59 protein-coding genes and 1 pseudogene (2 of these 60 cut by a window edge) are annotated in these 56221 nt (G+C 63.6%); 42 read left to right on the forward strand and 18 right to left on the reverse strand.

Features of this window, described 5'->3' with window-relative positions; genetic code table 11:
• A protein-coding gene (locus C1H69_RS15730) for a dinitrogenase iron-molybdenum cofactor biosynthesis protein (protein ID WP_102654474.1) crosses the window boundary here: on the forward strand, positions 1–143 show its 3' portion. The gene continues 571 nt to the left of window position 1, outside the view; only the last 143 of its 714 coding nucleotides appear in the window; its start codon lies off the left edge, out of view; its stop codon occupies positions 141–143.
• 87 nt (positions 144–230) lie between these two features.
• Here C1H69_RS15730 and C1H69_RS15735 read toward each other — a convergent pair whose 3' ends face one another.
• Both C1H69_RS15735 and C1H69_RS15740 read right to left on the reverse strand, forming a co-directional pair.
• Positions 231–797, reverse strand: a complete 567-nt coding sequence (locus tag C1H69_RS15735; RefSeq protein WP_102654330.1) for a hypothetical protein — start codon at positions 795–797, stop codon at positions 231–233.
• A gap of 32 nt (positions 798–829) precedes the next feature.
• A complete protein-coding gene (locus C1H69_RS15740) occupies positions 830–1687 on the reverse strand; it encodes an SIR2 family protein (RefSeq protein WP_102654331.1) in 858 nt (285 codons plus the stop codon).
• Between the two features lie 430 nt (positions 1688–2117).
• Between C1H69_RS15740 and nifH the strand changes: the two genes are divergently transcribed.
• From nifH to C1H69_RS15830, 18 genes are all read left to right on the forward strand, one after another.
• Positions 2118–2999 carry a nitrogenase iron protein gene (gene nifH / locus C1H69_RS15745; protein WP_102654332.1) on the forward strand — a complete coding sequence of 294 codons (882 nt, stop codon included), beginning with the start codon at positions 2118–2120 and terminating at the stop codon, positions 2997–2999.
• Positions 3000–3117: 118 nt separating this feature from the next.
• On the forward strand, positions 3118–4599 hold the full coding sequence (gene nifD, locus C1H69_RS15750; protein ID WP_102654333.1) for a nitrogenase molybdenum-iron protein alpha chain: 1482 nt from the start codon (positions 3118–3120) through the stop codon (positions 4597–4599).
• A 105-nt stretch (positions 4600–4704) separates the two neighbouring features.
• Positions 4705–6276, forward strand: coding sequence for a nitrogenase molybdenum-iron protein subunit beta (gene nifK, locus C1H69_RS15755; protein WP_102654334.1), 1572 nt, complete (start codon positions 4705–4707; stop codon positions 6274–6276).
• Positions 6277–6364: 88 nt separating this feature from the next.
• Positions 6365–6583 carry a putative nitrogen fixation protein NifT gene (nifT, locus tag C1H69_RS15760; RefSeq protein ID WP_102654335.1) on the forward strand — a complete coding sequence of 73 codons (219 nt, stop codon included), beginning with the start codon at positions 6365–6367 and terminating at the stop codon, positions 6581–6583.
• A 16-nt stretch (positions 6584–6599) separates the two neighbouring features.
• Positions 6600–7325, forward strand: a complete 726-nt coding sequence (locus tag C1H69_RS15765) for a dinitrogenase iron-molybdenum cofactor N-terminal domain-containing protein (protein WP_102654336.1) — start codon at positions 6600–6602, stop codon at positions 7323–7325.
• A gap of 9 nt (positions 7326–7334) precedes the next feature.
• Complete coding sequence (locus C1H69_RS15770; RefSeq protein ID WP_102654337.1) at positions 7335–7604, forward strand: DUF6129 family protein; 270 nt, start codon at positions 7335–7337, stop codon at positions 7602–7604.
• An 8-nt stretch (positions 7605–7612) separates the two neighbouring features.
• The gene (locus C1H69_RS15775) at positions 7613–8350 is read left to right on the forward strand and encodes a 4Fe4S-binding leucine-rich repeat protein (protein WP_102654338.1); all 738 of its coding nucleotides are present in this window, start codon (positions 7613–7615) and stop codon (positions 8348–8350) included.
• Between the two features lie 168 nt (positions 8351–8518).
• Positions 8519–9943, forward strand: coding sequence for a nitrogenase iron-molybdenum cofactor biosynthesis protein NifE (gene nifE, locus C1H69_RS15780; protein ID WP_102654339.1), 1425 nt, complete (start codon positions 8519–8521; stop codon positions 9941–9943).
• Positions 9944–9953: 10 nt separating this feature from the next.
• On the forward strand, positions 9954–11336 hold the full coding sequence (gene nifN / locus C1H69_RS15785) for a nitrogenase iron-molybdenum cofactor biosynthesis protein NifN (RefSeq protein WP_102654340.1): 1383 nt from the start codon (positions 9954–9956) through the stop codon (positions 11334–11336).
• On the forward strand, positions 11333–11809 hold the full coding sequence (locus C1H69_RS15790) for a NifB/NifX family molybdenum-iron cluster-binding protein (protein ID WP_102654341.1): 477 nt from the start codon (positions 11333–11335) through the stop codon (positions 11807–11809). Before nifN ends, C1H69_RS15790 begins: the two co-directional genes overlap by 4 nt.
• Before the next feature lie 29 nt (positions 11810–11838).
• Positions 11839–12321, forward strand: a complete 483-nt coding sequence (locus C1H69_RS15795) for a NifX-associated nitrogen fixation protein (protein ID WP_102654342.1) — start codon at positions 11839–11841, stop codon at positions 12319–12321.
• Between the two features lie 15 nt (positions 12322–12336).
• Positions 12337–12546 (forward strand): CCE_0567 family metalloprotein, encoded by a 210-nt coding sequence (locus tag C1H69_RS15800; protein WP_102654343.1) that lies wholly within the window; start codon positions 12337–12339, stop codon positions 12544–12546.
• A gap of 119 nt (positions 12547–12665) precedes the next feature.
• On the forward strand, positions 12666–12962 hold the full coding sequence (gene fdxB / locus C1H69_RS15805) for a ferredoxin III, nif-specific (RefSeq protein ID WP_102654475.1): 297 nt from the start codon (positions 12666–12668) through the stop codon (positions 12960–12962).
• A gap of 10 nt (positions 12963–12972) precedes the next feature.
• Positions 12973–13296 carry a 2Fe-2S ferredoxin gene (locus tag C1H69_RS15810; protein ID WP_102654344.1) on the forward strand — a complete coding sequence of 108 codons (324 nt, stop codon included), beginning with the start codon at positions 12973–12975 and terminating at the stop codon, positions 13294–13296.
• A gap of 4 nt (positions 13297–13300) precedes the next feature.
• A complete protein-coding gene (locus C1H69_RS15815; protein WP_102654345.1) occupies positions 13301–13804 on the forward strand; it encodes a tetratricopeptide repeat protein in 504 nt (167 codons plus the stop codon).
• A complete protein-coding gene (locus C1H69_RS15820; RefSeq protein WP_205738510.1) occupies positions 13801–14190 on the forward strand; it encodes a hypothetical protein in 390 nt (129 codons plus the stop codon). The genes C1H69_RS15815 and C1H69_RS15820 overlap by 4 nt, the downstream gene beginning before the upstream one ends.
• Positions 14187–14939: a DUF364 domain-containing protein gene (locus tag C1H69_RS15825; protein WP_102654346.1), complete on the forward strand. Its 753-nt coding sequence runs from the start codon at positions 14187–14189 to the stop codon at positions 14937–14939. Before C1H69_RS15820 ends, C1H69_RS15825 begins: the two co-directional genes overlap by 4 nt.
• Complete coding sequence (locus C1H69_RS15830) at positions 14936–15364, forward strand: hypothetical protein (RefSeq protein ID WP_205738511.1); 429 nt, start codon at positions 14936–14938, stop codon at positions 15362–15364. The genes C1H69_RS15825 and C1H69_RS15830 overlap by 4 nt, the downstream gene beginning before the upstream one ends.
• Positions 15365–15418: 54 nt before the next feature.
• Here the strand turns inward: C1H69_RS15830 and C1H69_RS15835 are convergent, their stop codons facing one another.
• Together C1H69_RS15835 and C1H69_RS15840 are read right to left on the reverse strand one after the other, a co-directional pair.
• Entirely contained in the window at positions 15419–15637 is a 219-nt protein-coding gene (locus C1H69_RS15835) for a Nif11-like leader peptide family natural product precursor (RefSeq protein WP_102654347.1), read from the reverse strand.
• Between the two features lie 242 nt (positions 15638–15879).
• A complete protein-coding gene (locus tag C1H69_RS15840) occupies positions 15880–16302 on the reverse strand; it encodes a TOBE domain-containing protein (RefSeq protein WP_102654348.1) in 423 nt (140 codons plus the stop codon).
• Between the two features lie 409 nt (positions 16303–16711).
• Here C1H69_RS15840 and C1H69_RS15845 point away from each other — a divergent pair, with 409 nt between their 5' ends.
• From C1H69_RS15845 to C1H69_RS15905, 13 genes are all read left to right on the forward strand, one after another.
• The gene (locus C1H69_RS15845) at positions 16712–17491 is read left to right on the forward strand and encodes a hypothetical protein (RefSeq protein ID WP_102654349.1); all 780 of its coding nucleotides are present in this window, start codon (positions 16712–16714) and stop codon (positions 17489–17491) included.
• Positions 17492–17737: 246 nt separating this feature from the next.
• Complete coding sequence (locus C1H69_RS15850; RefSeq protein WP_102654350.1) at positions 17738–18061, forward strand: HesB/IscA family protein; 324 nt, start codon at positions 17738–17740, stop codon at positions 18059–18061.
• Positions 18062–18132: 71 nt separating this feature from the next.
• Positions 18133–19098 (forward strand): Fe-S cluster assembly protein NifU, encoded by a 966-nt coding sequence (gene nifU, locus C1H69_RS15855; RefSeq protein WP_102654351.1) that lies wholly within the window; start codon positions 18133–18135, stop codon positions 19096–19098.
• Between the two features lies 1 nt (position 19099).
• Positions 19100–20308, forward strand: a complete 1209-nt coding sequence (gene nifS / locus C1H69_RS15860; RefSeq protein ID WP_102654352.1) for a cysteine desulfurase NifS — start codon at positions 19100–19102, stop codon at positions 20306–20308.
• 38 nt (positions 20309–20346) lie between these two features.
• Positions 20347–21498 (forward strand): homocitrate synthase, encoded by a 1152-nt coding sequence (nifV, locus tag C1H69_RS15865; RefSeq protein ID WP_102654353.1) that lies wholly within the window; start codon positions 20347–20349, stop codon positions 21496–21498.
• On the forward strand, positions 21495–22292 hold the full coding sequence (gene cysE, locus C1H69_RS15870; protein WP_102654354.1) for a serine O-acetyltransferase: 798 nt from the start codon (positions 21495–21497) through the stop codon (positions 22290–22292). Before nifV ends, cysE begins: the two co-directional genes overlap by 4 nt.
• A gap of 23 nt (positions 22293–22315) precedes the next feature.
• Entirely contained in the window at positions 22316–22855 is a 540-nt protein-coding gene (locus C1H69_RS15875) for a hypothetical protein (RefSeq protein WP_102654355.1), read from the forward strand.
• Positions 22852–23199, forward strand: coding sequence for a nitrogenase-stabilizing/protective protein NifW (nifW, locus tag C1H69_RS15880; protein ID WP_102654356.1), 348 nt, complete (start codon positions 22852–22854; stop codon positions 23197–23199). The genes C1H69_RS15875 and nifW overlap by 4 nt, the downstream gene beginning before the upstream one ends.
• Before the next feature lie 16 nt (positions 23200–23215).
• Entirely contained in the window at positions 23216–23686 is a 471-nt protein-coding gene (locus C1H69_RS15885) for a nitrogen fixation protein NifZ (protein WP_102654357.1), read from the forward strand.
• Positions 23676–24563, forward strand: coding sequence for a nitrogen fixation protein NifM (gene nifM, locus C1H69_RS15890; protein ID WP_102654358.1), 888 nt, complete (start codon positions 23676–23678; stop codon positions 24561–24563). Before C1H69_RS15885 ends, nifM begins: the two co-directional genes overlap by 11 nt.
• Positions 24556–25893, forward strand: coding sequence for an ATP-dependent Clp protease ATP-binding subunit ClpX (clpX, locus tag C1H69_RS15895; protein ID WP_102654359.1), 1338 nt, complete (start codon positions 24556–24558; stop codon positions 25891–25893). Before nifM ends, clpX begins: the two co-directional genes overlap by 8 nt.
• A gap of 138 nt (positions 25894–26031) precedes the next feature.
• On the forward strand, positions 26032–26571 hold the full coding sequence (locus C1H69_RS15900; protein WP_102654360.1) for a flavodoxin: 540 nt from the start codon (positions 26032–26034) through the stop codon (positions 26569–26571).
• Positions 26572–26772: 201 nt separating this feature from the next.
• Complete coding sequence (locus C1H69_RS15905; RefSeq protein WP_102654478.1) at positions 26773–27447, forward strand: zinc metallopeptidase; 675 nt, start codon at positions 26773–26775, stop codon at positions 27445–27447.
• 136 nt (positions 27448–27583) lie between these two features.
• On the opposite strand, the gene cmoB is transcribed toward C1H69_RS15905, so the two are convergent.
• From cmoB to cmoA, 3 genes are read right to left on the reverse strand one after another with little or no spacing between them, the layout of a single operon-like run.
• A complete protein-coding gene (gene cmoB, locus C1H69_RS15910) occupies positions 27584–28570 on the reverse strand; it encodes a tRNA 5-methoxyuridine(34)/uridine 5-oxyacetic acid(34) synthase CmoB (RefSeq protein WP_102654361.1) in 987 nt (328 codons plus the stop codon).
• Between the two features lie 13 nt (positions 28571–28583).
• Positions 28584–30017 carry a phospholipase D-like domain-containing protein gene (locus C1H69_RS15915; protein WP_102654362.1) on the reverse strand — a complete coding sequence of 478 codons (1434 nt, stop codon included), beginning with the start codon at positions 30015–30017 and terminating at the stop codon, positions 28584–28586.
• Positions 30014–30766 carry a carboxy-S-adenosyl-L-methionine synthase CmoA gene (gene cmoA, locus C1H69_RS15920; RefSeq protein ID WP_102654479.1) on the reverse strand — a complete coding sequence of 251 codons (753 nt, stop codon included), beginning with the start codon at positions 30764–30766 and terminating at the stop codon, positions 30014–30016. Before cmoA ends, C1H69_RS15915 begins: the two co-directional genes overlap by 4 nt.
• A 91-nt stretch (positions 30767–30857) precedes the next feature.
• Here cmoA and pgi point away from each other — a divergent pair, with 91 nt between their 5' ends.
• The 6 genes from pgi to C1H69_RS15950 all read left to right on the forward strand — a co-directional run bounded on the left by pgi (position 30858) and on the right by C1H69_RS15950 (position 39324).
• Positions 30858–32537 carry a glucose-6-phosphate isomerase gene (gene pgi, locus C1H69_RS15925; protein WP_102654363.1) on the forward strand — a complete coding sequence of 560 codons (1680 nt, stop codon included), beginning with the start codon at positions 30858–30860 and terminating at the stop codon, positions 32535–32537.
• A gap of 39 nt (positions 32538–32576) precedes the next feature.
• Positions 32577–33221, forward strand: a complete 645-nt coding sequence (locus C1H69_RS15930) for a YqiA/YcfP family alpha/beta fold hydrolase (protein ID WP_102654364.1) — start codon at positions 32577–32579, stop codon at positions 33219–33221.
• Positions 33218–35098, forward strand: coding sequence for a DNA topoisomerase IV subunit B (parE, locus tag C1H69_RS15935; protein ID WP_102654365.1), 1881 nt, complete (start codon positions 33218–33220; stop codon positions 35096–35098). The genes C1H69_RS15930 and parE overlap by 4 nt, the downstream gene beginning before the upstream one ends.
• A 250-nt stretch (positions 35099–35348) precedes the next feature.
• On the forward strand, positions 35349–37610 hold the full coding sequence (parC, locus tag C1H69_RS15940; RefSeq protein WP_102654366.1) for a DNA topoisomerase IV subunit A: 2262 nt from the start codon (positions 35349–35351) through the stop codon (positions 37608–37610).
• Positions 37611–37788: 178 nt separating this feature from the next.
• Positions 37789–39003: a phosphoserine phosphatase SerB gene (serB, locus tag C1H69_RS15945; protein WP_102654367.1), complete on the forward strand. Its 1215-nt coding sequence runs from the start codon at positions 37789–37791 to the stop codon at positions 39001–39003.
• A gap of 63 nt (positions 39004–39066) precedes the next feature.
• Positions 39067–39324 carry a TIGR02647 family protein gene (locus tag C1H69_RS15950; RefSeq protein WP_102654368.1) on the forward strand — a complete coding sequence of 86 codons (258 nt, stop codon included), beginning with the start codon at positions 39067–39069 and terminating at the stop codon, positions 39322–39324.
• 28 nt (positions 39325–39352) lie between these two features.
• Here the strand turns inward: C1H69_RS15950 and C1H69_RS15955 are convergent, their stop codons facing one another.
• A complete protein-coding gene (locus C1H69_RS15955) occupies positions 39353–40207 on the reverse strand; it encodes an SDR family oxidoreductase (protein WP_102654369.1) in 855 nt (284 codons plus the stop codon).
• Positions 40208–40550: 343 nt separating this feature from the next.
• Here C1H69_RS15955 and C1H69_RS15960 point away from each other — a divergent pair, with 343 nt between their 5' ends.
• The 4 genes from C1H69_RS15960 (at position 40551) to leuA (ending at position 44973) form a co-directional block, all read left to right on the forward strand.
• A complete protein-coding gene (locus tag C1H69_RS15960; protein WP_102654370.1) occupies positions 40551–41381 on the forward strand; it encodes an ion transporter in 831 nt (276 codons plus the stop codon).
• A gap of 89 nt (positions 41382–41470) precedes the next feature.
• Complete coding sequence (locus C1H69_RS15965) at positions 41471–42514, forward strand: M4 family metallopeptidase (protein ID WP_205738512.1); 1044 nt, start codon at positions 41471–41473, stop codon at positions 42512–42514.
• A complete protein-coding gene (locus C1H69_RS23310) occupies positions 42511–42852 on the forward strand; it encodes a protealysin inhibitor emfourin (protein ID WP_133154991.1) in 342 nt (113 codons plus the stop codon). The genes C1H69_RS15965 and C1H69_RS23310 overlap by 4 nt, the downstream gene beginning before the upstream one ends.
• Positions 42853–43257: 405 nt before the next feature.
• A complete protein-coding gene (leuA, locus tag C1H69_RS15970) occupies positions 43258–44973 on the forward strand; it encodes a 2-isopropylmalate synthase (RefSeq protein WP_102654371.1) in 1716 nt (571 codons plus the stop codon).
• A 138-nt stretch (positions 44974–45111) separates the two neighbouring features.
• On the opposite strand, the pseudogene C1H69_RS24195 reads toward leuA, so the two are convergent.
• The 10 genes and pseudogenes from C1H69_RS24195 to C1H69_RS16020 all read right to left on the reverse strand — a co-directional run.
• A pseudogene (locus tag C1H69_RS24195) lies at positions 45112–45358 on the reverse strand (EF-P beta-lysylation protein EpmB); the annotation flags it as partial.
• 41 nt (positions 45359–45399) lie between these two features.
• A complete protein-coding gene (atzF, locus tag C1H69_RS15980; RefSeq protein WP_102654372.1) occupies positions 45400–47214 on the reverse strand; it encodes an allophanate hydrolase in 1815 nt (604 codons plus the stop codon).
• Between the two features lie 36 nt (positions 47215–47250).
• Positions 47251–47961 (reverse strand): hypothetical protein, encoded by a 711-nt coding sequence (locus tag C1H69_RS15985; RefSeq protein ID WP_102654373.1) that lies wholly within the window; start codon positions 47959–47961, stop codon positions 47251–47253.
• Positions 47958–49025, reverse strand: coding sequence for an isopenicillin N synthase family dioxygenase (locus C1H69_RS15990; protein WP_102654374.1), 1068 nt, complete (start codon positions 49023–49025; stop codon positions 47958–47960). Before C1H69_RS15990 ends, C1H69_RS15985 begins: the two co-directional genes overlap by 4 nt.
• Positions 49022–52636 (reverse strand): urea carboxylase, encoded by a 3615-nt coding sequence (gene uca, locus C1H69_RS15995; RefSeq protein ID WP_102654375.1) that lies wholly within the window; start codon positions 52634–52636, stop codon positions 49022–49024. Before uca ends, C1H69_RS15990 begins: the two co-directional genes overlap by 4 nt.
• Positions 52637–52791: 155 nt before the next feature.
• Positions 52792–53430, reverse strand: coding sequence for an urea amidolyase associated protein UAAP2 (locus C1H69_RS16000; RefSeq protein ID WP_102654376.1), 639 nt, complete (start codon positions 53428–53430; stop codon positions 52792–52794).
• A 15-nt stretch (positions 53431–53445) separates the two neighbouring features.
• Positions 53446–54192 (reverse strand): urea amidolyase associated protein UAAP1, encoded by a 747-nt coding sequence (locus C1H69_RS16005; protein ID WP_102654377.1) that lies wholly within the window; start codon positions 54190–54192, stop codon positions 53446–53448.
• Positions 54189–54983 (reverse strand): ABC transporter ATP-binding protein, encoded by a 795-nt coding sequence (locus C1H69_RS16010; protein WP_102654378.1) that lies wholly within the window; start codon positions 54981–54983, stop codon positions 54189–54191. Before C1H69_RS16010 ends, C1H69_RS16005 begins: the two co-directional genes overlap by 4 nt.
• On the reverse strand, positions 54980–55807 hold the full coding sequence (locus C1H69_RS16015; RefSeq protein WP_102654379.1) for an ABC transporter permease: 828 nt from the start codon (positions 55805–55807) through the stop codon (positions 54980–54982). The genes C1H69_RS16010 and C1H69_RS16015 overlap by 4 nt, the downstream gene beginning before the upstream one ends.
• A gap of 73 nt (positions 55808–55880) precedes the next feature.
• Positions 55881–56221 carry the 3' portion of a putative urea ABC transporter substrate-binding protein gene (locus tag C1H69_RS16020; RefSeq protein ID WP_102654380.1) on the reverse strand. It continues 775 nt past the right edge of the window, so the window shows 341 of its 1116 coding nt (coding positions 776–1116); its start codon lies beyond the right edge, outside the window; its stop codon occupies positions 55881–55883.

A 56221-nucleotide genomic window follows, 5' to 3' on the forward strand; every position in this document is an offset into this window, starting at 1 on the left:
GAGGTCAGGCCGAGGCTATCATCACCGAGCTGCAAGGCGTGATGTCCCGCACTCCACCGCCCTGGCTGGCCAAGTTGCTGGGAGTTGCCGCCGAGGAGCGGGTGCGTTTTTCCCTATCGGATGAGGACGCGGCGCGTGGGTAACGCGCCGTCGGCGCCCTTATCGTACCCGTGAAGCCGACTCCCCCGGCACGGGGGAGTCGTTCATGAGTTCCTGAGAGGCGGTCGCGATCAGACCGGACCGCGAGCCTCGCGACGCAGCACGACGGTGAAGCCCAGGGCCTCCTCGTAGCTGTGGCTATCCAGTTTGGGCCGGTAATCGAGCAGAGCCTGCTGGATGGTGATCACCTTGTCTTCGGCGCTTTGTCCCTTGAAGTCCTCCTTGTCCAGCCTGAGGTCGTCCATCAGGGTGTTCCATACCGCGCCACCATCCTGGTGGGGTAGAAGGGTGGCGCTCACCCCATCGAGGTCGACCTTCAGGGCCTTGTCCAGGTTTTCCACGTAGAACAGCACGCTCACCTCGTCCGCCAGGTCGCCACGATAGCGTTCGATGAACAGGGGCAGCAGGGCCAGGTCGGTCAGGGCACCGGCGGCCGTCGTCAGTTTGCCGTCCTTGACCAGCAGGATGGCCTGCTTGACCACGGCCTTTGGTGGATGGCGGCGGCCGGACGAGTCGGCGATATCGCCTTCCTTCAGCACCAGATCGCCTCGAAACGCGTAGGTGTCGGCTTGAGTGGTGGCGCCATTGACGCTGACGTTACACAGCAGTTCTTGCTCTTGGTAGGTTTTCAGCAGCATGGGTGTGGGTCTCACGGTTGAGGATTCAACGTTCACGCCGTTTGGGCGGCGTTGGGTGTGGCAAGAGCGATCAATCGTTCCCAGTCGCCCTCGATCAATTGCAGGTGCTTGCGTTCGCAGACCTTGCGTTCCTTCTCACTCGGTGCCTCGATCAGCGCCCAGCCGGCATCGTCGGCGGCGTCGTAGATCAGGTCGCTCATCACCATGCGCTCGGTGTCGCGATTGAAATGCATGCCGAGGAACAGGTAGCGCTTGCCGCGACGTTGCAGCTTGATCCAGGCCGGCACGGCGAAGCCGCCCATCAGTTCGGTGATGTAGTCGACGAAGTCGGCATCGCTGGCGACGAAACCGGGTTTTGGCAGTGGCGTGCCAAGGGGTTTGAACAGCACCGGCAGGCTGTCGTCGACCTGCTCCAGGGTAATGCTGCGATACTCACCGCCGTCGAACTGGTAAAGCTCGAAACGGTAGTGATTGCCGGCGATACGCGCGGCGCCGACGATCAGCGTATGGGCGCGGTCGGCATAGCAGCGTTGCAACTGGGTGTCGCGGTTGCAGTCGATCACGTAGGGCAGCCGCAGGCTGGCCAGCCACTGGTGGAAGGGGGAGGGCGTCCAGTTGTCGCCGCCGTAGGTCTGGGTGAGAAAGCGCTCGATGAAGCTGCGGCCCTTCTTGTTCTCCAGATGCATGGCGGCGCGAGGAAATTCGTACATCAGCCGTGGTGACATTGGCTGACCGCCGGTCATGGCGAGAATCAGGCTCTCGCTGTCGGCGGGTATCGGCTGGCCGGAGTCGCGGTCGACCACGCCGCGTAGAACGCCGGGACCCAGATAGGGAACGGCGGTGCCGGCTTTGAGACTGGCAAGTATCTCTTTCATCGAGCTGTTGTCCACGGGACTCTCCTGCTTGCCTGCTGGTGGGTATGCGCGAGTTGACACAAGCTCATCGCAATATGTGCGCCATATCTGGGATAGGAGCGGTAATTCCTTGATAAGCCGGGTGTTAAAAGAAAGTTGCGGAGAGGCGGTAGCGGTATGAATACGACAAATTGTCGTATTCATCACAAGCCCAATGTGAGGGAAAAACGGATCGAAAAGTCTGCCGAGTGTTTGTTGGGTTGTCGCCATTACCACCGACATGGACAACCGTTTGTTATATATCCCACTCCCTGGTCATCTTCTCTGATCATGGTTAAGTTGTTGAAAATAAAATAATTATTTTCTGTTTCGTAAGCTGGCACAAAGACTGCATCCACTCGTTGCACAGGCCTGTTCGTGCCTACGGCCCACTTTTCATGTGGAAACGAAACCTGAGGACTCAATTATGGCAATGCGTCAATGCGCTATCTATGGCAAGGGTGGTATCGGTAAATCCACCACTACCCAGAATCTCGTCGCGGCCCTGGCCGAAAGCGGCAAGAAGGTGATGATCGTCGGTTGCGACCCGAAGGCCGACTCCACCCGCCTGATTCTGCACTCCAAGGCCCAGAACACCATCATGGAAATGGCGGCCGAGGCCGGTACCGTGGAAGACCTGGAGCTGGAAGACGTGCTCAAGACCGGCTACGGCGACATCAAGTGCGTCGAGTCCGGCGGTCCCGAGCCGGGCGTCGGCTGTGCCGGCCGCGGGGTCATCACGGCGATCAACTTCCTCGAAGAGGAAGGCGCCTACGATGACGACCTGGATTTCGTCTTCTACGACGTGCTCGGCGACGTGGTGTGTGGCGGCTTCGCCATGCCCATCCGCGAGAACAAGGCCCAGGAGATCTACATCGTCTGCTCCGGTGAAATGATGGCCATGTACGCGGCCAACAACATTTCCAAGGGCATCGTGAAATACGCCAACTCCGGCAGCGTGCGCCTGGCCGGACTGATCTGCAACAGCCGCAACACCGACCGCGAAGACGAACTGATCATGGCCCTGGCCGACAAGCTGGGCACCCAGATGATCCATTTCATCCCGCGTGACAATGTCGTGCAGCGCGCCGAGATCCGCCGCATGACCGTCATCGAATACGACCCGCAAGCCGGCCAGGCCGACGAATACCGCGCGCTGGCCAGCAAGATCGTCGACAACAAGAAGTTTGTCATACCCGAGCCGATCTCCATGGACGAACTCGAAGAGTTGCTGATGGAGTTCGGCATCCTGGATGAAGAGGATACCAGCATCGTTGGCAAGACCGCGGCCGAAGAAGGCGTCGCCTGATAGCGCCGTTTCAGAAGGACGGGGCAGGGCAGATGGGCCCTGCCGGAGTGTCGCGCGCACTGAGAGGCGCGCCACTCCGTTACCCGCACATGAACGCAAGGCTAGAGGAGGTCATCCCATGACCGATATGTCACGCGAAGAGGTGGAATCCCTCATCCAGGAAGTCCTGGAAGTCTATCCGGAAAAGGCGCGCAAGGATCGGGCCAAACACCTTAGCGCGAATGATCCGGAACTGGAGCAATCGAAGAAGTGCATCACCTCCAACAAGAAGTCCCAGCCGGGGCTGATGACCATTCGAGGCTGTGCCTATGCCGGCTCCAAGGGGGTGGTCTGGGGGCCGATCAAGGACATGATTCACATCTCCCACGGCCCGGTGGGATGCGGCCAGTATTCGCGTGCCGGCCGACGCAACTACTACATTGGCACGACCGGTGTGAATGCCTTCGTCACCATGAACTTCACCTCGGACTTCCAGGAGAAGGACATCGTGTTCGGCGGTGACAAGAAGCTGGCCAAGCTGATCGACGAAGTCGAGACGCTGTTTCCACTCAACAAGGGCGTTTCGATCCAGTCGGAGTGCCCGATTGGCCTGATCGGTGACGATATCGAAGCCGTCGCCAAGAAGAAGACCGCCGAACACGGCAAGACCGTGGTACCGGTACGCTGCGAGGGCTTCCGCGGGGTTTCCCAGTCCCTCGGTCACCACATCGCCAACGATGCGATCCGCGACTGGGTGCTGGACAAGCGTGACGATGACGACAGTTTCCAGACCACGCCCTATGACGTCGCCGTCATCGGTGACTACAACATCGGCGGCGACGCCTGGTCCTCGCGCATCCTGCTCGAAGAGATGGGCTTGCGCGTGGTCGCCCAGTGGTCCGGCGACGGCACCATCGCCGAAATGGAACTGACCCCCAAGGTCAAGCTGAACCTGGTCCACTGCTACCGCTCGATGAACTACATCTCGCGGCACATGGAAGAGAAGTACGGCATCCCGTGGATGGAGTACAACTTCTTCGGCCCGACCAAGACCGCGGAGTCCCTGCGTGCCATCGCCAAGCACTTCGATGAGAGCATCCAGCAGAAATGCGAGGAAGTGATCAGCAAGTACCAGCCGGAGTGGGAAGCGGTGATCGCCAAGTTCCGCCCGCGTCTGGAAGGCAAGCGCGTGATGCTCTACGTCGGCGGCCTGCGTCCACGCCATGTGATCGGCGCCTACGAGGACCTGGGCATGGAAGTGGTCGGCACCGGCTACGAATTCGGCCACAACGACGACTACGACCGTACCCTGAAGGAAATGGGCAATGCCACCCTGCTGTACGACGATGTCACCGGCTACGAGTTCGAGGAGTTCGTGAAGAAGGTCAAGCCCGACCTGATCGGCTCGGGCATCAAGGAGAAGTACATCTTCCAGAAGATGGGCGTGCCGTTCCGTCAGATGCACTCCTGGGACTACTCCGGCCCGTACCACGGCTTCGATGGCTTCGCCATCTTCGCCCGTGACATGGACATGACCCTGAACAACCCGTGCTGGAAGAAACTCCAGGCTCCCTGGAAACAGCAGAGCGCCGAAAGCGAGAAGGTCGCTGCCAGCGCCTGATACCCGGCATTCGAATGTAACGTCCCGCTGCGGTCGGCCCGACTACCGTCCGCAGCCGGCATCCAAGATCGCCGTTCACGGATTAGTGAGGCGAAGGAGAGAGTCATGAGCCAAAATGTCGACAACATCAAACCGAGTTACCCGCTGTTCCGCGATCAGGAATACAAGGACTCGCTCGCTCTGAAGCGCGATGGTTTCGAAGAGAAGCATCCGCAGGAGACGATCGACGAAACCTTCCTGTGGACCACCACCGAGGAATACCAGGAACTGAACTTCCAGCGCGAGGCGCTGACCATCAACCCGGCCAAGGCCTGCCAGCCGCTGGGGGCGGTACTGTGCGCGCTGGGCTTCGAGAAGACCATGCCCTACGTGCATGGCTCGCAGGGCTGCGTGGCCTACTTCCGCACCTACTTCAACCGCCACTTCAAGGAGCCGATCGCCTGCGTATCCGACTCCATGACCGAGGACGCGGCGGTGTTCGGCGGCCAGCAGAACATGAAGGACGGACTGCAGAACTGTCGGGAAACCTACAAGCCCGAGATGATCGCGGTATCCACCACCTGCATGGCCGAGGTCATCGGCGACGACCTCAACGCCTTCATCAACAACACCAAGAAGGACGGTTTCGTCCCGGAAGAGTTTCCGACGCCATTCGCTCACACGCCGAGCTTCGTCGGCAGCCACGTCACCGGCTGGGACAACATGTTCGAAGGCATCGCCCGCTACTTCACCTTGAACCACATGGAAGACAAGGTGGTGGGCAGCAACCACAAGATCAACATCGTGCCGGGTTTCGAGACCTACCTGGGCAACTTCCGTGTGATCAAGCGCATGCTTGACGAGATGGAGGTCGGCTACACGCTTCTCTCCGACCCGGAAGAGGTGCTGGATACACCGGCCGATGGGCAGTTCCGCATGTATTCCGGCGGTACCACCCAGGAGGAGATCAAGGATGCCCCGAACGCCTGCGATACCCTGCTGCTGCAGCCGTGGCAGTTGACCAAGACCGAGAAGCTGGTCAAGAACACCTGGAAACACGAGGCACCCAAGATAAGCATTCCCATGGGACTGGACGGGACCGACGAATTCCTGATGAAAGTCAGCGAAATCACCGGTCATGAAATCCCGGAAAGCCTGACCAGGGAGCGGGGTCGCCTGGTCGACATGATGACCGACTCGCATGCCTGGCTGCATGGCCAGCGCTTCGCGCTGTGGGGCGATCCGGACTTCGTGCTGGGCATGGTCCGCTTCCTGCTGGAACTGGGTGCCGAGCCGACGCACATTCTCGCCAACAACGGTAACAAGCGCTGGAAGAAGGCCATGGAGGCGCTGCTGGGAACCTCGCCCTACGGCGCGAACAGTACCGTTCATGTCGGCAAGGACCTGTGGCACATGCGTTCGCTGGTATTCACCGACAAGCCCGACTTCATGATCGGTAACAGCTACGGCAAGTTCATCCAGCGTGACACGCTGCACAAGGGCAAGGAGTTCGAGGTACCGCTGATCCGTCTCGGTTTCCCGATCTTCGACCGTCATCACCTGCATCGCCAGACAACCCTGGGTTACGAAGGCGCCATGCAGATCCTGACCACCCTGGTCAATGCCGTGCTCGAGCGCCTGGACGAAGAGACCCGTGGCATGCAGACCACCGACTACAACTACGACCTGGTTCGCTGAGGTTGTGCCTGTGCCGGGGTGGCTCGCGCCGCCCCGGCATGTCCTTTGGCGAGTGTTTTCGCCGATTCCTCTGTCATGGAGTCACCTCATGCCCAATGTCATGATCCGCCGCAACCCGCAAGGTCAACTGACGTTCTACATCGCCAAGAAAGACCAGGAAGAGATCGTGCTCGCCCTCGAACATGACGGCCCCGAGCGTTGGGGAGGAGAAGTCTCCCTGGCCGATGGCTCCAGCTATTATCTCGAGCCGTTGCCGGCACCGCCCAAGCTGCCGATCACGTTGCGTGCCAAGCGAGGCGGCGGCTGAAGAATTAGGGAGGCGAATGGTGGAGCGGTCGCGATTACCGGCTCATCTGGCGCTGCGCATCGCCCTGGCGGCACGTGAACTGAGCGGAGTGGAAACCGCTCGGCTACTGGATGCCCTGCTGGCGGCGACCGGTGGGCGTATCACCGAGGCACGCCTGGGCAAGCTGCGCCTGGCCCGCTTGCGTGCCTGCCTGCGGGTATCGATCGGCGTCGCCGCGTCGGTCCCCAGCGAGCGTCAATTGCAGCGTGCCGTCGGTCTGCTCAAGGGGCGCGGCGTCAGCATGCCAGAGGAGCCGTTGCCGATTCCCCTGCCGTATTGCGAGGGTGAGGACCTGTGCGGCTCGGTGCGCATCGCCTGCGCATCCAACGAGGGCGAGCGACTGGATGGCCGCTTCAGCAATTGCGCGCGTTTTCTCATCTATCAGATATCGCCTTGTGCCAACCGCCTGATCGCACTGCGCCAACCCGCGCCGCCGGGCGAGGATGAAGACCGCCATACCGCGCGCGCGGAGCTGCTGCGAGACTGCCAGTTGCTCTACACCCTGAGCATCGGGGCTCCGGCGGCGGCCAAGGTGGTTCGCGCCGGCGTGCATCCGGTGAAGGTGGGCGACCCCGTGCCGGCACGGGAGATCGTCGAAGAGCTGCAGCGGGTGCTGGCCGCCGCGCCGCCGCCCTGGTTGGCCAAGGCCATGGGCGTGGAGCCAGACCAACGACTCCGCTTCATCTGCAATCGCCAGGAGTGAGGACTCACCATGATCGACCAGACACTGCTTTCCAGCGTGATTCAACGGGCCGAGAAGGACACGCTCGATGAGACGTTGATCGCCAGCCTGCGCAGCGCTTATCCCGGGGTGCACTTCACCTTGTGCATGGACGACGACATTGCGGTCAACGCCAAGCCCGTCGCCGAGCGGTTGGGCTTCAATGTCTATCTCGTCAATTCCAGCGATCACTGCTCGGTGCTGACCAACGATCCCGATGCCGCCTCCGGATTCGTGCTGGCGGAAGTCATTGCAGATTAAGGCGCCCCATGCCGGACGATACAGATCAGGACATCACCCCCATCGGCGATTGCCGCGCCTGCTCCTTCCGCCGCAGCCTGCTGTTGGCCGGCCGCTGTACGCCAGGCAACACCTGTGTGGCGGTGCACAGCGGACGGCAGATCGATCGTTTCTTCCGCCACAACCCGCAGATGGCGACGCAGTACCTGGGTGACCCATTCTGGGAACGCCGTGCCATCGCCGTGCGCTATGCGCCGGTCGAGACTCTCGTCCCGCTGATGCGCGACAGAGACGAAGCGGTACGCCGGGCCGTGGCCTATCGCTTGCCTCGCGAGCAGCTCTACGAACTCATGCATGACGAGGATCGCGAGGTACGCATCACCGTTGCCGATCGTCTGCCGCTCGAACAACTGGAGCGGATGGCCGACGATCGCGACTATCTGGTCCGCGCCTATGTGGTCCAGCGAATCGCGCCGGGGCGCCTGTTCCGTTTCATGCGCGACGACGACCGTCAGGTACGCAAGCTGGTCGCCATGCGCCTTCCGCAGGAGAGCCTGGGGCTGATGGCCATGGATCCGGAACCGGAAGTCCGTCGCATCGTCGCCTCGCGTCTCTTCGGGGACGACCTGCTCGACCTGCTTCACGACGATGACTGGACGGTGCGCCTGGCCGCGGTGGAAAACGCGCCGCTGGAGGCCCTGCGCCAGCTCGATGATCAGGACCCGGAGGTGCGACGCGCCATTGCCGAGCGTCTGGCCGACATTTGAGACTCGCGGCATCGTGGTCATGCCACATTCCTTGTCGCAAAGCCGACAGCAAGGCACTTTTCCGACAACCACGAAATTGATGAATTTGCTTTAAATCAATGGGATAGATTCTGGTATGGGCATTGCAAGGCGTGTGTATGCCGCAACGACGAATCAGAGGGGGATGTGATGAAAGCCAAGGACATTGCCGAGCTGCTCAATGAACCCGCTTGCACCCACAACAAGAAGGAGAAGTCCGGCTGTGCCAAGCCCAAGCCGGGAGCCACCGACGGCGGTTGCGCCTTCGATGGCGCGCAGATCGCCCTGCTGCCCATCGCCGACGTGGCACACATCGTCCATGGTCCCATCGCCTGCGCCGGCAGTTCCTGGGACAACCGCGGCACCCGTTCCAGCGGTCCCGAACTGTACCGCATCGGCATGACCACCGATCTCACCGAGCAGGACGTGATCATGGGGCGTGCCGAGAAGCGCCTGTTTCACGCCATTCGCCAGGCGGTGGAGAGCTACGCACCGCCGGCGGTGTTCGTCTACAACACCTGTGTGCCGGCACTGATCGGCGACGACGTCGATGCCATCTGCAAGGCCGCCGGCGAGCGCTTCGGCACCCCGGTGGTGCCGGTGGACGCCGCCGGTTTCTACGGTACCAAGAACCTCGGCAACCGCATTGCCGGCGAGGCCATGGTCAAGTACGTGATCGGCACCCGCGAACCCGATCCACTGCCGGCGGAGGCCCGGCGCGAGGGTATCCACGTGCATGACGTCAATCTGATCGGTGAATACAACATCGCCGGTGAGTTCTGGCATGTACTGCCGCTGCTCGACGAGCTGGGTCTGCGGGTGCTGTGCACGTTGTCCGGCGATGCGCGTTTTCGCGAGGTGCAGAGCATGCATCGCGCCGAGGTCAACATGATGGTCTGCTCAAAGGCCATGATCAACATCGCCCGCAAGTTGCAGGAACGCTACGGTACGCCCTGGTTCGAGGGCAGCTTCTACGGCATCACCGATACCTCCCAGGCGTTGCGCGATTTCGCCCGGCTGATCGGCGACGACGACCTCGATGCGCGCACCGAGGCCCTGATCGAACGCGAGGAGGCGCGTATTCGCACGGCTCTAGAGCCTTGGCGCGAGCGGCTGTCCGGCAAGCGCGTGCTGCTCTATACCGGAGGGGTGAAGTCCTGGTCGGTGATCTCGGCGTTGCAGGACCTCGGCATGAAGGTTGTCGCCACCGGCACCAAGAAGTCCACCGAGGAGGACAAGGCGCGTATACGCGAATTGATGGGCGACGACGTGAAGATGCTCGACGAGGGCAACCCCCGCGCACTGCTCAAGACCGTGGACGACTACCAGGCCGATATCCTGATCGCCGGCGGACGCAACATGTACACCGCGCTCAAGGCGCGCATTCCGTTTCTCGACATCAACCAGGAGCGCGAATTCGGCTACGCCGGCTATGACGGCATGCTGGAACTGGTGCGTCAGCTGTGCCTGACCCTGGAAAGCCCGGTGTGGGAGGCGGTGCGCCGCCCGGCACCCTGGGCGCGGCTCGGTACCGTGCCGCCGACCGTCCAGCCACAACACGTCGTGAACGGCTGAGGAGGGCGACATGGCCGAGATTCTCAAACGCAAGAAAGCCCTGGCCGTCAGCCCGTTGAAGGCCAGCCAGACCATGGGCGGGGCTCTGGCCTTCCTCGGTTTCGCCCGCAGCATGCCGCTGATGCATGGCTCCCAGGGCTGTACCGCCTTCGCCAAGGTGTTTTTCGTGCGTCATTTCCGCGAGCCGGTGCCGCTGCAGACCACGGCGATGGACCAGGTCAGTTCGGTGATGGGTGCCGACGACAATATCGTCGAGGCGCTCAAGGTGATCTGCGAAAAACAGCACCCGGCGATCATCGGTCTGGTCAGCACCGGCCTGGCGGAAACCCAGGGTTGCGACATGGCCCGGGCACTGCACGAGTTCCGCCGCGAGTATGACGAGTTCGCCAATGTGGCCATCGTGCCGGTCAGCACGCCGGATTTCTCCGGTTGCTTCGAGAGCGGCTTCGCCACGGCGGTCAAGGCGATCATCGAAACCCTGGTGCCGGAGGAGCGGGGGCGGGCCGGTCAGCGACCGCGTCAGGTCAATGTCCTGTGTTCGGCCAACCTGACCCCCAGCGATCTGGAATTCATCTGCGACAGCATCGAGAGCTTCGGCCTGCGCCCTTTGTTGATTCCCGACCTGTCCGGCTCCCTCGACGGTCACCTGGACGATGCCTCGTTCAACCCGTTGACCACCGGCGGGCTGTCCCTGGACGAACTGGCCACGGCGGGGCAGAGCGCCGCCACCCTGGTGGTCGGGCAGAGCCTCCATGCCGCCGCCGATATCCTGGCCGAACGGACCGGTGTGCCGGAGCAGCGTTTCGGCCTGCTGATGGGGCTGGACGCGTTGGACCAGTGGTTGATGGCCCTGGCCAGGATCAGCGGCAAGCCGGTACCGGAGCGCTGGCAGCGGCAGCGCCGTCAGTTGCAGGACACCATGCTCGACACCCACTTCATGCTCGGCGATAGCCGTGTCGCCATCGCCGCCGACCCCGATCTGCTGCTCGCTTTCGATGCGTTGTTGCGTGGCATGGGGTCGCGCACGGTCAGTGCGGTGGTGCCGGCTCAGGCCCGGTCATTGGTCGACTCGCCGTTGGCCTGCATACGGATCGGGGATCTTGAGGATTTGGAGCACGATGCCCGCGAGCGGCAGGCGCAACTGGTCCTCGGCAATAGCCATGCCCTGGCCAGCGCCGAACGTCTCGGCGTGCCGATGTTGCGTGTGGGTTTTCCTCAGTATGACTTGCTTGGCGGTTTCCAGCGTTGCTGGATCGGCTACCGAGGCACCAGCCAGGCGTTGTTCGACATCGCCAACCTGCTGGTCGAGCACCACCACGGCATTGCCCCGTATCGTTCGGTCTATGCGCAGAAACCCGCTGGCGAGGCGATCCATGGGAGGCATGAATCATGACCACCATGACCCGACGACTGCAAGTCCTGGACGATCAGAATGACGGCACCCTGCTCAAGGTGGCGTTCGCCTCCGCCGACCGGGCAAGGGTCGACCAGCACTTCGGCTCGTCCAAGGCATTCGTCATCTACGGCGTTACGCCGGACCATGCCCAGTTGCTGTCGGTGGCCGAGTTCGACGATCACGAACAGGACGGCAACGAGGACAAGCTGATCGGCAAGCTATCCCTGCTCGACGGCTGCATCGCCGTGTATTGCCGCGCCTGTGGCGCCTCGGCGGTGCGCCAGTTGCTGGCGATCGGCGTACAGCCCGTCAGGGTGACCGAATCGGCGCTCATCGCCGAACTGATCGAAACCCTCCAGGCCGAGCTGCGCGAGGGGCCATCGGCGTGGTTGGCCAAGGCCGTCCAGCGCGCCAAGGGGGGAGACAGCCGACGTTTCGATGCCATGGCCAGTGAAGGCTGGGACGAGTAGGGAATACCATTTTTTACGAGGAAGCCAGCATGTACGACGAATTGGAAGGCAAGCAGGTGGTGCAGGAGGACGATGCGGCGATACAGCAGCCGATCATCCGCCAGATGGTAGTGCAGTTGCGTGCGATGGACAGCTACGGCACCTATGACACCTGGAGCGACGCCCGCGTGCTCGATCCCCTGGTGTTGACCAAGGAGCGCCGCCGGGCCATTCCGGTGGTGGGCGACCCGGATGAGACCACGCTATCGAGGGTCCGTGCCTACTACAACGCCATCGCCCAGATGCTCGAACGGGAAACCGGGTTGCTTGCCGTGCCGGTGATCAACATCAGCCACGAGGGCTTCGGTCGCGCACTGATCCTGGTCGGCAAGCTGGTCGCGCTGGACAAGACGCTGCGCGACGTCCATCGCTTTGGTTTCGCCTCGCTCGATGCGTTGATTGCCGAGGCGGAGAAGTCGCTGGTCCAGGCCGCGGGCATGGTCAGCGAGCACCGCGCCGTCGCCGAACTATGACCGCAGGAGGTGGACATGAGCGATGAAGAGTTCAAGGCCCTGAAGAAAGAAGTCAGCCAGAAAAAGCGTATCGCGACCGAATGGGCTTCGCAGATCCACGACCTGGTCGAGGACCGCCTGTTGAGCGGTTACGACGAACTGCCGGAGCTTGCCCAGCGTACTCATCAGGCTTGCCTGGACTGGGCCGAGGCCAAGGCACGGCTGGATCGCGTCGATGTATCCTGATCGCGCGGCGCGGCATGGGCAGATGGAAAAAGCGATAGAAACAGGGACATACCCGCCGAAGGAACGGCCAGACAGATAACCGTTGACTGCCATCATTCGTGATGGACGAGAGAGAAACCATGGCAGAGACAGTGATCACCGGGCGTACCCGGGGCGGAGCCGAATGGGTGCCGCAATTCGTCACCGCACTGAATGCGCAGACATGCATCGGTTGCGGCCGTTGCTACAAGGTCTGTCCGCGTGACGTGTTCACGCTGGTCGAACGTGGCGAGATGGTCGATGACGACGACGATTTCGATGACGATGACGAAATGTCGGTCATGTCCATCAAGGATGAACTCGACTGCATCGGCTGCATGTCCTGCGCCAGGGTCTGCCCCAAGAAGTGTCATAGCCACGCAGCCCTGGCGGGGTGAGGAAACGCTCATGGCCAAGCCCGATTACCACATCTTCGTCTGTGTCCAGAGTCGCCCGGAAGGGCACCCGCGCGGCAGTTGCGGCGCCAAGAGCACGGGAGCATTGTTCGACGCCTTCTCCCAGGCGTTGATCCAGCGCAATCTGCTGGGTCGCGTGGCGTTGACAGGTACCGCTTGCCTCGGACCGTGCCAGGCCGGAGCCAACGTACTGATCTATCCCGGTGCGGTCATGTACAGTTGGGTCGAGCCACAGGAGGCCGCCGAGATCATCGAGCAGCATATCCTCAGTGGTGAGCTCATTACCGACAGGCTCACGCCGGCCGAGCTCTGGTAGCGACATGTCCAACGTCACGCTGCTGCGTTCCAAGCGCGCCTTCTTTTCCGATACGGTGCCGCAAGCGTTGCGCTACCTGCTCGACCACGCGCTGTGCGCCGATGCACCGGAAACCGTGGAAGCCCTGTTGCTGGAAGCGCGACGCCGTTGGCCACAGGAGCCTGATGCGCATATCGGCCTCTACAAGTTCTACTTCGTCAATGGCCGCTATCGCGAAGCCGAGGCCGCCGTCTGGGCGGCCTTGCGTGCGGCTGCCGCTGGTGCTGGCTTCGATCGCAACTACCGGCGGCTACACGCCCATAGCGCCGACTGGAGCCGGCGACGCGGGCTCGAACGTCTGTATCTGTTCAGTCTCAAGGCGCTGGGGGTGATCCGCTTGCGCCGAGGCAAGGTGGACGCGGCGCGACGGGCGCTGGAAAAGCTGCTGGAACTGGATCCGGTCGATGAAATCGGCGGCGATGCCTTCCTGCAGATCGCCTTATCATTCAGCGAGGAGTCCGTCCGATGATGATGTCCCTGGATGAACGCTCCTTGGACGAGCGTCTGCAAGAGGTCCAGCCACTGTTCGATGAAATCTGGACAGCGCTGGCCGCCAGCCTGCGCCAAGCCGGCATCGAGCGGGATATCTCGGTAGCCGGCACGCCGAGCAGTCATGCCAAGCTACGAGAAGACCCCTACGATCACAGCCTGGCGCTGTATTGCGAATGGCATGATTCCGCGGGGAAATGTCTGGGCAGCGCCCTGGTCTATGCCGATGGCCTGGTATTCGTCGAGTTCGATGTGCTATTGCCACATCCGCGCGATCCACGCTGGTTCATCGAGGCGGCGACGGCCTGGGGTTACGCCGGAGCGTTGAAAAGCGAACTGCGACTGTTGCGAGCCCTCGAAGAATGAACGGATTGTATGACTGGCTGCTCGACAGTGGTACCGACAGCGCGGTGCTGCAACGTCTATGCCTGGGATTGAGCTGGACCCTGGCCGAGGTGGGCGACAACCAGGGCTTCGCCTTCAGCCCCCGGCGGGTGCCGCGCACCCTGAGTTGGGCGGGCACCCTCGGCGGGCAACCGAGCGACACGCTGCGCCCCTGGCTGCTGTCGTGGGACGCCGCCGAAGCGGCCGTCGGCCTTGCGGTGCTCAATGCCTGCGTCAATCGACCGAATGGATGCGTGGCACGGGCCAAGCCGCTATCCGATGCCGCCGTGCCTGGTCATCTGCGTGTCTTCGCCCATTTTCGCCCCCGGCTGGAGGGGCGACGGGTGGTGGTGATTGGCCACTACCCCGGCCTCGACCGGCTCTGGCAGGGCTTCGCCCATCACTGTCTGGAGCGTCAGCCCCAGGCCGGCGACCTTCCCGACAGCGCCGCCGAATACCTGTTGCCCGAGGCCGACTGGGTGTTCGTCACCGCCAGCAGCATCGCCAACAAGACCCTGCCACGCTTGCTGGAACTATCCCGTCAGGCTCGGGTGGTATTGATGGGGCCGAGCCTGCCCTGGCTATCCGGCTGGCGCCAGTTCGGTGTCGACTACCTGGCCGGCGTGCGTGTGCTGGATGCCGATGCCGCCCACCGCACCGTCGCCGAGGGTGGCGGCACACGGCTGTTCGCCGGGCCGGTGGAGTACGCATTATTGGAGTTGCAACCATGATCGGACAGAATGCCGCCGAGGCACTGTCTTGGCGGATATTGCTATGCCACAAGCATCCAGTGAGTGCACGCCTGCATTTTCTCGTCCCGCTGCGTGCAGGCGTGGTGTTGCCGCAACCCTTGCCGGAATTGTCCGTGTTCGCCGAGGCACGATCCAGCGACCTGGTACAGGCGCATCCCGCCAGCGCCTTGCGTCATCTGCAGGAGTGTCTCGGCATCGGCCACACGCTCGAGCTGGTCAGCGAGTTCCAGGTCGGCATGGAGGTGCCGGGCATGACCCTGCCGGTCTATCTCGCCGCATTGCCGGGTCACGACCTGTGTCCGGCCCCCACCGACACTCGCTGGATCGAACTGTCGAAGAGCATCGGCATGCCGTGGCTCGATCGTGAATTGCTTCGGCGTGCCTATGAGGTGCTGATCGGGTAGGCCAACGAGCGGCGAACGGGGATGGAGACCATCCCCGTGTGTCCGACAATGCAATCAGACGCGCAACAACGCCTTGGCCAGCTTTTCCGAGAACTGTTCTTCGGTGAACTGCGGCTCGTTCGGTGGGTAGAGTTCGACTTCATCGATGGTGAAGCCATACTCCTTACCCAGCGCGATCAACTCGCGGACCTTCTCGCAGGCTTTCAATTTCTCGGCCAGGAGCCGATCGGTCTTGGCTTGATCCGAGAAAGATTTGATTTCTTTGATGGACATGCTGTTCTCTCTGTTGCGATTCAGTGGAAAGCAAGGCTGAGCAACGCCTTGCGCAAACCCTAATGCAACATTGATGCCTTGATTTCATCATTATGAAATCAATTGATTATGTCCATTCCTCTGTCGTATTACCGACAATCGCGACACACGGCGCGGTAAACCTCACCACCGCGTCCGACCGAGCGTGACGGGGTTGCCACGGCTGGCCAGCGACGCGGTGATGGTTACCCATGTCGGTTCGTTCAGTCGACGGCGATGATGATATGGGAAGCCTTGATCAGGGCGGTGCAGGGTTGTCCCACGGCCAAGGCCAGTTCCGACACACTTTCGTTGGTGACTATCGCGGTGATCCCCTGACCGGTGGGCAACTGCAAGATCACCTCGCTATTCACGGCGCCAGGAATGATTCCGCTCACGGTGCCTTGCAGCCGGTTGCGGGCACTGATCTTCACTTCGGGGTCGGGGGACAGCAGGATGAAGCTGGCCTTGATCAAGGCCAGGGCGGGCTTGCCCGGCGCGAGTTGTAGCCTCTCGATGCTGTCGTTGGTGATGTTGGCAACGACGACCAGCTCGTTTCCCAGGTCGAGCACCACGTTGCCGTTGACGGCTCCCTTCTTGATTTCCTTTATCGATCCAGACAGTTGATTGCGTGCACTGGTTTTCATGATAGCGATGCCCCTTGCTTTGATCGTTGGAAATATTTCACAACATGTTGCGCAAGAAAAGTTCCACGACTCCATTTATAGTAGAATAATGCTTATAAAACAATAAATTGCTGCCCATGGGGCACATTGCGTCTACGCAGGTCGTGTCGTATAGACTACATTGTCATGTCTCGCTATGTTGTTTTGTATATAACTTGACAGGGAAATTCACTGTTCTCATCCCCCGCGCTACGTACAAAATAGCCAATAATGAAGGATGGTCCACGTTTGGAACGAGATTTGCCTGTGCTATTTTCGTTGTATTGAGTTATTCATATCGGTGTTTGGGTGCATGTGAAGGAAACGCTTGCAATTCAGTAATTGATAACTATTATCATTTGAGTTGGCGCACCTAACTGGAGCATCCGTTATGCTTGATCCCATTCGTTCTACCTCGCCCATGATCGATAGCTTCGCTTTCGACTATGACGGCTTCACTGTGCTGCGTGGTTGCCTTCCGAAGTCGGTGATCGATCATTATGCCGCCGCCGTGGCCGCCTACCTGCTGCGTTGCGAGCCTCCCAAGATGGGCGTGCGACAGGTGCATCCGGAGGTCCTGCGCCGTCGTCAGGCGGTGTATGGCCGGACGACCGGTATATCGGGACTGGTGTTGCACGAGCGAGTGCTGAAGCCGCTGAACATGCTGGCGGGGGAGAGTAGCTACCTCCTGGGTGTCGGCAGCCTGGAGAGCGAGCAGGTGCTGTCGGCTTGCAATGCATGTGCCGGCGCGCCGGCACATCTGAGCGTATGGATCGCGTTGCGTTCCATCCCCCTGGAAGCCGGCCTCAAGGTCAGTCCCGGTAGCCATGCTCACAGCCGCCGCAGTTTGCAGCGCCTGCTGGCGGCGGAGCCGGCGCTGGCCGGCAGGCTGCAGCGGATGCGCGAGGAGGGTGCCAGCCTGGAGCAGTGGCGCGAGCTTGAAACGCATCTGCTATGGGCCTTGCGCGCGCAGGAAGAGCAGCAGGCGGAGCAGAACATGCGCCTGCTGGCGCTGCACAAGGGCGATGTGCTGATTCAACAGCAGGGCCTGATCAGTTCGGCGGCAAGAGTCGAGGGCCGCAGTTGCCTGGTCGCACGCTATGGCGCGGAGCAACTACACCGCAACCACTATTTCAGTGATCTTGGCACGCTCCCCAGCGCTCCGGTTTGATGCGCCTTTCGTCCATACCCCGATCCTCGGGCTGGGATGCCTCGCAAATGGACGAGTGCATGTCGTAAACCTGACAACCTCTCCTCGCAGGTCTTGTTCGCGACAGGTTTTCACTCCCCGGGTTTTTCTTTAACGTACTAATAAAACTATATATTTTTATTGAAATATCCAGTATGGCCCCCCCCTTGCTCTGATCTCTTCGTCAGGTTGCCGCGAGCAGCCAGCTACAGCCGAGGAGATATTTCAATGATAACCATGACCGACAGCGCCGCAGCCGCCGTCAATCGCTTCATGGCCAACGCCGATAAGCCGGTCGTTGCTCTGCGCATCCGCGTCGAGGACGGTGGCTGCTCGGGCCTGAAATACAGTCTGAAGCTGGAAGAGAGTGGCTCCGGAAACGACCAGACAGTCGATTGCGGTGGAATCACCCTGCTGATCGACGACACCAGCGCCCCCTTGCTCAGTGGCGTGACCATGGACTTCGTGGAAAGCATGGAGGGGAGCGGCTTCACCTTCGTCAACCCGAACGCCAGCAGTAGCTGTGGATGCGGAAAATCCTTCGCCTGCTAGGCAACCCCTGCTAGGCAACATGAGGTCGCCGGTAGCGCCGGGGCCCAACAGACATCGGGAGATCAGCCGTCATGTGGGACTACTCGGAAAAGGTCAAGGAACACTTCTACAACCCGAAGAATGCCGGTGCGGTGTTGGATGCCAATGCCGTCGGTGATGTCGGCTCACTGAGCTGTGGCGATGCCCTGCGTCTGTCGCTGCGTGTGGACCCGGATACGAATATCATCGAAGACGCGGGGTTCCAGACCTTCGGCTGTGGTTCGGCCATCGCCTCGTCATCCGCGCTGACCGAGATGGTCAAGGGCTTGACGGTCGACGATGCGCTGAAGATCAGCAACCAGGATATCGCCGATTACCTCGATGGCCTGCCACCGGAAAAGATGCACTGTTCGGTGATGGGCCGCGAAGCCCTGCAGGCCGCCGTCGCCAATTACCGTGGCGAGGAGTTGGAGGACGACCACGAAGAGGGTGCCCTGGTCTGCAAGTGCTTCGCCGTGGACGAGGTCATGGTACGCGACACCATCCGTGCCAATCACTTGTCCAGCGTCGAGGACGTGAGCAACTACACCAAGGCCGGCGGTGGTTGCTCGGCCTGCCATGAAGCCATCGAGAATATTCTTGGAGAAGAGCTGGCCGCTCGTGGCGAGACCTTCACTCCGGCGCCTATCAAGGCCCGGTCGCCCAGGAAATCGGCCAGGCAGCCACTGGTGGCGCTCGACGTGGCCGAGCCCGAACCCGAGCCGACTCCGTCCGCCGCTCCCGCTGGCAAGCTGACCAACGTGCAGCGCATCCGGCGTATCGAAGCGGTCTTGGAGTCGATCCGTCCGACCTTGCAGCGCGACCATGGTGACGTGGAACTGATCGATGTCGATGGCAAGAACGTCTACGTCAAGCTGACCGGCGCCTGTATCGGTTGCCAGATGGCCAGCATGACCCTGGGCGGTATCCAGCAGCGACTGATGGAGGATCTGGGCGAGTTCGTCAAGGTGATTCCGGACAACAGCGCGCCAGCCAAAACTCAGATCGCGGGGGTGTGAGATGAACGACGTCTATCTCGACAACAATGCTACCACTCGGGTGGATGACGAAGTGGTCCAGGCCATGCTGCCGTTCTTCACCGAGCAGTTCGGCAACCCGTCATCGTTGCACAGCTTCGGCAACCAGGTCGGCCATAGCCTGAAACGCGCCCGGCAGAGCCTGCAGACGTTGCTCGGTGCCGAGCACGACTCGGAGATCATCTTCACCTCCTGTGGTACCGAGTCCGACTCCACCGCCATTCTTTCGGCGCTCAAGGCGCAGCCGGAGCGCAAGACCATCATCACTACCGTGGTCGAACACCCGGCGATACTGACCCTATGCGACTACCTGTCCAGCGAGGGTTACACCGTGCACAAACTGGCGGTGGACAATCGCGGTCGTCTCGACCTCGAGGAGTACGCTGCTCTGCTGAGCGACGATGTGGCGGTGGTTTCGGTGATGTGGGCCAACAACGAAACCGGCAACCTGTTTCCCGTCGAGGAGATGGCGTGCCTGGCCGATGAGGCCGGCATCATGTTCCATACCGATGCCGTGCAGGCGGTGGGCAAGGTGCCGCTGGACCTGAAGAACTCATCGATTCACATGCTTTCGCTCTCCGGGCACAAATTGCACGCACCCAAGGGTGTCGGCGTACTCTACTTGCGTCGCGGTACGCGCTTTCGCCCGCTGCTGCGCGGTGGCCACCAGGAGCGTGGGCGCCGGGCCGGGACCGAGAACGTCGCCTCGATCATCGGCCTGGGCGTGGCCGCCGAGCGTGCCCTGCAGTTCATGGAGCACGAGAACAGCGAAGTCAGGCGCCTGCGCGACAAGCTCGAAGCCGGCATTCTCGCCGAGGTGCCCTACGCCTTCGTCACTGGCGACCCGGACAACCGGCTGCCCAACACCGCCAATATCGCCTTCGAGTACATCGAGGGAGAGGCCATCCTGTTGCTGCTCAACAAGGTCGGTATCGCCGCATCCAGCGGTTCGGCCTGCACCTCCGGTTCGCTGGAGCCGTCGCACGTGATGCGTGCCATGGACATTCCCTACACCGCAGCCCATGGCACCGTGCGGTTCTCCCTGTCGCGCTATACCACCGACGCCGAGATCGAACACGTGATTCGTGAAGTGCCGCCGATCGTGGCCCAGTTGCGCAAACTGTCGCCGTACTGGAGTGGCAACGGCCCATTGCAGGAAAGCGGCAAGGATTTTGCCCCTGTCTACGGCTGAACGCGGCGCAGCGCCTCTTCAACGCACGGGAGATAGCTATGAGCACAGTGGTCATCGATGACACCACCCTGCGTGACGGTGAACAGGGTGCCGGCGTGGCCTTCAATGCCGAGGAGAAGATCGCCATCGCTCGTGGCTTGGCCGACATCGGAGTGCCGGAGTTGGAGATCGGCATTCCCAGCATGGGCGAGGAGGAGCGCGAGGTGATGCGTGCCATCGCCGCCCTCGGCTTGCCTGTCCGGCTGCTGGCGTGGTGCCGGCTGTGCGATTTCGACCTGCGGGCGGCGTTGGACAGTGGCGTGGGCATGGTCGACCTGTCGCTGCCGGTGTCCGACCTGATGTTGCGCCACAAGCTCGATCGCGATCGCGACTGGGCGTTGAGGGAGGTCTCCCGGCTGGTCCGCGAGGCACGCATGGCGGGGCTGGAGGTGTGCCTGGGCTGTGAAGACGCCTCGCGGGCCGATATGGAGTTCATCGTGCGTGTGGCGGAGGTCGCCCAGGCCGCCGGCGCCCGGCGTCTGCGCTTCGCCGATACGGTGGGGGTGATGGAGCCGTTCGGCATGTACGAGCGTTTCCTTTTCCTGCGCCAGCGCCTGGACATCGAGCTCGAGGTGCACGCGCACGACGACTTCGGTCTGGCCACCGCCAATACCCTGGCCGCGGTGAAAGGCGGTGCCAGCCATATCAACACCACGGTCAACGGCTTGGGCGAGCGTGCCGGCAACGCGGCGCTGGAAGAGTGCGCGCTGGCCCTGACGCATCTCCACGGCATCGACAGCGGTATCGACACGCGCGGCATCCCGGCCATCTCGGCGTTGGTCGAGCAGGCATCGGGGCGTCAGGTGGCATGGCAGAAGAGCGTGGTCGGTGCCGGGGTATTCACCCATGAGGCGGGCATTCACGTCGATGGTCTGCTCAAGTATCGGCGCAACTACGAAGGGCTCGATCCCGACGAACTCGGTCGCAGCCATAGCCTGGTGTTGGGCAAGCACTCCGGCTCGCACATGGTTCAGACCAGCTATCAGGCCCTGGGCATCGAGCTGCAAGACGGCCAGAGCCAGGTTCTGCTCAACCGTATTCGTGCCTTTTCCACCCGCACCAAGCGTAGCCCCGAGGCCGACGAGTTGGAGGCCTTCTATCGGCAATTGTACGAGGAACCGGCCGTACCGCTGGTTGGAGGGGCGACATGAGCCTGTTTGGAGAGTGGCGCGAGGATATCCGCTGCGTGTTCCAGCGCGATCCCGCCGCGCGTACCCCCTTCGAGGTGCTGACCACCTATCCGGGGGTCCACGCGGTCATGGCCCACCGCCTGGCCCACCGCCTGTGGCGGGCCGAATGGCGCTATCCGGCACGCCTGCTGTCGTTCCTCGCACGGCTGGTGAGCAATGTCGATATCCACCCTGGCGCACGCATCGGCGCGCGCCTGTTCATCGATCACGGCGCTGGCGTGGTGATCGGGGAGACCGCCGAGATCGGCGAGGACGTAACCCTCTATCACGGCGTCACGCTGGGTGGCACCAGTTGGCACAAGGGCAAGCGCCACCCGACCCTGGGCGATGGCGTGCTGGTCGGTGCCGGAGCCAAGATCCTCGGGCCGATCACCATCGGCGCCCAGGCTCGGGTCGGCGCCAATTCGGTGGTGGTGTGTGAGGTGCCACCCGCCTGCACCGTGGTCGGCATTCCCGGCAAGGTGGTCAAGGTGCGCGAGGCCGGTCGTCTCAATCCCTATGGGGTCGACCTCGACCATCACCTGATTCCCGACCCGGTCGGCAAGGCCATCGCCTGCCTGCTGGAGCGACTCGATAGCCTCGAGAAACGGGTCGAGGCGGGTGATCCGATCGTCTCCGGTAGCCAGCAGCAGCTTTACCAGAGTTGCGATCCGGACAATGACATCTGCGAAAACGACTGTGCCGGCGGTGGCATCGCCCTGGGCCAGGTGCCTGGGCACAGACGCACCACCACGCTCGGCACGACGGCCGATTGAGCGCCCAAGCGCAAGGAGCACCCATGGATCTGCAGGACTTCAATGGCGATGGCCTCTACTTCGACGAGCCGCTGCCGGCGGACATCGAAGCCCGCCTGGCCGCTGCCGCCCGACAGTACAGCCAGGGCACGGCTGAACGCCCGCTGCTCGAGGCATGGGCGCTGGCTCCGGACAACCTCTGTGTACTGGTCGGATTGTACCGCTTCTATTACTACCAGCATCGCTATATGGATGCCCTCGACATCGCCACTCGGGTCATGACGATCGTCGCGCCGCGTCTGGCATTGCCATCGGCGTGGAACGAAATCGACGACCGCCATCTGATGTCGGCGAAGGAGCATGGCGTCGGACTGCTGCGCTTCTATTTGCTGGCGCTCAAGGGGGCCGGCTATCTATGCCTGCGCCTCGGCCATTTCGAAAAGGGCAAGGCCATGCTCGCCAAGGTCGTGGAGCTTGACATCGACGACCGACTGGGCGCCCGACTGCTGCTCGATGTCGTGACGGCCAATACCGGCCAAATCCTGCCCTTTCCCACTGCGGCCACCGCGGAGATACGACCATGACCACGCAAGGCTTTTCCCCGGATTCCGACCTGACGCTGGACGAGGCCATGGAGGATCTGGTCTCCGCCGAGGACTTCCTCGACTTCTTCGGCGTGAGCTATGCCCAGGAGATCGTCCACGTCAACCGCCTGCATATCATGCAACGCTACCATGACTACCTGAGCAAGGCCGGCGACCTCGACGAACATGGCGATTGTGCGCGTCACGACATCTATCGTCAGTTGCTGACGTGCGCCTATCAGGACTTCGTCGAGTCCGATGCCCAGACCGAAAAGGTATTCAAGGTCTTCCACATGCATGAACCGCAGAAGACCTTCGTCTCCATCGACCAACTGTTGGGCTGAGCCAAGGGAGGATGCCATGACCCTGCCGCGCTTCGACTATGGCGAGGAGGTACGCCTGATCCGTAATGTGCGTAACGATGGCACCTATCCGGGATTGGAAACCGGCGTGCAGCTTGTACGCCGCGGTGAAGTGGGATGTGTCTATGATGTCGGTACCTACCTGCAGGACCAGATCATCTATCGTGTGCATTTCCTTGGAGTGGGGCGCACCGTCGGCTGTCGTGAAGAGGAACTGATTCCCGCCTCGTCGCCCTGGATTCCCAACCGTTTCGAGTTTCGCGATGACGTGGTGACCGCCTGCGACTTGGCCATTCGTGGCGAGGTGGTGATCGTCAAGGGTCAGGCGGGCAGTATCGAGAAGGTGTTGCGCGATCAGCCGCAGGGCATTCAGTACCACGTGCATTTCGGCAATGGCCGGGTATTGCAGGTGCCCGAGCATAGCCTGATTCCGGCCGGGGAAGGGGAGGCAACCAGCGATGGGCAATGAACGACGACAAGCGGGGCCGGGCGGCAGCCCCTACCATCTCCTGAAAGTCGCCCATGAGCGGTTCGAGCGGGCGCCGGGCGATCTCGACGAACAGCAGTTGCGCCAGGCCCAGCGCATCGCCGCCCGACAGCTGCAGATCGAAGAGGCGGTGTTGCATAGCCCGGAAGCGTTGGGTGTGGTGATCCCATCCTCGCAGGTGGACGATGCCTGGACACGTCTCGGCAACCGCTACCAGGATGCCAACGTCTTGCGACAAGCCCTCGCGGCCTGTGGCCTGGACCAGGCCCGGATGAAAGAGGCGCTGGCCCGCGAACTGAAGGTCGAGGCGGTGCTCGCTCGTGTCTGCGCCGGCCTGCCGGAGGTCGACGACGCCGAGGCCGGACGCTACTACCACGACCATCCGGAGCAGTTCACACGCCCGGCCTCGCGTCAGGCGCGACATATCCTCGTCACCATCAACGCCAGCTATCCGGAAAACACTCGCGAGGTGGCGCTGGCCCGCATCGAGGCCATCGCCAATGATCTGTACCGCGAGCCGAAGCGCTTTGCCGACCAGGCGCTGAGGCATTCGGAATGCCCGACCTCATTGCAGGGGGGGCAGCTTGGCAACGTCAAGCCGGGCACGCTGTATCCCGAGCTCGAGGCCTGTCTGTTCGAGATGGCGCAGGGGCAGATCAGCCCGGTCATCGAATCGCCCCTGGGGTTCCACCTGTTGTACTGCGAAGCCGCCTTGCCGGCCATGTTGTTGCCCCTCGACAAGGTTCTGACGCCCCTGCGCGAAAAACTCCAGGCGCATCGGCGCAAGGTCCACCAGCGCCAGTGGCTGGAAAGCCTGCTGCAACGTACCCCTCGGAAGGAGAACCAGGCCCATGGCTGATACCGAAACCCCCTGCTGCTCTTTCTGCGGGGCGGAGAAGAGCCCCGACATACCCTTGATCGCCGGTAACGAAGGGCGTATCTGCGAAGCCTGCGTCAAGCTCGCCCACCAGGTCGTGAGCAGTTGGGGGCAACGGCGCAAGAGCGAGCAACTGGCGCCGCAATTACGAACGCCCTCTGCCTATCGACGGCACCTGGACGAGTCGGTGATCGGCCAGGAAGCGGCCAAGGATACCCTGGCGGTGGCGGTCTACAATCATTATCTGCGCCTGCTCAACTGTGAACGTGGCCCCGCCTGCCAACTCGGCGAGCAGATAGAGCTGGAGAAGTCCAATATCCTCATGGCCGGGCCTTCCGGCACCGGCAAGACGCTGCTGGTGCGCACCCTGGCGCGTATTCTCGGCGTACCCTTCGCATCGGCCGATGCCACCACGCTGACCCAGGCCGGCTATGTCGGTGACGACGTCGACAGCATCATCTCGCGTTTGCTGGAGGCGGCCGGTGGCGATGTGCAGCAGGCCCAATGGGGCATCGTGTACATCGACGAGGTCGACAAGCTGGCCAAGCGCAGCGGGGGAGGCTCGGCGGTACGCGATATCTCCGGGGAGGGGGTGCAGCAGGCTCTGTTGAAGATGGTCGAAGGTACCGAGGTGCGCATTTCCAAATCGACCCGGCGCAACGAACAGGGCGAGGAACAGGTGGTCGACACCCGCAACATCCTGTTCATTGCCGGTGGCGCCTTCCCAGGCCTCGACACCATGGTCTTCAGCCGGGTCCAGCCGAAGGACACGGGTATCGGCTTTCACTCCCAGCCGGCTCAGGAGAAGCCCAGCACCAACGAACTGCTGGTTTCCCTGATGCCGGACGATCTGCACGAGTTCGGGCTTATTCCCGAGTTCATCGGGCGTTTTCCGATCATCACCTTCCTGCAGGAGCTGGACCACGAGATCTTGCTGCGGATTCTCACCGAACCGCGCAATGCCTTGGTGAAACAGTACCAACAGCTTTTCCTCTATCAGAACGTGGCCCTGGAGATCACCCCTGCGGCCCTGAGCCATATCGCCGACCAGGCCCTGCAACGCAAGACCGGTGCCCGTGGCCTGCGTGCGGTACTGGAAGCCGCCTTGCAGCCGGTCATGTTCGACATGCCGTCACAGCCCCTGCTGCGACGCTGTACCCTGGACCTGGTGGCAGAGGGAGGGCATGCAAGGCTGCACGTATCGCAAATACTGGCCGAAGAGGGAAAAGAGGACGATACGGCATCGACGGAGTCGTCATTTGCCACGTCGGAAAACGCCGCGCAAACGCCGCGCATGAGCCTTGATGTGTAACCCCATTGATGAATCGATTGACTTCATACGTCGGACCCATGCCGTGGTCCGTTTCTCCACTGATGACAGCGGGTCGGGACGCCCGAGTGGGCTGACGACCTGAAAGAGCTTTCACATTTGCAACCAGAGGTGAGTGATATGGCCAGGATCGGACTCTTTTTCGGCACCAGTACGGGGAAAACCCGCAAGGTTGCCAAAATGATCAGGAAGCAACTCGGTGAAGATACCGCTGAGGCCCCTCTCAACGTCAATCGCACCACACCGGAGGACTTCGCCCAATACGAATTCCTGATTCTGGGTACGCCGACGCTGGGTGACGGACTACTGCCCGGGCTTTCGGCCGACTGCGAGGATGAAAGCTGGGAGGAGTTCCTGCCCAAGCTGGAGGATACCGACTTCAGTGGCAAGACGATCGCGCTGTTCGGGCTGGGCGACCAGATAGGGTATGCCGACGAGTTCCTCGACGGGATGATCGCGCTCTATGACTTCTTCAGCGAGCGTGGCGCCAGGATCGTCGGTGCCTGGCCGACCGAAGGTTACGAGTTCGAACACTCCGAGGCCGTGGTCGACGACAAGTTCGTCGGCCTGGCGTTGGACCTGGACAACCAGAGTGGCTTGACGGAGGAGCGGGTCAAGACATGGTTGGCGCAGATCGCACCGGATTTCGATCTAGTGTAGTGAATCAGACGTCGGCTGCTTAGACTAATCTTGGCGGCACCCGTTGCCGCCATGCACCAGGGGCTCGAAAATCGGAGAGCAGGCTGAGAATAGTCATGTTTCTGTTGTTGTGCCTCATCAAGCCGGTACCGATGGGATAGCCGCATGCCAAATCCGGTAAGCTGGAACGCCTGAGGGTGGGAAAGCGACGAGGTGATGGATATGGCGGTACTGCTGATCGGTGTGTTGCTGCTGATCTTTATTCTGCCCAACTACTGGACCAAGTGGGTATTGTCACGTCATGCCCGGCCGCGTGACGACTATCCAGGTACCGGGGGAGAACTGGCCAGGCATCTGCTCGAACGCCTCGGCATCGAGGGAGTGGAGGTGGAAGTCTCCGAACATGGCGACCACTACGACCCGACGGCGCGGCGGGTGCGGTTGTCGCCGGAGCACTATGAGGGCCGCTCGCTGACCGCGGTGACGGTAGCCGCCCACGAGGTTGGCCACGCCATTCAACATGCGCGGGGTTATGCGCCTCTGCTGGCGCGCACCCGGCTGGTCGGGATGGCGCAGCAGGCCGAGAAGATCGGCGCTCTGCTGATGATGGCTGCCCCCTTCCTGTTCATACTGACGCGACTGCCCGGCGGCATGCTGATCGTTGTGTTGGCAGCGCTGATCAGCTTCGGTACTGCAGCGATGGTACACCTGGTGACCCTGCCGGTGGAGTTCGACGCCAGCTTCCAGCGGGCCCTGCCGCTGCTCAAGGACTATGTGCCACCCTACGACATGCCGGGGGCCCGGCATGTGCTCACCGCCTGTGCCTTCACCTACGTGGCGGCATCGCTGGCCAGTATTCTGAACCTGGGGCGATGGCTGGTGATTCTGCGGCGTTAGGGAAACAAATGCCTGCGCGAGCGAATCGCTTTGTTACTGCGGTGCTCAGACCAGTCACATATACCCCATATGCTCCTGGTCTTGCGCTCCTCGCGCCTTGCGCTTCATCTCGCTCGGCGATTTGTTCAGCGTTTCCCTATTTGGGCTTGTTGGCGAGAATTACGGCACGACGCGGAGCAGGGTAGCCCTCGCGGGTCTTGCTCGGGTTGTGCGGGTCGAGAAAATCAGCCAGGGACTGGAAGGTCATCCAGTCTGTCGAACGCTGCTCGTCGAGGCTGGTGACGGCTTCATCGACGACACGCACGTTATCGAACCCGCAGCGTTCGATCCACTGGCAAAGCGCCGCGGAGGAGGGCAGGAAGTAGACGTTGGGCATGGCGGCATAGCGCTCGCCGGGTAGCAGCACCGTCGTTTCGTCGCCTTCCACCACCAGGGTCTCCAGCACCAGTTCGCCGCCCGGCCGCAGGGCATCCTTCAGCTGCAGCAGGTGCTCCAGTGGTGAAGGCCGGTGGTACAGCACGCCCATGGAAAAGACCGTGTCGAAGAAGGCGAGCCGGCTCGGGACATCCTCGATGCCGACCGGCAGGAAGTGGGTGCGTCCGCCATCCGTGCCGCCGACGAAGTGCCGCACCGCCTGGAACTGATAGTAGAAGCGCGGCGAGGGATCGATCACCAGCACGAAGTCGGCGCCGGCGCCGCTCATGCGCCAGGCGTGGTAGCCGCTGCCGCCCCCTACGTCCAGGACTCGTCGGCCGCGCAGGTCGGCCAGGTGCGGAGCCACCCGCTGCCATTTCCAGTCGGAGCGCCATTCGGTATCGATGGAGATTCCCCCCAGGCGATAGGGACCCTTGCGCCAGGGAATGAGTTGTCGCAGCAGGTTCTCGCACTGGCGTCGCTGCGAATCGGTGAGGTCGCAGTCGACCGTAACCGTATCGGCATCCAGCCGCACCTGCCGTTCGACGGGCAGGGCCGGTAGCCTGGAGACCGCCTTCTCCCAGGCGGGCAGGTCACCGTAGCGCTGACGGTCCAGGCCCGCGGCCAGCTGTTCGGGCAGCCGCGCGAGCCAACGGTCCAGCCCCTGGTCGATGAAGGCGCGATAGAGTTCACGATGAGGGTGGGACATACCGGTTCCTGTCTTAAAAAACGCACCAGCCACTGGCTTCCATGGCACGGTAGCGCCAGTAGCGCAGCCGCGAAGGGTCGGCATGGGCGGCATAGGTCGTGCTGTAATGTTCGTGGGACGTATTGTGCCAGTGCCGCTCGAAGGCGTCTCGCGCACGGTCGATGGCCGGGTGCGCAAGGGTGGCTTCGAGCTGGACATTGAGCTCGAGGTTGAGGTCGTCGAGGCTCCGACGCGTCAGATTGGCGGACCCGGCCAGCAGCGTGGCGGGGCGGTTGCCACCGCTACGCAGCAGCAGCTTGCCGTGGGCCTGTTCGCCCCGGGTATCGCTCCAGCGAACGGCAATGCCCGCTTCATGCAGGTCCCGAGACGCCTGGCGATTGGGGATGCCGGGGCTGGGGCGTCCGAAATGCGCCTTGTTGGGATCGAGCAGCACCCGGATCGCCACCCCCCGCCGATGGGCGCCGAGCAGAGCCTTGATCATGCCGCGATGCGACAGGTAGAGCGTCTCGATATCGAGCTGCTCGCCGGGCTGTGCGGTCTCGACGGTGTGGAGAAGAGCGTCGCGGATGGCTCCTTCGCTGAGGATTCGCAGCCGTGGGGTGGCGGTCGACAGTTGAGCCGCGGGGGGCGGGGTTGGTACTGTCAGCCCGGAGGCGCCCGAGAAGCCGGCGATCCCGGCCTCCGACGCCATCAGGTCCAGGGCGGCGGAACCCGACAGGGTAAGGGCAAGGTCGCGGTAGTCGCTGCTGCCGTCGTCGAGATTGGCGGAGCTGACTATCGCCCGCCAGCCATCGCCATCATCGACCACCAGGGTCTTGCGGTGATTGGCGTTCAGGTTGAGAGCCGCGAGATAGCTGCGCAGGGTGGCGCGTCCAGGACCCACCGGGTTGGGCAACCAGCCGTTTCGGGTGGTATTTCCCCATTGCCGGATGGCCAGCCGCCACAGGGCATTCCAGGTGGGATTGGGGTCGCGACTGGCGGAGAGGCGGGTGATGATCACCTGCGCCCCCGCGGCACGAAGTTCCGTGAGGTGGGTGGCCTGGTGGCCACCATACGCGGTATTGATGGGGTCGGTGATCAGCACGATCTCGAGTTCCGGCATCTCCCGCTTGCGTGCCAGCAGGGCATCGACCAGTTCGAAGGAAACCCGGCGATGGCAATCCGGTGGTGAATCGGCCGGGTCGTTGAACTGAAAGATATCGATCATCACCAGTCGCCGCGCCTGGCCAATCAGGCGTAGCCACTCGTCGACGATCTGCTGGCGGCAGTGGCGCTGCCCGTCGGCATCGAGAAATGTCTCGTCGAGCAGCAGCCGGGAGTCGCCGGCGTCGCGCCATGGGCCGGTGACCTTCAGTCCGGACGGAAGCGGTTTCCGGGAGTGCCACCAGGCCGTGGCGACATAGAGACCCAGCCCCGCGCCCAGCAGCACGATCCATAACCCGCTCATGGCGACTCATAGGTCTTGAAGGCGATCAGCGAGGCAAAGTTGAGGTACTGGAACCAGGTCAGCGAACGGGGGAAGCCGGCCTTGCCGAGGCGGTCATGGTGGGCCTCGAGGGTATCCGGGATCAGCACGTTCTCGAGCGCGGTCCGCTTCTGGCTGATTTCCAGATCGCTGTAACCGTTGGCGCGCTTGAAGTCGTGGTAGCGTTCCACGCGCCAGGCATTGTCCTGCTCGTCGGGGTCGATGACCTTTTCGGAGAGGACCAGTACCCCGCCCGGTTCCAGGGCGTCGTATAGCCTGGCAATCACCGCGTCCCGGTCTTCGGGAGACAGGAACTGCAAGGTGAAATTGAGCACGATCATGCCCGTGGCCTGATAGTCGAGTGTACGAATATCGCCTTCGATCACCTGAATGTCATGGTCGGGGCATTCGGCCGCCAGGGTTTCCCGCGCCCGCGCCACCATGGCCGGCGAGAGGTCCACCCCGGTCAGCCGGAAGGCATCGGGGGGCAGCTGGCTGGCCAGCGCCAGGCCCACCGCACCCAGCGAGCAGCCCAGGTCATAGACGTGGGCGCCATGGCGCAGGTGACGCTGGGCGATGAGGCCCAGCATGCCCAGGATCTGACCGTAGCCCGGCACCGAGCGGCGGATCATGTCCGGGAAGCAGGCGACCACCCGCTCATCGAAGGAGAATTGCGCAACCCGGTCCAGGGGTGTGGAAAAGATCGCGTCACGGTAAGATACATGACTCATGGGGCGTGCCGGAAAGTGCGAGTTGGCCACCATGTTACGCGTGTCACAGGCTGGCTGCACCAATGGACGATAACGAGCAAGGAGGATTCGCATGAGCCATCCCCCCATCGATCAGGCGCCCGCCTGGCAGGCCCTGGCGGGTCATGCCGAGACGGTGCGTGGTCGGCACCTGCGCGAACTGTTCGCCGATCAGCGGCGTGGCCTGGATTTTTCGCGGCGGGCGGCTGGCCTGACCCTGGACCTTTCCAAGCAGCGCTGGTGCCACGAGACCTTGGGGCTGCTGCTCGACCTTGCCCGTGAGGCACGCATGCCCGAGGCGATCGAGGCCTTGCTGTCCGGGCAGCACGTCAATATCAGCGAGGATCGTCCCGCGCTGCATACCGCCTTGCGCCTCCCGGAGGAGGCATCACTGGTGGTGGATGGCAACGATGTCGTGCCGGGCGTTCATGAGTCCCTGGCCAAGATGGGAACCATGGTCGAGCGCCTCCATGCCAGCCAGTGGCGGGGTGCCACCGGACGTCCCATTCACGACGTGGTGAACCTGGGTGTCGGTGGCTCCGACCTCGGGCCGCTGATGGTGACTCATGCCCTGGCCGACTACCGTCCCGATGACGTCCCCCATATCGACGTTCACTTTGCCTCCACCATGGACGGCTCCCAACTGGTCGATTACCTGAGCCGCTTCAACCCCGAGACCACGCTGTTCGTGATCTCGTCGAAATCCTTCACCACCATCGATACGCTCTCCAACGCGCGCACCGCCCAGGACTGGCTGATGACACGACTGGTGAAGGAGGGCAACGCGCGGGTGGACGAGTCGATGGTCATGCGGCAGCATTTCATCGGTGTCTCGGCCAAGCCCGACAAGATGACCAAGTGGGGTATCGCCGAGTCCAGCCAGCTCGAATTCTGGGAGTGGGTGGGCGGTCGCTACTCGCTGTGGGGGGCCATCGGCCTGCCTATCGCGCTGGTGATCGGCATGAAGAATTTCCGTGACCTGCTGGCCGGTGCACATGCCATGGACCGTCACTTTGCCGCAGCACCTCTCGCCGACAACCTGCCGGTGCTGCTGGCATTGGCAGGCATCTGGAACGCCAACTTCCTGGGGATCCGTGCCCATTCCATCCTGCCTTACGATGGTCGGCTGGAGTACTTCGCCGCTTACCTGGAGCAGCTCGAGATGGAGTCCAACGGCAAGTCGGCGACCCATGAGGGCCACGAAGTCAACTATTCGACCTGCCCGGTGCTCTGGGGTCAGCTCGGGCCCAATGCCCAGCATGCCTTCTATCAGCTGCTGCATCAGGGTACCCAGCCGGTGGTGTGCGACTTCATCGCACCGCTACGCCGCTACGACGAGGTTAAGGATGATGCCACGCGCGCGCATCTCAAGGCCCAGCACCGCCTGACCCTGGCCAACTGCTTTGCCCAGTCGCGCCTGTTGATGCTGGGTGACGATGCCATCGACGAGCCGGGTGAACGGCCTGGGCACAAGCGCTACCGGGGCAACCAGCCCTCCACCACGCTATTGCTCGACCGCCTGACTCCCGCGACCCTGGGAGCGTTGATTGCCCTCTACGAGCACAAGGTCTACGTCCAGGCAACGATCTGGGGAATCAATCCCTTCGATCAGTGGGGGGTGGAGCTTGGCAAGCAGATCGCGGGGGAAACCGGGGACATGCTCGCCAACCATGCCGGTCACGAGCGCATGGACGCTTCCACCCGCGCCCTGATCGAGGCCGTCTGGCAGGCGGAAGCGGCTGGAGAGGAGTGAGACGAAAGTGATGCTGGTAATGCATACAGGTGTTTGGGTATGCTGAGTGCGCCGGGACCGTGGCCTGGCACCAGTGGCGTACTGTATCTGCACGGTTTCAATAGCGGCTATGGCTCGCCCAAGGCGGCGCTGATGCGGTCGGCCTGTGCGGCCCTGGGGCTGCGCTGCGAGACGCCGCAACTGCCTCACCGGCCGGCGGCGGCCTACCGGCTGGCCGAGTCCCTGCTTGAGGGGCTGGGCCCGAAGCCGCTGTTGGCCGGCAGTTCCCTGGGGGGATTCCTGGCGACCTGCCTGGCCGAGCGCCATGACCTGCCGGCCGCGGTGATCAATCCGGCGGTACGTCCGGTGCGCCTGGTGACGGGCTGGGTCGGCGAGGTCTTCGTCAACGCGCATACCGGTGAACGCTTTGCCATCGAGCCTGGCCACGTCGAGGAGCTGTCGCACCTGACGCCGGTAGCCGTTTCGCCCGGGCGCTACCTGCTGCTGCTGGGTACGGCCGACGAAAGCCTCGACCCGACGGACGCCTTCGATCTCTACCGTGGTGCCCGAACTATCCTGCACCCCGGCGGCGATCATGCCTTCGGCATGCTGGCAGAGTATCTTCCAGCGATTCTTGCCCACGGGGGCCATGGCCTGGCTCCGGGGCGCATCACCGATCAGGACCTGGATATGGACGACGCATGACACAGTACAGCGCCAGCTCAATCGAAGTACTTTCCGGCCTCGATCCGGTGCGCAAGCGCCCCGGCATGTATACCGATACCACCCGCCCCAACCACCTGATCCAGGAGGTCATCGACAACAGCGTCGACGAGGCGCTGGCCGGTCATGCCCGGGAAGTGGTCGTCCGGCTGCTTGGAGATGGCGGCATCGAGGTCAGCGACGACGGCCGGGGCATGCCCATCGACATGCATCCGGAACATGGCGTTTCCGGTATCGAACTGATCCTCACCCGGCTGCATGCCGGGGGCAAGTTCTCGCAATCCAGCTACCGCTTCTCCGGCGGCCTGCACGGGGTCGGTGTCTCGGTGGTGAATGCCCTGTCGCGCCGGCTTGAAGTCGAGGTGCTGCGCGACGGCAGCCGGCATGCCATGGCCTTCGAGCATGGCGACAAGGTATCGGAGCTGGCCGTGATCGGCAGTGCGGCCAAGCGGACCACCGGTACCATCGTGCGCTTCTGGCCCGACCTCACCTATTTCGACAGTCCCCGCCTTGCCATGGGCCGGCTCCAGCACCTGCTGCGGGCCAAGGCGGTGCTCTGTCCCGGGCTCAAGGTCATGCTGGTCGAGGCCGATGGGACCGAGAGCGTCTGGCAGTACGAGGATGGCCTGCGCGACTACCTGGCCCAGGCCACTGACGGTTTCGAGGTGTTGCCGGCCTCGCCCCTGATCGGCCATTTCGCCGACGAGGAGCAGGCGGTGGATTGGGCGATCCAGTGGCTGCCGGAAGGTGGCGAGCCGCTGATGGAGAGCTACGTCAACCTGATTCCCACGCCCCAGGGCGGCACCCACGTCAACGGCCTGCGCTCGGGCCTGCTCGATGCCTTGCGCGAATTCTGTGAATACCGCAGCCTGCTGCCGCGAGGCGTCAAGCTGACCGCCGACGATCTCTGGGAACGCGTCTCCTATGTGCTGTCGGTGAAGATGCTCGACCCCCAGTTCGCCGGCCAGACCAAGGAGCGGCTGTCGTCTCGCACCGTGGCAGCCTTCGTTGCGGGGGTGGTCAAGGATGCCTTCTCGCTGTGGCTCAACCACCACGTCGACCAGGCCGAGGCGCTGGCCGAACTGGCGATCAACGCCGCCCAGCGGCGCCAGAAAAGCGCCAAGAAGGTGGCGCGCAAGAAGGTCACGGCGGGGCCGGCGTTGCCGGGCAAGCTGGCCGACTGTTCCGGACAGGACCCGGCCCAGGGCGAACTCTTCCTGGTGGAGGGAGACTCCGCCGGCGGCAGCGCCAAGCAGGCGCGCAACCGCGAGACCCAGGCGATCCTGCCGCTGCGCGGCAAGATCCTCAACACCTGGGAAGTCGAGTCACACGATATCTACGGCTCTCAGGAGGTCCACGACATTGCCGTGGCGGTGGGGATGGACCCGGGCAGCGACGATCTCTCCAAGCTGCGCTACCACAAGATCTGCATTCTCGCCGATGCCGATTCCGATGGCCTGCATATCGCCACGCTGCTGTGCGCGCTCTTCGTGCGTCACTTCCCCACGCTGGTGGACGCCGGTCATGTCTACGTGGCCATGCCGCCGCTCTACCGCATCGACCTGGGCAAGGAAGTGCACTACGCCCTGGACGAGAGCGAGAAAGCGTCGGTTCTGCGCCGGCTGGAGGGCAAGCGTGGCACGGTGAACGTCCAGCGCTTCAAGGGGCTGGGGGAGATGAGTCCGCTGCAACTGCGCGAGACCACCATGGCGGTGGAGACCCGGCGCCTGGTGCAGCTCACCCGGGAGGAGGGCGACGGCACCATGGAGATGATGGACATGCTGCTGGCCAAGAAGCGTTCGCCGGATCGCAAGAGCTGGCTGGAAGACTATGGCAACTTGGCGGACATAGAAGTCTGACGCGGCTTCGCCGGGAACTGAACGCCGTCGGGGTAAGCAGGAAGAGATACCGAGGCTAGCGGCGCCGGGGACAGGTCCGAGGGGAGGTCCGATGCCAGGGATGGCATCGGTAGCGCCCAGGGAGGGGTTCATAGCGCCTCCCCGAGGGCCGGTCGCCGGGTCAGCTGCGATGCAAGTCCACTGGCTCTGATGAGCTGGCAGAGGGATGATCCCTCGACGATTCCACGATCGCGAATAAGGTCAACATGCTATGACCATGGATATCCAGGTGGCGGAAGGCGACGTTGAACGCCTCTCGCTGCGCGAATATACCGAGAAGGCGTACCTCGACTACTCGATGTACGTGATCCTCGACCGGGCGCTGCCGCACATCGGTGACGGCATGAAGCCGGTGCAGCGACGCATCATCTACGCCATGCGCGAGCTGGCGTTGGGTGCCAACGCCAAGTACAAGAAGTCGGCGCGGACCGTCGGCGACGTGCTGGGCAAGTTCCACCCTCACGGTGACAGCGCCTGCTACGAGGCGATGGTGCTGATGGCCCAGCCCTTCAGCTACCGCTATCCGCTGGTGGATGGCCAGGGCAACTGGGGCAGCCCCGACGACCCCAAGTCCTTCGCGGCGATGCGCTATACCGAAGCGCGGCTGTCGAAGTTCGCCGAGGTGCTGCTCGCCGAGCTGGGGCAGGGCACCGTCGACTGGACCCCCAATTTCGACGGTACCATGAACGAGCCGGTGGTGCTGCCGGCGCGGCTGCCCCATGTGTTGCTCAATGGCGGCACCGGCATCGCCGTCGGCATGGCCACCGATATCCCGCCGCACAATGTCAGGGAAGTGGTCGAGGCCACCTGCCACCTGCTGCGCAACCCGGGTGCGACGACGACGGATCTGGTCGAATTCCTGCCCGCGCCCGATTTCCCCACCCAGGCCGAGATCATCACGCCCCGAGCTGACCTGCGCAAACTCTACGAGAGCGGCCGTGGCTCGGTGAAGCTGCGCGCCTGCTATACCCTGGAAGAGGGCAAGGTGGTGGTCACCGCGCTACCCTACCAGGTCAGCGGCTCCAGGATACTGGAACAGATCGCCGCCCAGATGAACGCCCGGAAGCTGCCCATGGTGGCGGATCTGCGCGACGAGTCGACACACGAGGATCCGACCCGGCTGGTGATCGAGCCGCGCTCCAACCGGGTCGATATCGAGGCGTTGATGGCGCATCTGTTCGCCACCACCGATCTCGAGAAGAACATTCGGGTCAATCTGAATGTCATCGGCCTGGACGGTCGCCCACGGGTGATGCCGCTGCCCGACATGCTCGGCGAGTGGCTGCGCTTTCGCCGCGCCACGGTGCGTCGGCGCCTGGAACACCGCCTGGGCAAGGTGGAGGACCGGCTGCACATCCTGGAAGGCCTGCTGGCGGCCTATCTCAACCTCGACGAGGTCATCCGGATCATCCGCGAGGAGGACGAACCCAAGGCCGAATTGATGCGCGCCTTCGCACTCTCCGATCGCCAGGCCGAAGCGATACTCGAGCTGCGCCTGCGCCATCTGGCCAAGCTCGAGGAGATGAAGATCCGTGGGGAGCAGGACGCCCTGGAGAACGAGCGCAAGCGTCTTCAGGAGCTGCTCGGCAATGAAGCCGCCTTGACCGATCTGATCGAAGAGGAGATTCGCGAGGCGGGGCGCGAGCATGGCGACGAGCGTCGTGCACCCATCGTCGAGCGCGAGGAGGCCCGGGCGCTTTCCGAGGTCGAGTTGATGGGTGCCGATCCCATCACCGTGGTGCTGTCCGAGAAGGGCTGGATTCGCGCTGCCAAGGGACATGAGATCGACCCGGAAGGGCTCTCCTACAAGTCCGGGGACGGTTTCTCCCTGGCGGCCCGGGGCAAGACCAACCAGCCGCTGGTGCTGCTCGACGACACCGGGCGTGCCTATACCCTGGCGGCCCACAACCTGCCCAGCGCACGGAGCCAGGGCGAGCCGGTGACCGGGCGGGTCAACGTGGTGGCGGGAGCCCATATGGCGGGTCTGATGCTGGCGCCGCCGACCACCCGCTACCTGCTGACCTCCGATGGGGGCTATGGTTTCGTGGCGCGCCTGGAGGAGCTGACCGGCAAGAACAAGTCGGGCAAGTCGGTTCTCTCGGTGCCCAAGGGGTGTCGCGTGATGGCGCCGGTGCAGGTGCCCGATGGGCAGGGCAGCTATGTGGCGGCCGTTTCCAGCGAGGGGCGCCTGCTGGTCTTCCCGCTCGATCAGTTGCCCGAGATGTCCAAGGGCAAGGGCAACAAGATGATCGACATCCCGGGTGCCAGGGCGGCGAGGCGAGAGGAACTGGTGCGCGATATCGCGGTGCTGCCGGAAGGCGCGGCCCTGGTGATCCATGCCGGCAAGCGCAAGTTGACGCTCAAGGCCGCCGAACTGGATTACTATCGCGGTGAGCGTGGCCGACGTGGCAGCAAGTTGCCCCGCGGTCTGCAGAAAGTCGATCGTTTGGAGAGCTCGACGTCTGGAGGTTGAACCGACCCGATTCCACCAATCTGCTCGGTCTTGTAAAAGGCAAGACGGCAAAGGGGCAGGCCGAAGAGGAGGTCATTTGCCATGGATGGCAAATGTAGCGCCCAGGGATGGGTTCACAGCGCCTCCTCGCAGGCCTGGCGCCGAAAGCCGCCAGTACCCGCTTATTCTTGAGGCACGTATGACAAGACGACTGCTGATACGCGCCACCGGCGCGGCACGACCCGGCCAGCTGGCCGGCCTGGGACAGGCCATGGCGCGCAGCGGCGCTCGACTGCTGGACATCAATCAGAGCGTCACCTTCGGCATGGTCTCGCTGGAGGCGCTGGTGGGGCTCGACCGGGACAGCGACCTGGAGAGTGCGCTGAGTGCCGCCGGCGACACCCTGGGACTCGACGTGCAGGCCATCCAGGTGAGTGCCGAGGATTACCAGCGCTGGAGCGTTCAGGCCAGCGAGCCGCGGCTGATCCTGACCCTGCTGGCGCCGCATCTGCCCGCGGGCATCCTGGCCGAGGTGGGAGCGCTGACCGCCGAGCACGGCCTGACCGTGGAGCTGATTCATCGCCTTTCCGGGCGTGAGCCACTGGACGGCGGGGTGCCCGCGTACGGCTCCTGCGTCGAATGCTGGCTGCGTGGGGAGGAGGTGGACCTCGATGCGCTGCGCGAGAAGGCCCTGGCGCTAGGTGCCATGCATGGTGTGGACATCGCCATTCAGGAGGATTCCATCTGGCGCCGGCATCGTCGCCTGGTCTGTTTCGACATGGACTCGACGCTGATCCAGGCCGAGGTGATCGATGAACTGGCCCGCCGCCACGGCGTCTATGATGACGTGGCCGAGATCACAGAGCGTGCCATGCGCGGTGAACTGGACTTCCAGCAGAGCTTCCGGGAACGCATGAGCAAGCTCAAGGGACTCGACGAGGCCGTGCTCGCCGAGATCGCCGAGACACTGCCGATGATGGACGGTGTCGAACGGTTGATGATGCACCTGAAGCGCCTGGGCTACCGCACGGTGATTCTGTCCGGGGGCTTTACCTACTTCGCCAGGCACCTGCAGGAGAAGCTCGGTTTCGACGAGGTTCATGCCAACGAACTGGTGATCGAAAATGGCAAGGTGACAGGCGAGGTCCGCGAACCGATCCTGGATGCGAACCGCAAGGCCGACTTGCTGCGGGAAATCGCCGAGCGGGAAGGGCTCGCCCTGGAGCAGACCATCGCCGTGGGGGACGGTGCCAATGACCTGAAGATGCTGTCCACCGCGGGTATGGGCATCGCTTTTCGTGCCAAACCACTGGTTCGCAGCCAGGCACGGCAGTCGATCTCGACCCTGGGAATCGATGCGGTACTCTACCTGATGGGCTATCGTCAGGTGGATCTGGAAGACGAGTCACGCTGATACGCTGGTCCCGAGACGCAAACTGGCTTACCTTCGAAGAATCCCATCGGACCGGAGGTCGCCATGCCCCAAGCGCGTTTCACTACCGAGCAGCTGGAAGAGCTCAATATCCTCTGTCTGTTCAACCTGGATACCACCCAGGAGGGCATCAAGGTGCATTCCAGCGCCGCTCCGGAGGCCGTTGCAGCGGCGGCACGGCTGTATGACAAGGGACTGGTGACCCAGGCGGACGGCGGCTACATGACACCGCTCGGCCGGGAAGCCGCCCAGCACGCCCAGGACCTGCTGGGTCTTCTCGACCCGGCCAATCTCACGACCTGACGCCTCGCACCCGGCCGGGTAACGCCTTTCAGGTATTGAGCACGACGCCACCGTTGAGATGCAGCGTCTGTCCGCTCATGTAGGACGACTCCTCACAGGCCAGGTAGACATAGGCCGGCCCCATTTCGGAAGGCTGGCCGGCTCGATCCATCGGTACCTGCCCGCCGAAGTAGGCCACCTTCTCCTCCGGGAAGCTTGCCGGTATCAGCGGTGTCCACACCGGCCCCGGCGCAACGGCATTGACCCGGATCCCCCGGTCCACCAGTGCCATGGCCAGGGAGCGGACCAGCCCTTGGATGGCACCCTTGGTGGCGGTGTAATCGATCAGCGAGTCGTTGCCCTTGAAGGCGTTGATCGAGGAGGTGGAAATGATGACATCCCCCTCGTTCATGTGGGGAAGCGCCGCCTGGGTCAGGTAGAAGTGACTGAAGACGTTTGTCTGGAAGGTGCGCTGGAGCTGTTCGGGGGGGATCTCCGTCACGTCGTTCCAGTCGTACTGTTCGGCCGAGTTGTGCACCAGGATGTTGACCTTGCCGAATTCAGCCAGGGTCCTGTCGACGATCTCATGGCAGAAGTCCGGCTTGCCCACATCGCCCTTGAGTACCAGGCAGCGCCGTCCTTCGGCTTCGACCAGGCCCCGGGTTTCCTGGGCGTCGGTGTCCTCTTCAAGGTGAACGATCACGCTGTCGGCGCCCTCGCGGGCATAATGCACGGCAACCGCGCGGCCAATGCCGCTGTCGCCCCCGGTAATGATGGCGACCTTGTCCTTGAGTTTGTCTGCGCCCCGGTAGGTGTCACGAATGAACTCGGGCCTGGGGCTCATGACATGCTCGTCGCCTGGCTGAGCCTGCTGTTCCTGGGGAGGTTGCTTCCGTTCGCTCATGTGATGGGCTCCTTTCCTTGTCGCACTTCTGCCGCACGGCAACGCAAGTGGCTCCTTCTGGAGCCGGCTCCTTGTGACCGCTTCTGCGCGCAGTTGGTGACTTGAAGGTAGAAGAGCCCGCCTGGCATGTACAAGCAACAACGGTGAAGGATGGTTGTGCTGGAGTAACTTGGCGTGATCGCGTGACCAAGCTCCACCGGCCGCTGCATGGTACCATCACGCCGTCTCGGCTCTGCTCCAATCCCCAGTCGGGGCCTGTGTGGCTTGACAGGACGTTCTGCCGGTTCTGTCGGATCCATGCAAGACGCCTTATGTCATAGATCGGTATGAGATTTTCTTGCCCATGAGCGCTTCCATCGATATCTGGCGCGATCGCTTCGAGCGGCTGCGCGCGAACAAGCTCTTCGAGCTGACGGTGATCGGCATCATCGTCTTCTCGGCACTGCTGATCGGTGCCAAGACCTACGATGAGACCACCCGCTTCCAGCAGACGCTGCTGGTGCTGGACGTGGGCGTGACGATCTTCTTCCTGATGGAGATCCTGATCCGCATGGCGGCGGAGCGGCAGCTGCGCGATTTCTTCCGCAAGGGCTGGAACGTCTTCGACTTCCTTGTCGTCACTGCCAGCCTGATCCCCATGGACGACTCGGAGATGGTCCTGTTGGCACGGCTGCTGCGCATCTTCCGCGTGCTGCGTCTGGTCTCGATGATTCCCGAGCTGCGCATGCTGATGGCGGCGCTGTTCAAGTCGATTCCGCGCATGGGCTACGTGGCGCTATTGATGTTCATCATCTTCTACATCTATGCGGCCATCGGCAGCTTCCTGTTCAGCGACGTGGACGAGCAGCTGTGGGGCAACATTTCCCTGGCCATGCTGACACTGTTCCAGGTCGCCACCTTCGAGAGCTGGGCCACGGCGGTGCTCTACCCCACCATGGAGCACTATCCCTACGCCTGGATCTTCTTTCTCACCTTCATCTTTCTCAACGCTTTCATCTTCCTCAACATGATGATCGGCATCGTGCTCGACGTGATGCAGAAGGAGAGCGTGCAGATCGAACTGGAGAGCGGGACCGGCGAGGCAGCCGAATTGCATGGCCTGCGCGATGATGTGCGGGAACTTCGTGCCCAGCTGTCGAGAATGGAAACGATGCTGGAGCGACGGGAAGGATAGCGCCTAATATGAAATGAGCGAGATCGAACGCAACCGGACCGGACCTCGGGGAACGAGGCCGGTGCCCGACAAGGGAAGAGGAGGAAGGGATGACCACTTCGAGCCCACTGGCGGCAAGGCCTTTTCTGCCGCCCTATCTGCTTGAGCGAGTCGTCAGCGGCGGGAGCCTGAGATTGCGCGATTGCGCGCGCCAGACGCTACTTGTCGATAGCCGGTTTCGCGCCCGCACCGGGGCGGTAGCGCTGCCCCAGGGCAGCCTGCGGCGGGGCGAGCCGGCTCGCTATGTCCATTCGGCGGAGCATCAGCAGGTACTGCCCGGCAAGCTGGTGCGCGGTGAGGGAGACGGCGAGAGCGGCGATCCGGCCATCGACGAGGCCTACCAGGGCCTGGGCGCCACCTACCGCCTGTTCTGGGAGGTCTACCAGCGGCACTCCCTCGATGACCGGGGCATGGCGCTGCTGGCGACCGTGCATTATGGCAAGGACTACGAGAATGCCTTCTGGGACGGCAACCAGATGGTCTTCGGCGACGGTGACGGCGAGCTCTTCAATCGCTTCACCATTGCCATCGACATCATCGCCCATGAACTGGCCCATGGTGTCATCCAGCATGAGGCGGCGCTGGAATATGCCTATCAGGCCGGGGCCCTCAACGAGTCGCTGTCGGATGTGTTCGGCAGCCTGGTCAAGCAGCGCCAGCTGGAGCAGGACGTCGAACGAGCCGACTGGCTGATTGGCGAGGGCCTGTTCACGGAGCGTGTCGCCGGGCGGGCCCTGCGCTCCATGGCCGAGCCCGGAACGGCGTACGACGACCCCTTGCTGGGCCGTGATCCGCAACCCGGGCATATGGACGACTTCGTCGAGACCCATGAGGACAATGGCGGAGTGCATATCAACTCGGGCATTCCCAATCATGCCTTCCATCTGGTTGCCATGGCCCTGGGCGGCCATGCCTGGGAGCGCGCGGGGCGGGTGTGGTACGACACCCTGGTCGATCGTCGACTGACGCACGATAGCGATTTCGCTGCGTTTGCCGAGTTGACGCGGGACAACGCCGCCAGACGGTTCGGCCCCTCCGGCCAGGAAGTCGAGGCGATACGCGATGCCTGGCGATCCGTTGGCGTGTTGCCGTGACACGGAGCATTCCGGGTGAGCCACCGGCTCTGACGCCGGGCAGCGTGCTGCGCCTGAGCCGCGAGGGTGGTCTTGCCCATTTTCCCGGGCTGGCGCGCCCGCGCTGCGTGTATTGCGCGCGGTGCAGCGAGGAGCAGCTTCGCGAACTACAGTCCCTGTTGAGGGAATTGCCCCGTGACGGTGGGGCGATATCGAGGGATGCCGCTGACCGTCGCCGACTCTGCGTGAAGGTGGTGGATGAGAGGGGAACGGTCGTCTGGTCGCAAACCGTGCCCGAAGAGTCGGTGCCACAGGCGCTTCTGGACTGGTGGCGCAGGGCCGAAATCGCCCCGCCATGAGCCAAGACATCACGCCCAGGCTTGACAAGGGTGCCACAGACTGATTTTCTAGAGGCATGAAACCGTCATTTCACCACCTCAGCCTGGACCTACGACTACTAACCGGCCTTTGAACGCGCCGGGCGATGTGCCGTGCATCGCGATTTCTTGTCCAGGTCAGTTGAGGTATCGAAATGTCATCCTTCCCAGTTCTTGTCCGTAGCAGCTGTTGTTCTGACGTGATCGTGACCGGTCGCGGGAGCCACCGTGCTACTGGCGCCAGCGCCCCGGAATGCCTCGTGCAGCCGGGGCGCTTCCGTTTCCGCGCGAGGTCGCGAATTCGGTCCCCTCGCATGATTGACACCTCCATGATGCCGAACCCCCACATCTTGAACGCCAGAGCGCCAGTCCAGGGAGAATGCCGCCATGATGCTCGATAACCCCGCCGCCAAGTACCGCCCCTTCGTCGCTGTCGATCTGCCTGATCGCCAGTGGCCCAGCAAGCGCATCGAGACACCACCGCTGTGGTGCAGTGTCGATCTGCGCGACGGCAACCAGGCATTGATCGATCCCATGGATCATGAGCGCAAGCAGCGCTTCTTCGACCTGCTGGTCAAGATCGGCTTCAAGGAGATCGAGGTCGGCTTTCCCTCGGCATCCCAGACCGACTTCGATTTCGTCAGGGCACTGGTGGAGCAGGACAAGGTGCCCGACGACGTGACCATCCAGGTCCTGACCCAGGCTCGGCCGCACCTGATCGACCGGACCTTCGAATCCCTCAAGGGTGCCAAGAACGCCATCGTTCACGTCTACAATGCCACCGACCCGGTCTTTCGCCGGGTGGTGTTCAATGTCGACAAGGCCGAGTGCACCCAGATCGCCGTGGATGCCACCCGGCAGATCCGGCAGCGCATGAGCGAAGCCCCCGAGACCAACTGGACCTTCCAGTACTCACCCGAGCTGTTCACCACGACCGAGATGGACTTCGCCAAGGAGGTGGTGGAGGCGGTGATGGAGGCCTACGGCGCCACGGCCGAGAAGCCGATGATCGTCAACTTGCCCGCAACCGTGGAGGCGGCGACGCCCAACAACTACGCCGACCAGGTGGAGTGGTTCTGCCGCAACGTGAAGAATCGCGGCAGCCTGATCGTCAGCGTTCACCCCCACAACGATCGTGGCACCGGCGTGGCGGCTGCCGAACTGACGGTGATGGCCGGTGCCGATCGGGTCGAGGGTACGCTGTTCGGCAACGGCGAGCGCACCGGCAATGTGGACATCGTGACGCTCGCCATGAATCTCTACACCCAGGGCGTGCACCCCAACCTCGATTTTTCCAACATCACGCCGATCATGCGCGAGGTGGAGTACTGCAACCAGCTGCCGGTGCATCCGCGTCACCCCTACGTGGGCGACCTGGTCTTCACCGCCTTCTCCGGCTCGCATCAGGACGCCATCAAGAAGGGCATGGCGGTACGCCGGGTCAATCCGGAAGCGGTCTGGGAGGTGCCTTACCTGCCCATCGATCCCATGGACGTGGGGCGTAGCTATGAGGCGGTGATTCGCGTCAACAGCCAGTCCGGCAAGGGCGGCGTCTCCTACCTGCTGGAGCAGGAGCACGGCATCGAACTGCCGCGCCGGCTTTCCATCGAGTTCAGTCATGTGGTGCAGGAAGTGGCCGACCGTACGGCCAAGGAGATTACCTCCCAAATGATCTACCAGGCCTTCGCCGACGAGTATCTCGAAAAGCGCGAGCCCATGGCGCTGGTCAGTCATCGGCTCTCCTCCGAGCCCGACAGCCCCAGGATTCATCTGGAGGCCCAGGTCGAGCAGCAGGGCGAGCGGTTGACCCTTCACGGCGAGGGCAACGGCCCCCTGGCGGCCTTTGTCCGGGCACTGGCGGCCGAGGGCAACGATGTCGAGATCATCGACTATCACGAGCACTCCCGCGGCCAGGGTGCCGATGCCGAGGCGATCGCCTATGTGGAAGTGCGTATCGAGGGCGAGGCGATATTCGGTGTCGGTATCGACGAGAGCATCACGACCGCTTCCATGAAGGCGGTGGTGAGCGCGATCAACCGCTACCGCTCCACCCAGGCGCCGGCCGCTAACGTGACCGCTGAGAGCTTGGCGGAGGTGAAGTAACCGGCCGGCAGCTGATCCGGCGACAGGTCTACGAGGAGGCGCCGTAAACCCATCCCGGGACGCTACTTTTTCCTTCCCTGGAAAAAGACCTCCTCTCCGACCTGTCCCCGGTGCTGCTCGCCCCGTGGTTACCGGCTGAAGCGGCGTCTTGCTGGCTTCGCCGGGGATCTCCCGCACCAGGCGGGGCATCAGGAAACCAGGCAGTTGCCCCCTCAGGCCCGCGACCAGTTCGCGGGCCTCGTCGTCCGGTATATCGACAGGCGCCGATCACGGCCTGATTGATCTCGTTGGCATGGTTGATATGCAGTACCACGACCTTTTGCAGGCGCGTTCCAGTCAGCCAGTCGAGCAGGGCAGCATCGATACGGTCGGGGATCACCACTGGCGGCCAGTGGCCTGCGCGACTTGGAACGCCAGATGATATCGCTAGCTCTGCGCTAGCCACCCCCGCCAGCCACCGTATTCGGTCACATCCCGCGCCTCGCCGCTCTCATGAAGTGCCCCTGCCGCACAGATAAAGCCGGTCTTCCACTCGCCGCTGGCCAGCTCCACCCGACCGAGGCCGAGCGGTGCCGGAATGCCGGCCAGCAAGCTGCCGACCGTCTCGATGGGCAGGCGCCACACTTCCACGTCGATGGCGGTGCCATGGGTCTCGTCTCGGACCATCGCCGGGCGGGCCGGTGGGCCGCCGGCCAGCGCGTACAGACGATAGCGTGGCGCGCTCAAGGTCGCCTCGACCAGCATGCCGCCGCGCTCGGTGAGCTGATGATTGAGTGGCAGGCCGTCGAGGTGGGCGCCGCACACCACCAGCTCCAGGGTACCGTCGCGGGCCGGTTCGAGATGGTCGAGTGCGGGTCGCTCGAGCCCGGTGGCGCCCAGCGGCAGCCCGAGCCGTGCCTCCAGGGCGCGGCCCAGGGAGAGCAGCGTCAGGTCATCGAAGACCGGACCGAACAGCGTCACGCCGAACGGCAGGCCGGCGTCGGTGAACCCGGTGGGCACGGCCAGCGCGCTGTAGTCGAGCAGGTTCATGAAGTTGGTCCAGATACCCAGGCGCGAGTTGACACCGATGGGGTCCGCCGCCACCTCCGCCTTGGTGGGGTGGGTCACGGTGGTGGGGGCGAGCATCAGATCCACTTGGGCAATCAAGGTGTCGGCCTGGCGCTTGTACTCGGCGAGCCGGTAGCGGGCGTCGAAGGCCTCCACGGCCAGCGGCGTGGCGCCGCCCTCGGTGATCTGGCGCGTTACCGGGTGCACGGCGTCGGGAGCGCTTTCCAGCAACTCGCGAATGGCATGAAAACGCTCGGCCACCCAGGGCCCTTCGTAGAGCAGTCGGGCGGCGGCGAGCAGCGGGGTGCAGTCGAGCTCGACCTTCTCGCCGCCCAGCGCTTCTAGCCTGGCAATGGCGGCGTGCATACCGGCGGTATAGTCGCCGTCGGTTTGCCACTGACTCTCGAAGGGCACGCCGAAACGGAAGCGTGCAGGCGCCCGGCCATAGCGCTGGCCATGCACGGCAAAATCGTGACGCCGCGACCAGGCGCACTCCGGGTCGAAGGCGTTGGCAACGTTGAACACTGTATTGGCGTCGTCGGCGCTCAGCGCGAACAGGCTGATGGTATCCAGCGTCGCACAGGCCGGCACTACGCCGCGGGTGCTGAGCAGCCCCAGACTTGGCTTGACGCCGAACAGGTTATGGAAGCAGGCCGGCACGCGACCGGAACCGGCGGTGTCGGTGCCCAGCGCGAAGCTGACCTGACCCTGGGCGGTCGTCACCGCCGAGCCGCTGCTGGAGCCGCCGGGAATATGGTCCGCATCGAAGGCGTTGCCGGGTACGCCGTAGTCATCCAGGGCCCGCTCGCCGACCAGGCCGGTGGCGAACTGGTCGAGGTTGGTCTTGCCCAGTGGGATGGCGCCGGCCTCGATCAGCCGGGCCACGACAAAGGCGTGCTTGTCGGGTGTGTAGGCGAAGGCCGGGCAGCCGGCGGTGGTGGGGATGCCCGCCAGGTCGATATTGTCCTTGATGGCGAAGGGAATGCCGTAGAGCGGCAGGCTGCCCGGCGACTCGCCTTCCAGGCGCAAGAGATAGGGAGCGAGCTGCTCGTGGGAGAGGCGGGTGATCCAGGCCGGGTCATGGCTGCGTGTCGCGGCCTCGCTCAGCAGCGTGTCGATCAACTGATGTGGTGTCAGTTCACCGCTGTGGTAGGCAGCATGCAGGGAGGTGATGTCCAGGCGTGGGGTAATCATGGCAGGCCCTCATCAATATAGGTTCAGTCAACGGGTTCAGTCGGCAACAGGTGACGGCAGGCACAGGCCTACTCGCCAGGGGTGGGTCGAGAGCGCCACCCGCCAACTCTCTGCATCGCGGCGCAGGTAGTCGAAGCGCAGGCCGGCGCGCCAGCGCAGGGCTGCATCGTTCAGGTCCTTCAGGTGGGTATACAGGGTGGCGGCGTCGGCGCCCGGCGGGCGATGGGCGATGGCCACGGCGTGGTCGCCGAGCTGTAGCCAGACCGGACGCCCTTGGGCATCGAAGGCCAGGTGCTCGTCGCGGTTTCCATTCGCCAGCCGTTCCCAGCGCTCCAAATAGCGACCACTGGGGTGACGCTCTTCCAGAGTGTTGTCGCCATCGAAATGCATGATGCCGCTGTCCCGCTCCAGGCTCGGTAAGAGGTCTGCAACACGGTGCCAGGTGCACGACTCGCCCCCGGGTGGTGTCTCAAACGAAGCGTCGACCTGCGTCAGACCGGCGAAGGCAGTCAGGTCGGCCAGCCACAGCAACTGTTCACGGTTACAGCCATCGAGGCCGCTGATGCCGTTGAAGTCCGGCCGCTCGACGGTCAGACGCAGATCGGCGTGCCAGCTCGCGGTCTGTAACCACACCACCCGAGAGGTGGTGTCGCGGACACCATGGGGTGGCGCGGCGGGCTCGGCGTACAAGGTGCGTTGCCATACGCCGCAATAGCGTGATGGCACTGTGGGCCAGGCGATGCTCATGTGTCGGGTTCCTTGTGCCGTCCATGCTGACCGAGTGTGCCGATGTCCCGCGCCCCTTTCGGCAGGGCGATCTCGCCGCGTTCCAGGCGCTGCTGCAGATAGCGGAAGGTGTGGATGGTCTGGGCGTAGAGGTGGTCGCCGGCCTTGAGCGGGGCATGGCGGGGCCCTCCGCCGTGACGGGCCACCAGCTCGGGCAGCGGGGCCACGGTCGTGTGATAGTCGCAGGCGAAGAACAGCGGGAAGGCGTAGCGTTCCTCCTTCACCTTGCGCACCCGGTGCGAAGTGGCGACGAACTCGCCGTTGGTCCAGATCTCCAGCATATCGCCGATGTTGATCACCAGGGCGTCATCTCGGTAGGGCACCTCGATCCATTCGCCGGCGCCGTTCATTACCTCCAGCCCCGGTGCGGTGGGTAGCAGCAGGGTGAAGCACTCGTAGTCGGTATGCGCGCCGATGCCCTGCACGTCCTCGGCATGCGCATCGAAGGGGTAGTGGATCAGCCGCAACTGGCTGGGTGGCTTGTTCACATGACGCAGGAAGTGCCTCTCGGGCAGCTCCAGCGCCAGGGCGAAACCGCGCATCAACGCCCGGCCGACCTGGTAGGTGGCCTGGTAGTAGCGCTCGACGGGTTCGCGGAAGCCGTCGAGATCCGGCCAGGGGTTGGGGCCGAGCAGCGGCGTGCCGGCACGTACCTCGGGGTCGTCCTCGGGCAGTTCGAAGGCCAGGTCGAAGGCCTCCTTGAGGTCGCGCTTGGTGGGGTCGGGAGCCTCCTCGCCCTGGGGTACGTAGCCGCGATGATGGGGGTACTGGCCAATATAGCGGGTCATCTTGGCCTCCAGCGGCTGGGCGAAGAACGCCTTGGCCTGCTCGATCAGCCCTTCTCGCAACTTGCGGGAGAGGCCATGGCCGACGATCTGGAAGAAGCCGACCTCGCGGGCGGCCCGACCGAGCTCGCGAGCCACGGCCTGGCGTGCTGCCGGGTCGTCGTCGCGCAGGCCCTGGATGTCGATCACCGGAATGGCCTGGAAATTCTCCAGGCGGGAGTCGCGATGCATGGTGTTCATGAGACTTCCTCCTCGCGGCGGGCGAGTACCACCAATGGCTGGCCCGGCGCCACGGCGGCCCCCTCCTGAATCGGCAGCCGTGCCACACGGCCGGCTTCGAGGGCGGTGATTTCGACCTCCATCTTCATCGATTCGACCAGCGCGACGGGTTGCCCGGCCTCGACCGTATCGCCCTCGCCGACCAGCAACTTCCACAGGCTGCCGGTGACCGGGCTGTCGATGCCGGTCTCGTCGTCGCTGAGTTCGGCGGCCTCGGCGGTTTCGGGAGCCTGATCCTCGAAGGTGAACTGCCCGTTGGCCCGCCAGGCCGCCATCTCGGCCTGGAAGGCGGTCTCGCGACGGCGGCGGAAGTCATCGATCGCCAGCGCGTGGCGTGCCAGCTCGGTCTGGTAGTCGGCGAGGCGGAAGCGAGTGGTCTCGATCTCGAGTGGATAGCGGCCATGGGGGAAGTCGCGGCGAATCCGCGTCAGTTCCTCGTGGCTGACCTCGAAGAAGCGTAACTGGTCGAAGAAGCGTAGCAGCCAGGGATTCTCGAAGTGCTCGGTTTTGCGGTAGCGGTTCCACATCTGCAGGGTGCGACCGACGAACTGGTAGCCGCCGGGGCCCTCCATACCATAGACGCAGAGGTAGGCGCCGCCGATGCCCACCGAGTTCTCGGCGGTCCAGGTGCGTGCCGGGTTGTACTTGGTGGTCACCAGACGCTGGCGCGGGTCCAGTGGTGTGGCCACCGGCGCACCGAGATAGACGTCGCCGAGGCCCATCACCAGGTAGCTGGCGTCGAAGACGATATCGCGGACCTGTCGGACGTCATCCAACCCGTTGATACGACGAATGAACTCCAGGTTGCTGGGACACCAGGGGGCATCCGGGCGCACCGAGCGCTGGTATTTGTCGATGGCTTCCTGGCAGGCGGGGTCGTCCCAGGAGAGCGGCAGATGCACCACCCGGGCCTCGACCTCGAGGGTCTCGACGTCGCGCAGCTCGAGTTCGGCACGCTGCAGATGCGCGAGCAGGTTGTCCAGGGGCAGCACCGTGGGATCGTAATGCACCTGCAACGAACGAATGCCGGGGGTGAGTTCGAGCAGACCCGATAGCGGATTGTCGCGTAACCATAACATCCAGGCGTGAACCCGGAAGCGTAGTGCGATGTCCAGCTCCATGGCGCCGAACTCGATCAGCAGGAAGTCGTCGCCGGCGCGGCGATAGAGAATCCGCTCGGCGACGGCCTCGGTCGCCACCTCGCGTAGCACCGGGCTGCCGCGCTCCTCGCGAAGCGGCACGCTGGGCTGCGGCGTAAGCGTGTCGAGGAGCGCTTGCTGACGCGCTTCCAGCGCTCGCGCGGTGGCCAGGCTCACCGGCACGAAGCGCACCCTGTCGCCGGCGGCCAACTGACCGAGCTTCCAGCGCTCGGCGCGTACCACCGTGGCCGGGCAGACGAAGCCGCCCAGCGATGGGCCGTCGGGGCCGAGGATCACCGGCATGTCGCCGGTGAAGTCGATGGTGCCGAAGGCGTAGGCGTTGTCGTGGATATTCGACGGGTGCAGGCCAGCCTCGCCGCCGTCGGCGCGGGCCCACTCTGGGCGCGGGCCGATCAGGCGCACGCCGGTGCGACTGGAATGATAGTGTACTTCCCACTGGTGGGCGAAGAAGGTGTCGATGTCGCTCTCGGTGAAGAAGTCAGGTGCACCGTGGGGGCCGTAGAGCACGGCGACCTCCCAGGTCGTGCCTGCTCCCGGGTTGCCGAATGTCGGGATGAGGTCGGCCTCGAGCGCGCGCGGTGCGGTCGGTTCGAGCTTGGGCAGGTCGAGCATATCGCCGTTGCGCAGGGCGCGACCGCCATGGCCGCCGAACTGGCCGAGGGTGAAGGTCGACTGCGAGCCGAGATAGGCGGGACAGTCGATGCCGCCACGCACCAGTAGGTAGGCACGGGCACCGGCCTGGACCTGGCCGAGCGACAGTGACGCTCCAGCGGGTACGTCGAGCACCTGCCAGAAATCCACCGCTTCGCCGTCGAGCGTGGCTGGTATCTTGGTGCCAGCGAGCACTATCTGGGTGGCGCGATGAAAGACGAGCGTTGGCCCGGTGAGGATGATCTCCAGTCCGGCGGTATCGCTGGGGTTGTCGAGCAGGCGGTTGCCAAGGCGGAATGACCAGTCATCGAAGGGGCCGGAGGACGGTACGCCGACGTCCCAGTGGCCCTGGCGGCCGGGGTGATCCTGGATGGTGGTCATCGTCCCCGGCGCGATCACTTCGATGGCCGGCGGTGCCCAGTAGAGATCCGCGAGCCAGCGGGTGTGGATGTCGGCGCGCCGGAAGCGGTCATCGCGCAGCGCGTGCGCGAGCCAGGTGCGGTTGGTGGAGATGCCGTAGACGCTCGATGCGTCCAGCGCCTCGCTCAGGCGCTCGATGGCGGTGTTGCGGTCGTCGGCATGCACGATCACCTTGGCCAGCATGGGGTCGAACAGCGCCGATACCTCGAGTCCCGCCTCGAGAGCGTGGTCGATACGCAGGCCATCAGTGTCGGGAAACCGTACCTCGGTGAGCAGCCCGGCGCTGGGGCGGAAGTCGTGGACGGGTTCCTCGGCGTAGAGCCGTGCCTGCAGCGCATGGCCACGTGGTGTCAGGTCGTGGGTCAAGGTGGTGAGGTCGCCCAATTCACCGGCCCCCAGGCGTACCATCCACTCGACGATATCCACGCCCCAGACTTGCTCGGTGACGCCGTGTTCGACCTGTAGCCGGGTGTTGACCTCAAGGAAGTAGAAGGCCTGACGGTCGGCGTCATAGATGAACTCCACGGTGCCGGCACTACGGTAGTCGACGATCTCACCGAGGCGCACCGCGGTGGCGGCCAGTTCCCGGCGTACCGTGTCGGGCAAGTCGGGAGCCGGACACTCCTCGATCACCTTCTGGTGGCGGCGCTGGGTGGAGCAGTCGCGCTCGCCGAGCGCCACGACCGTGCCTTTTCCGTCGCCGAACAGCTGTACTTCGAGATGGCGAGCATGGGGAACATAGGCCTCCAGGAAGACGCCATCATCACCGAAATTGCGCTGGCCCAAACCCTTGACGCTGTCGAAGGCACGCTCGAGCGCTCGCGCATCGTCGCAGACCTGCATGCCGATACCGCCGCCGCCGGCGGTGGACTTGAGCATCACCGGATAGCCGACACGTTCGGCTTCGCGAATCGCCTGGTCGACACTGTCCAGCAGGCCTGAACCAGGGACCAGCGGTACCCCGGCACGCTCGGCGAGAGATCGGGCCTGGTGCTTCAGGCCGAAGTCGCATACCTGGGCGGCGGTCGGCCCGAGGAACGCCAGTCCGGTCGCTTCGCAGGCCTCGATGAAGCAGGTGTTCTCGGAGAGGAAACCGTAGCCGGGGTGCACCGCCTGGGCGCCGCTCTTGCGGGCGATGTCGAGCAACTTGTCGATGTCAAGGTAGGTGTCGGCGGCGGCGCCCTCGCCCAGCGAGTAGGCCTCGTCGGCCTGGTGGACGTAGGGAGCGTCGCGGTCGGCCTCGGCATGGACCACGACCGAGCCGACGCCGAGGCGCTTCAGGGTACGCAGAATGCGTGCGGCGATGGCGCCGCGGTTGGCAATCAGGACCTTGCTGAACATGTGTCTTGTCCATAGATGGTGCGGGTCGTCCCGCATCTTTCCAGCGCCAACTGAGGTCGTCCCCAGGGAGCGAGTCGATGAACTGCGAGCCACGAGCGGCGCCGGAAACGGGCGGCCACCCCTGTCTATGTCCCAAGCAGTCTCTCTTTAACCTCCTAATCCCACACCAGCAGCTCGATGGGCGTCGGGTTATAGCCGTTGCACGGGTTGTTGAGCTGTGGGCAGTTGGAGACCAGCACCACCACGTCCATGGCGGCGAGCATCTCGACGTACTTGTCCGGCGCCGAGATGCCGTCCTCGAAGGTCAAGCCACCCTCGGCAGTCACCGGCACGTTCATGAAGAAGTTGATGTTATGGGTGATGTCGCGCTTGGTGATGCCGTATTCGGGGTGGTCGGCGATGGCCTGCATCCAGTTGTCGCGGCAGGAGTGCATGTGGCGCTTCTCCAGGTCGTAACGCACCGTGTTGCTCTCGCTGGCGCAAGCGCCGCCGAGGGTATCGTGGCGGCCGCAGGTGTCGGCGGTGATGGTCAGCAACAGCCTGCCCTCGCTGGAGAGCAGCCGGGAGCCGGCGGTGAGATAGAGCGCGCCTTGTTCGCGCACCGTGTCCATGGCGCTATAGCGCTCGGCGGTGTCATGGGCGTTGAAGAACAGGGTGTCGGCGGCCTGGTTGCCCTCGAGGTCGCGGATGCGCAGGGTCTGGCCGGCCTTGACGATGCCGATGAAGTGGTCGCCGGCGTCGACAGTGGTGCGGTGCACGGCGTTTTCGGGGCGCAGGGTGCTGGCGATGATCATGATGGGCGTCCTCGCTTACAGGCCGAGATGGTAGAGACGGTTGTTTTCGAAGCCACGGGCGTTCTCCGGCCGCGAGCGGTAGCAGTCATCATCCTCGGTGGGCGGCGGTGCGGTGCCCAGCGCGATGTCTACGCCACGGCGGGGGTAGTCGGGGCTGGGGTCGAGGGGGTGGGGGCAGGTGTGCAGTACCATCAGAGTGTCCATCTCCAGGCGCAGGGTAACGCTGGCACCGGGCTGGCAGTGGCCGGACACGTAGCGCAGCCGCCCTTGGTCGTCGCTCGCCACCCGCGAGAAGAGGTTGAGGTTGGCGGCCAGGTCGCGCTTGCCCAGTCCGTATTTGGCCAGCTCGACCAGGAAGGCATCAAAGCCGGTGCGGGTCCAGTCGTTGCGGGCCTGTTGGTAGCTCAACGGTTGCCAACCTTTCTCCAGCAGATGGTGAGGCATCAGGTTGCCGCCGACGCTGTCGTGCCAGCCGAGGTCGTCCTCGACGATAGAGGCAAAGATGCGACCCATGTCGGAGTAGAGACAGTGGCCACGGGTCAGCTTGAAGGTGTGCTGGGCCTTGAGGGTGTCGGGCAGGTTGAGGCGTTCGAGCGGGTTCTCGGGGTTGTAGCAGAGCAGTCCGACGTTGGTGTCCGCCTCCTGGGCGGTGAGGCTCAGCGTCGTGCCACGGCGCAGGCGCAGCGACCAGTGGTGGCCGCCGGGCAGGTGGGTAGTGTAGAGCGTTTTGCTGTCGTCAGCATGGCGTGAGGGGGTGCTCATGGCAGCGTCTCCTGTGCAAGCGTCTGGATGCCGCGTGCGGCGAGTCGGGCCGGGAGATCCTCCGGTGGCTGACGCTCGCTGATCGGCAGGTCGTAGGTGATGGTGGCACCAAAGGCCTCGGGTGCCTGGGGGTCGTGGCGTGTCTTGTCGAATACCCATAGCCGGGTACCGAGGGCGAAGGCTTCCTTGAGATCGTGGGTGATCATGAAGATGGTCAACTGCTGTTCGCGCCACAAGCGGGTGATCAGGCTCTGCATGTCCTGGCGAATGCCTGGATCCAGGGCACCGAAGGGTTCGTCGAGCAGCAGGATGCGTGGACGCATCATCAGTGCCTGGGCGATGGCCAGGCGCTGTTGCATGCCGCCGGAAAGCTCATGGGGATACTTTTTTAGCGCACGGCCGAGACCGACCTCCTCGATGCGCGTGATCGCCTTGTCGCGGGCTCGGCGTCGCGCCGCGCCAAAGCTCTTGCCCAACAGCTTCGAGTCGCGTAGCTCCTCGGCGATCATTACGTTGCCGAGCACGCTGAGGTGCGGAAACACCGAGTACTTCTGGAATACCACGCCGCGATCCGGACCCGGCTCGCCAGGGATCGGTTGGCCATCGAGCCGCAGCTCGCCGCGGGAGACGCTCTCGGTACCGAGCAGTATCTTGAGGAAGGTGGTCTTGCCACAGCCCGAGGCACCCACCAGGGTGACGAATTCGCCGGCCTCGACATTGAAATCGAGCCCTTCGAGCACCACGTGTCTGCCGTAGTGCTTCTCCAGGCGCTTGGCTTGCAGCAGGCTCATGACGTGTCCCCCTCGCCGGCGTGGTACCAGGGGAAGGCCAGTCGCGAGATCCAGGCCAGCAGTTGGTCGAGCAGGAAGGCCAGCAGCGTGATCCAGGCGACATAGGGCAGGATCACGTCCATCGACAGGTAGCGACGCACCAGGAAGATTCGATAGCCGAGTCCTTCCTGAGAGGCAATGGCCTCGGCGGCGATCAGAAACAGCCAGGCGGTGCCCAGTGCCAGGCGGGTGGCATTGAGCAGACGAGGTGTGAGCTGCGGCAGCAGCACTCGGGTCAGCACCTGCCAGGAGCTGGCTCCGAGGGTCTGGGCCTTGATCAACTGCTCGTCGGGCAGGCGCAGGGCGTGGCCCTGCAGGTCGCGAATCAGAAAGGGCGTCACCCCAATTGCGATCAGCGCGATCTTGGCCATCTCGCCGGTACCGAAGGCGATGAACAGGATGGGCAGGATCGCCATCGGTGGGATCAGCGAGACCACTGTGACCAGTGGCGAGAGTTTGGCACGTACCAGCGGCAAGCCACCATTGACGATGCCTACACTTAGGCCGATCAGCGCACTGATGGCGACGCCGATCAGCAGCCGCTCGAGGCTCGCCACGGTATCCGCCCACAGGATGATCTGGCCGGTGCGGACGTTCTCTTCGGTGGCCAGGTTGTAGAAGGTCTGGGCCATGGTGGCCGGTGCCGGCAGCAGTCGATCATTGGGGTTCTCGGCCAGGCGTGCATTGGACAGGGCGAGATAGATCATTGCCAGCAGCAGGAAGGGCAGTAGCCCCAACAGCCAGCGGCCACCCTTGGACGGCGTGAGGTTGATCAGGCGTTTCATATGGGCTCCGCGTCAGGTGAGAGTCGCAAGGCATGCGCTACCACGGGCAGCGCATGTCGTCCTGACGATTGGCTTATTGTCGTGAGTCGATATAGGCCTGGGTGAAGCTCGGGTCGAAGCGCAGTTGGATATTGCCCTCGTCGCCGTATACGCCGCTGGGGGTTTCGATGCCGACCACTTCGGGGGAGGGGGCCATGTCGCCGAGCAGGCCATGTTCAAAGCTGAACTCGGCGACGCGTTGCATGGTCTCGAGCAGGTCGTCGCTTTCCAGCAATTCCACGGCATCGGCGGGGTCGGTATACATGTGGGTGGCCTCTAGCTGGGCACGATAGCCATCGAGGTCGGTGCCGGCGGCGTCGGCCATGATCGACAGCGCCGCGTCATCGTCGGCGGCGACCAACTCCATGACTTCGT

Source organism: Billgrantia endophytica (assembly GCF_002879615.1).
In the GTDB taxonomy this organism is placed as follows: Bacteria; Pseudomonadota; Gammaproteobacteria; order Pseudomonadales; family Halomonadaceae; genus Halomonas; species Halomonas endophytica.

Coding starts and splice junctions, on each gene's coding strand:
- C1H69_RS15825 (WP_102654346.1), top strand. CDS start 14,187: ATGAACGGATTGTATGACTGGCTGCTCGACAGTGGTACCGACAGCGCG.
- C1H69_RS15815 (WP_102654345.1), top strand. CDS start 13,301: ATGTCCAACGTCACGCTGCTGCGTTCCAAGCGCGCCTTCTTTTCCGAT.
- C1H69_RS15820 (WP_205738510.1), top strand. CDS start 13,801: ATGATGATGTCCCTGGATGAACGCTCCTTGGACGAGCGTCTGCAAGAG.
- nifT (WP_102654335.1), top strand. CDS start 6,365: ATGCCCAATGTCATGATCCGCCGCAACCCGCAAGGTCAACTGACGTTC.
- nifM (WP_102654358.1), top strand. CDS start 23,676: ATGGGCAATGAACGACGACAAGCGGGGCCGGGCGGCAGCCCCTACCAT.
- C1H69_RS15840 (WP_102654348.1), bottom strand. CDS start 16,302: ATGAAAACCAGTGCACGCAATCAACTGTCTGGATCGATAAAGGAAATC.
- C1H69_RS15765 (WP_102654336.1), top strand. CDS start 6,600: ATGGTGGAGCGGTCGCGATTACCGGCTCATCTGGCGCTGCGCATCGCC.
- nifS (WP_102654352.1), top strand. CDS start 19,100: ATGAACGACGTCTATCTCGACAACAATGCTACCACTCGGGTGGATGAC.
- nifN (WP_102654340.1), top strand. CDS start 9,954: ATGGCCGAGATTCTCAAACGCAAGAAAGCCCTGGCCGTCAGCCCGTTG.
- C1H69_RS15990 (WP_102654374.1), bottom strand. CDS start 49,025: ATGAACACCATGCATCGCGACTCCCGCCTGGAGAATTTCCAGGCCATT.
- C1H69_RS15985 (WP_102654373.1), bottom strand. CDS start 47,961: ATGAGCATCGCCTGGCCCACAGTGCCATCACGCTATTGCGGCGTATGG.
- C1H69_RS15960 (WP_102654370.1), top strand. CDS start 40,551: ATGAGCGCTTCCATCGATATCTGGCGCGATCGCTTCGAGCGGCTGCGC.
- nifD (WP_102654333.1), top strand. CDS start 3,118: ATGACCGATATGTCACGCGAAGAGGTGGAATCCCTCATCCAGGAAGTC.
- serB (WP_102654367.1), top strand. CDS start 37,789: ATGACAAGACGACTGCTGATACGCGCCACCGGCGCGGCACGACCCGGC.
- uca (WP_102654375.1), bottom strand. CDS start 52,636: ATGTTCAGCAAGGTCCTGATTGCCAACCGCGGCGCCATCGCCGCACGC.
- C1H69_RS15875 (WP_102654355.1), top strand. CDS start 22,316: ATGGATCTGCAGGACTTCAATGGCGATGGCCTCTACTTCGACGAGCCG.
- C1H69_RS15770 (WP_102654337.1), top strand. CDS start 7,335: ATGATCGACCAGACACTGCTTTCCAGCGTGATTCAACGGGCCGAGAAG.
- cmoB (WP_102654361.1), bottom strand. CDS start 28,570: ATGTCCCACCCTCATCGTGAACTCTATCGCGCCTTCATCGACCAGGGG.
- leuA (WP_102654371.1), top strand. CDS start 43,258: ATGATGCTCGATAACCCCGCCGCCAAGTACCGCCCCTTCGTCGCTGTC.
- C1H69_RS15965 (WP_205738512.1), top strand. CDS start 41,471: ATGACCACTTCGAGCCCACTGGCGGCAAGGCCTTTTCTGCCGCCCTAT.
- nifE (WP_102654339.1), top strand. CDS start 8,519: ATGAAAGCCAAGGACATTGCCGAGCTGCTCAATGAACCCGCTTGCACC.
- C1H69_RS16005 (WP_102654377.1), bottom strand. CDS start 54,192: ATGAGCACCCCCTCACGCCATGCTGACGACAGCAAAACGCTCTACACT.
- C1H69_RS15915 (WP_102654362.1), bottom strand. CDS start 30,017: ATGAGCGGGTTATGGATCGTGCTGCTGGGCGCGGGGCTGGGTCTCTAT.
- C1H69_RS15885 (WP_102654357.1), top strand. CDS start 23,216: ATGACCCTGCCGCGCTTCGACTATGGCGAGGAGGTACGCCTGATCCGT.
- C1H69_RS15905 (WP_102654478.1), top strand. CDS start 26,773: ATGGCGGTACTGCTGATCGGTGTGTTGCTGCTGATCTTTATTCTGCCC.
- C1H69_RS15800 (WP_102654343.1), top strand. CDS start 12,337: ATGAGCGATGAAGAGTTCAAGGCCCTGAAGAAAGAAGTCAGCCAGAAA.
- C1H69_RS15830 (WP_205738511.1), top strand. CDS start 14,936: ATGATCGGACAGAATGCCGCCGAGGCACTGTCTTGGCGGATATTGCTA.
- C1H69_RS15810 (WP_102654344.1), top strand. CDS start 12,973: ATGGCCAAGCCCGATTACCACATCTTCGTCTGTGTCCAGAGTCGCCCG.
- C1H69_RS15955 (WP_102654369.1), bottom strand. CDS start 40,207: ATGAGCGAACGGAAGCAACCTCCCCAGGAACAGCAGGCTCAGCCAGGC.
- C1H69_RS16015 (WP_102654379.1), bottom strand. CDS start 55,807: ATGAAACGCCTGATCAACCTCACGCCGTCCAAGGGTGGCCGCTGGCTG.
- parC (WP_102654366.1), top strand. CDS start 35,349: ATGACCATGGATATCCAGGTGGCGGAAGGCGACGTTGAACGCCTCTCG.
- nifU (WP_102654351.1), top strand. CDS start 18,133: ATGTGGGACTACTCGGAAAAGGTCAAGGAACACTTCTACAACCCGAAG.
- pgi (WP_102654363.1), top strand. CDS start 30,858: ATGAGCCATCCCCCCATCGATCAGGCGCCCGCCTGGCAGGCCCTGGCG.
- C1H69_RS15775 (WP_102654338.1), top strand. CDS start 7,613: ATGCCGGACGATACAGATCAGGACATCACCCCCATCGGCGATTGCCGC.
- clpX (WP_102654359.1), top strand. CDS start 24,556: ATGGCTGATACCGAAACCCCCTGCTGCTCTTTCTGCGGGGCGGAGAAG.
- nifW (WP_102654356.1), top strand. CDS start 22,852: ATGACCACGCAAGGCTTTTCCCCGGATTCCGACCTGACGCTGGACGAG.
- parE (WP_102654365.1), top strand. CDS start 33,218: ATGACACAGTACAGCGCCAGCTCAATCGAAGTACTTTCCGGCCTCGAT.
- nifV (WP_102654353.1), top strand. CDS start 20,347: ATGAGCACAGTGGTCATCGATGACACCACCCTGCGTGACGGTGAACAG.
- C1H69_RS15850 (WP_102654350.1), top strand. CDS start 17,738: ATGATAACCATGACCGACAGCGCCGCAGCCGCCGTCAATCGCTTCATG.
- C1H69_RS16000 (WP_102654376.1), bottom strand. CDS start 53,430: ATGATCATCGCCAGCACCCTGCGCCCCGAAAACGCCGTGCACCGCACC.
- C1H69_RS15835 (WP_102654347.1), bottom strand. CDS start 15,637: ATGTCCATCAAAGAAATCAAATCTTTCTCGGATCAAGCCAAGACCGAT.
- cmoA (WP_102654479.1), bottom strand. CDS start 30,766: ATGAGTCATGTATCTTACCGTGACGCGATCTTTTCCACACCCCTGGAC.
- nifH (WP_102654332.1), top strand. CDS start 2,118: ATGGCAATGCGTCAATGCGCTATCTATGGCAAGGGTGGTATCGGTAAA.
- C1H69_RS15790 (WP_102654341.1), top strand. CDS start 11,333: ATGACCACCATGACCCGACGACTGCAAGTCCTGGACGATCAGAATGAC.
- C1H69_RS15845 (WP_102654349.1), top strand. CDS start 16,712: ATGCTTGATCCCATTCGTTCTACCTCGCCCATGATCGATAGCTTCGCT.
- fdxB (WP_102654475.1), top strand. CDS start 12,666: ATGGCAGAGACAGTGATCACCGGGCGTACCCGGGGCGGAGCCGAATGG.
- C1H69_RS15735 (WP_102654330.1), bottom strand. CDS start 797: ATGCTGCTGAAAACCTACCAAGAGCAAGAACTGCTGTGTAACGTCAGC.
- C1H69_RS15930 (WP_102654364.1), top strand. CDS start 32,577: ATGCTGAGTGCGCCGGGACCGTGGCCTGGCACCAGTGGCGTACTGTAT.
- cysE (WP_102654354.1), top strand. CDS start 21,495: ATGAGCCTGTTTGGAGAGTGGCGCGAGGATATCCGCTGCGTGTTCCAG.
- C1H69_RS15950 (WP_102654368.1), top strand. CDS start 39,067: ATGCCCCAAGCGCGTTTCACTACCGAGCAGCTGGAAGAGCTCAATATC.
- C1H69_RS15900 (WP_102654360.1), top strand. CDS start 26,032: ATGGCCAGGATCGGACTCTTTTTCGGCACCAGTACGGGGAAAACCCGC.
- nifK (WP_102654334.1), top strand. CDS start 4,705: ATGAGCCAAAATGTCGACAACATCAAACCGAGTTACCCGCTGTTCCGC.
- atzF (WP_102654372.1), bottom strand. CDS start 47,214: ATGATTACCCCACGCCTGGACATCACCTCCCTGCATGCTGCCTACCAC.
- C1H69_RS16010 (WP_102654378.1), bottom strand. CDS start 54,983: ATGAGCCTGCTGCAAGCCAAGCGCCTGGAGAAGCACTACGGCAGACAC.
- C1H69_RS15795 (WP_102654342.1), top strand. CDS start 11,839: ATGTACGACGAATTGGAAGGCAAGCAGGTGGTGCAGGAGGACGATGCG.